This is a genomic window from Streptomyces sp. NRRL F-2580 (assembly GCF_000720115.1).
Lineage (GTDB): Bacteria > Actinomycetota > Actinomycetes > Streptomycetales > Streptomycetaceae > Streptomyces.
Map to the genome: position 1 here is coordinate 230,194 of NZ_JOIR01000005.1, position 56,502 is coordinate 286,695.

General features: G+C 71.1%; 50 protein-coding genes, 5 tRNA genes and 4 pseudogenes (2 of these 59 cut by a window edge). 40 read left to right on the top strand and 19 right to left on the bottom strand.

Going from position 1 to position 56,502, the window contains the following annotated elements:
- Window positions 1-1,573: the 3' portion of a phosphoglycerate dehydrogenase gene (gene serA / locus IF88_RS0107100; protein WP_030708396.1), read on the top strand. It extends 17 nt beyond the left edge of the window; only the last 1,573 of its 1,590 coding nucleotides appear in the window; the start codon falls outside the window, past its left edge; the stop codon is at window positions 1,571-1,573.
- A gap of 66 nt (window positions 1,574-1,639) precedes the next feature.
- On the opposite strand, the gene IF88_RS0107105 is transcribed toward serA, so the two are convergent.
- Window positions 1,640-3,196 (bottom strand): MFS transporter, encoded by a 1,557-nt coding sequence (locus IF88_RS0107105; protein WP_030708397.1) that lies wholly within the window; start codon window positions 3,194-3,196, stop codon window positions 1,640-1,642.
- Window positions 3,197-3,285: 89 nt separating this feature from the next.
- Here IF88_RS0107105 and IF88_RS0107110 point away from each other — a divergent pair, with 89 nt between their 5' ends.
- A complete protein-coding gene (locus IF88_RS0107110) occupies window positions 3,286-3,879 on the top strand; it encodes a TetR/AcrR family transcriptional regulator (protein ID WP_030708398.1) in 594 nt (197 codons plus the stop codon).
- Between the two features lie 349 nt (window positions 3,880-4,228).
- On the top strand, window positions 4,229-4,402 hold the full coding sequence (locus IF88_RS46440) for a hypothetical protein (RefSeq protein ID WP_158754306.1): 174 nt from the start codon (window positions 4,229-4,231) through the stop codon (window positions 4,400-4,402).
- Window positions 4,403-4,656: 254 nt separating this feature from the next.
- Here IF88_RS46440 and IF88_RS0107120 read toward each other — a convergent pair whose 3' ends face one another.
- Entirely contained in the window at window positions 4,657-5,973 is a 1,317-nt protein-coding gene (locus IF88_RS0107120; protein ID WP_030708399.1) for a PucR family transcriptional regulator, read from the bottom strand.
- A 159-nt stretch (window positions 5,974-6,132) separates the two neighbouring features.
- Between IF88_RS0107120 and IF88_RS0107125 the strand changes: the two genes are divergently transcribed.
- From IF88_RS0107125 to IF88_RS0107140, 4 genes are all read left to right on the top strand, one after another.
- Entirely contained in the window at window positions 6,133-7,059 is a 927-nt protein-coding gene (locus IF88_RS0107125) for a proline dehydrogenase family protein (protein WP_030708400.1), read from the top strand.
- Between the two features lie 262 nt (window positions 7,060-7,321).
- Complete coding sequence (gene pruA / locus IF88_RS0107130; protein ID WP_030708401.1) at window positions 7,322-8,953, top strand: L-glutamate gamma-semialdehyde dehydrogenase; 1,632 nt, start codon at window positions 7,322-7,324, stop codon at window positions 8,951-8,953.
- A 252-nt stretch (window positions 8,954-9,205) separates the two neighbouring features.
- A complete protein-coding gene (locus tag IF88_RS0107135) occupies window positions 9,206-10,099 on the top strand; it encodes a hypothetical protein (protein WP_158754308.1) in 894 nt (297 codons plus the stop codon).
- Entirely contained in the window at window positions 10,099-10,314 is a 216-nt protein-coding gene (locus IF88_RS0107140; protein WP_158754310.1) for a hypothetical protein, read from the top strand. The genes IF88_RS0107135 and IF88_RS0107140 overlap by 1 nt, the downstream gene beginning before the upstream one ends.
- Here IF88_RS0107140 and IF88_RS0107145 read toward each other — a convergent pair.
- A complete protein-coding gene (locus tag IF88_RS0107145; protein WP_030708404.1) occupies window positions 10,298-10,999 on the bottom strand; it encodes a nitroreductase family protein in 702 nt (233 codons plus the stop codon). The two genes, IF88_RS0107140 and IF88_RS0107145, sit on opposite strands and share 17 nt — an antisense overlap.
- A 109-nt stretch (window positions 11,000-11,108) precedes the next feature.
- On the opposite strand from IF88_RS0107145, the gene IF88_RS49310 reads away from it, so the two are divergent.
- Both IF88_RS49310 and IF88_RS0107155 read left to right on the top strand, forming a co-directional pair.
- Complete coding sequence (locus tag IF88_RS49310) at window positions 11,109-11,315, top strand: SMI1/KNR4 family protein (RefSeq protein WP_030708405.1); 207 nt, start codon at window positions 11,109-11,111, stop codon at window positions 11,313-11,315.
- On the top strand, window positions 11,312-11,854 hold the full coding sequence (locus IF88_RS0107155; RefSeq protein WP_030708406.1) for a GNAT family N-acetyltransferase: 543 nt from the start codon (window positions 11,312-11,314) through the stop codon (window positions 11,852-11,854). Before IF88_RS49310 ends, IF88_RS0107155 begins: the two co-directional genes overlap by 4 nt.
- Before the next feature lie 66 nt (window positions 11,855-11,920).
- Here the strand turns inward: IF88_RS0107155 and IF88_RS0107160 are convergent, their stop codons facing one another.
- On the bottom strand, window positions 11,921-13,951 hold the full coding sequence (locus IF88_RS0107160) for a phosphocholine-specific phospholipase C (protein ID WP_030708407.1): 2,031 nt from the start codon (window positions 13,949-13,951) through the stop codon (window positions 11,921-11,923).
- A 728-nt stretch (window positions 13,952-14,679) separates the two neighbouring features.
- Between IF88_RS0107160 and IF88_RS48995 the strand changes: the two genes are divergently transcribed.
- From IF88_RS48995 to IF88_RS0107175, 3 genes are all read left to right on the top strand, one after another.
- Complete coding sequence (locus IF88_RS48995; RefSeq protein WP_107050491.1) at window positions 14,680-14,808, top strand: hypothetical protein; 129 nt, start codon at window positions 14,680-14,682, stop codon at window positions 14,806-14,808.
- A 78-nt stretch (window positions 14,809-14,886) separates the two neighbouring features.
- A complete protein-coding gene (locus tag IF88_RS0107170) occupies window positions 14,887-15,927 on the top strand; it encodes a 3-isopropylmalate dehydrogenase (RefSeq protein ID WP_030708408.1) in 1,041 nt (346 codons plus the stop codon).
- Window positions 15,928-16,156: 229 nt separating this feature from the next.
- On the top strand, window positions 16,157-17,242 hold the full coding sequence (locus tag IF88_RS0107175; RefSeq protein ID WP_030708409.1) for a branched-chain amino acid aminotransferase: 1,086 nt from the start codon (window positions 16,157-16,159) through the stop codon (window positions 17,240-17,242).
- A gap of 96 nt (window positions 17,243-17,338) precedes the next feature.
- On the opposite strand, the gene IF88_RS0107180 is transcribed toward IF88_RS0107175, so the two are convergent.
- The gene (locus IF88_RS0107180; RefSeq protein ID WP_030708411.1) at window positions 17,339-18,766 is read right to left on the bottom strand and encodes a cytosine permease; all 1,428 of its coding nucleotides are present in this window, start codon (window positions 18,764-18,766) and stop codon (window positions 17,339-17,341) included.
- A gap of 155 nt (window positions 18,767-18,921) precedes the next feature.
- On the opposite strand from IF88_RS0107180, the gene ureA reads away from it, so the two are divergent.
- From ureA to IF88_RS0107210, 6 genes are all read left to right on the top strand, one after another.
- Window positions 18,922-19,695 carry an urease subunit gamma gene (gene ureA, locus IF88_RS0107185; RefSeq protein WP_051836557.1) on the top strand — a complete coding sequence of 258 codons (774 nt, stop codon included), beginning with the start codon at window positions 18,922-18,924 and terminating at the stop codon, window positions 19,693-19,695.
- Window positions 19,696-19,751: 56 nt separating this feature from the next.
- Window positions 19,752-21,434 (top strand): urease subunit alpha, encoded by a 1,683-nt coding sequence (locus IF88_RS0107190; protein ID WP_030708415.1) that lies wholly within the window; start codon window positions 19,752-19,754, stop codon window positions 21,432-21,434.
- Window positions 21,435-21,467: 33 nt separating this feature from the next.
- Window positions 21,468-22,514 carry an agmatine deiminase family protein gene (locus tag IF88_RS0107195; protein ID WP_051836559.1) on the top strand — a complete coding sequence of 349 codons (1,047 nt, stop codon included), beginning with the start codon at window positions 21,468-21,470 and terminating at the stop codon, window positions 22,512-22,514.
- 29 nt (window positions 22,515-22,543) lie between these two features.
- Entirely contained in the window at window positions 22,544-23,164 is a 621-nt protein-coding gene (locus IF88_RS0107200) for a TetR/AcrR family transcriptional regulator (RefSeq protein ID WP_030708419.1), read from the top strand.
- A 312-nt stretch (window positions 23,165-23,476) separates the two neighbouring features.
- Window positions 23,477-25,105, top strand: coding sequence for a citramalate synthase (gene cimA / locus IF88_RS0107205; protein ID WP_030708421.1), 1,629 nt, complete (start codon window positions 23,477-23,479; stop codon window positions 25,103-25,105).
- 62 nt (window positions 25,106-25,167) lie between these two features.
- Window positions 25,168-26,526, top strand: coding sequence for a hypothetical protein (locus IF88_RS0107210; RefSeq protein WP_030708423.1), 1,359 nt, complete (start codon window positions 25,168-25,170; stop codon window positions 26,524-26,526).
- Between the two features lie 35 nt (window positions 26,527-26,561).
- On the opposite strand, the gene IF88_RS0107215 is transcribed toward IF88_RS0107210, so the two are convergent.
- The gene (locus tag IF88_RS0107215; protein ID WP_030708425.1) at window positions 26,562-27,185 is read right to left on the bottom strand and encodes a YceI family protein; all 624 of its coding nucleotides are present in this window, start codon (window positions 27,183-27,185) and stop codon (window positions 26,562-26,564) included.
- Between the two features lie 279 nt (window positions 27,186-27,464).
- On the opposite strand from IF88_RS0107215, the gene IF88_RS0107220 reads away from it, so the two are divergent.
- Window positions 27,465-29,048, top strand: coding sequence for an acyl-CoA carboxylase subunit beta (locus IF88_RS0107220; RefSeq protein ID WP_030708430.1), 1,584 nt, complete (start codon window positions 27,465-27,467; stop codon window positions 29,046-29,048).
- 23 nt (window positions 29,049-29,071) lie between these two features.
- Window positions 29,072-29,272 (top strand): acyl-CoA carboxylase subunit epsilon, encoded by a 201-nt coding sequence (locus IF88_RS0107225; protein ID WP_030708431.1) that lies wholly within the window; start codon window positions 29,072-29,074, stop codon window positions 29,270-29,272.
- 192 nt (window positions 29,273-29,464) lie between these two features.
- On the opposite strand, the pseudogene IF88_RS0107230 reads toward IF88_RS0107225, so the two are convergent.
- From IF88_RS0107230 to IF88_RS0107260, 8 genes and pseudogenes are all read right to left on the bottom strand, one after another.
- A pseudogene (locus tag IF88_RS0107230) lies at window positions 29,465-29,824 on the bottom strand (GTP-binding protein); the annotation flags it as partial.
- 33 nt (window positions 29,825-29,857) lie between these two features.
- Window positions 29,858-30,412 (bottom strand): DUF742 domain-containing protein, encoded by a 555-nt coding sequence (locus IF88_RS0107235; protein ID WP_030708435.1) that lies wholly within the window; start codon window positions 30,410-30,412, stop codon window positions 29,858-29,860.
- Between the two features lie 93 nt (window positions 30,413-30,505).
- Window positions 30,506-30,919, bottom strand: a complete 414-nt coding sequence (locus IF88_RS0107240; protein ID WP_030037347.1) for a roadblock/LC7 domain-containing protein — start codon at window positions 30,917-30,919, stop codon at window positions 30,506-30,508.
- Window positions 30,920-30,929: 10 nt separating this feature from the next.
- A complete protein-coding gene (locus tag IF88_RS0107245; RefSeq protein ID WP_030708437.1) occupies window positions 30,930-34,109 on the bottom strand; it encodes a nitrate- and nitrite sensing domain-containing protein in 3,180 nt (1,059 codons plus the stop codon).
- A gap of 333 nt (window positions 34,110-34,442) precedes the next feature.
- Window positions 34,443-34,796: pseudogene (locus IF88_RS49560) on the bottom strand (GTP-binding protein); the annotation flags it as partial.
- Window positions 34,797-35,087: pseudogene (locus IF88_RS49565) on the bottom strand (DUF742 domain-containing protein); the annotation flags it as partial.
- 152 nt (window positions 35,088-35,239) lie between these two features.
- Window positions 35,240-35,653, bottom strand: a complete 414-nt coding sequence (locus tag IF88_RS0107255) for a roadblock/LC7 domain-containing protein (RefSeq protein ID WP_030708442.1) — start codon at window positions 35,651-35,653, stop codon at window positions 35,240-35,242.
- A 9-nt stretch (window positions 35,654-35,662) separates the two neighbouring features.
- Window positions 35,663-39,361, bottom strand: coding sequence for a nitrate- and nitrite sensing domain-containing protein (locus IF88_RS0107260; RefSeq protein WP_030708443.1), 3,699 nt, complete (start codon window positions 39,359-39,361; stop codon window positions 35,663-35,665).
- Window positions 39,362-39,940: 579 nt separating this feature from the next.
- On the opposite strand from IF88_RS0107260, the gene IF88_RS0107265 reads away from it, so the two are divergent.
- The 10 genes from IF88_RS0107265 (at window position 39,941) to IF88_RS0107310 (ending at window position 44,540) form a co-directional block, all read left to right on the top strand.
- The gene (locus tag IF88_RS0107265) at window positions 39,941-40,126 is read left to right on the top strand and encodes a hypothetical protein (RefSeq protein WP_030708444.1); all 186 of its coding nucleotides are present in this window, start codon (window positions 39,941-39,943) and stop codon (window positions 40,124-40,126) included.
- 97 nt (window positions 40,127-40,223) lie between these two features.
- Complete coding sequence (locus IF88_RS0107270; protein WP_030708445.1) at window positions 40,224-41,012, top strand: fumarylacetoacetate hydrolase family protein; 789 nt, start codon at window positions 40,224-40,226, stop codon at window positions 41,010-41,012.
- On the top strand, window positions 41,005-42,480 hold the full coding sequence (gene gltX, locus IF88_RS0107275; protein WP_030708447.1) for a glutamate--tRNA ligase: 1,476 nt from the start codon (window positions 41,005-41,007) through the stop codon (window positions 42,478-42,480). Before IF88_RS0107270 ends, gltX begins: the two co-directional genes overlap by 8 nt.
- A gap of 88 nt (window positions 42,481-42,568) precedes the next feature.
- Entirely contained in the window at window positions 42,569-43,246 is a 678-nt protein-coding gene (locus tag IF88_RS0107280; protein WP_030708448.1) for a DUF4241 domain-containing protein, read from the top strand.
- Window positions 43,247-43,256: 10 nt separating this feature from the next.
- Complete coding sequence (locus IF88_RS0107285) at window positions 43,257-43,985, top strand: HAD family hydrolase (RefSeq protein ID WP_030708450.1); 729 nt, start codon at window positions 43,257-43,259, stop codon at window positions 43,983-43,985.
- A gap of 86 nt (window positions 43,986-44,071) precedes the next feature.
- Window positions 44,072-44,143: transfer RNA gene (locus tag IF88_RS0107290), tRNA-Gln, on the top strand.
- A gap of 27 nt (window positions 44,144-44,170) precedes the next feature.
- Window positions 44,171-44,243, top strand: a tRNA-Glu gene (locus IF88_RS0107295).
- Window positions 44,244-44,296: 53 nt separating this feature from the next.
- Window positions 44,297-44,369: transfer RNA gene (locus IF88_RS0107300), tRNA-Glu, on the top strand.
- Window positions 44,370-44,372: 3 nt separating this feature from the next.
- A tRNA-Gln gene (locus tag IF88_RS0107305) sits at window positions 44,373-44,444 on the top strand.
- A gap of 23 nt (window positions 44,445-44,467) precedes the next feature.
- A tRNA-Glu gene (locus tag IF88_RS0107310) sits at window positions 44,468-44,540 on the top strand.
- 187 nt (window positions 44,541-44,727) lie between these two features.
- On the opposite strand, the gene ndgR is transcribed toward IF88_RS0107310, so the two are convergent.
- A complete protein-coding gene (gene ndgR, locus IF88_RS0107315) occupies window positions 44,728-45,444 on the bottom strand; it encodes an IclR family transcriptional regulator NdgR (RefSeq protein ID WP_007266782.1) in 717 nt (238 codons plus the stop codon).
- Window positions 45,445-45,627: 183 nt separating this feature from the next.
- Between ndgR and leuC the strand changes: the two genes are divergently transcribed.
- The 4 genes from leuC (at window position 45,628) to IF88_RS0107335 (ending at window position 48,836) form a co-directional block, all read left to right on the top strand.
- Window positions 45,628-47,052, top strand: coding sequence for a 3-isopropylmalate dehydratase large subunit (leuC, locus tag IF88_RS0107320; protein ID WP_030708453.1), 1,425 nt, complete (start codon window positions 45,628-45,630; stop codon window positions 47,050-47,052).
- Window positions 47,053-47,055: 3 nt separating this feature from the next.
- A complete protein-coding gene (gene leuD / locus IF88_RS0107325; protein WP_030708455.1) occupies window positions 47,056-47,649 on the top strand; it encodes a 3-isopropylmalate dehydratase small subunit in 594 nt (197 codons plus the stop codon).
- 137 nt (window positions 47,650-47,786) lie between these two features.
- Window positions 47,787-48,014: a hypothetical protein gene (locus IF88_RS0107330; RefSeq protein ID WP_030009267.1), complete on the top strand. Its 228-nt coding sequence runs from the start codon at window positions 47,787-47,789 to the stop codon at window positions 48,012-48,014.
- Between the two features lie 144 nt (window positions 48,015-48,158).
- Window positions 48,159-48,836, top strand: coding sequence for an HU family DNA-binding protein (locus IF88_RS0107335; RefSeq protein WP_030708457.1), 678 nt, complete (start codon window positions 48,159-48,161; stop codon window positions 48,834-48,836).
- 312 nt (window positions 48,837-49,148) lie between these two features.
- On the opposite strand, the pseudogene cofC reads toward IF88_RS0107335, so the two are convergent.
- A pseudogene (cofC, locus tag IF88_RS0107340) lies at window positions 49,149-49,748 on the bottom strand (2-phospho-L-lactate guanylyltransferase); the annotation flags it as partial.
- 268 nt (window positions 49,749-50,016) lie between these two features.
- Here cofC and IF88_RS0107345 point away from each other — a divergent pair.
- The 3 genes from IF88_RS0107345 to IF88_RS0107355 are packed head-to-tail and all read left to right on the top strand — an operon-like array spanning window position 50,017 to window position 52,973.
- A complete protein-coding gene (locus tag IF88_RS0107345) occupies window positions 50,017-50,769 on the top strand; it encodes a lysophospholipid acyltransferase family protein (RefSeq protein WP_030708461.1) in 753 nt (250 codons plus the stop codon).
- Window positions 50,766-51,776, top strand: coding sequence for an NAD(P)H-dependent glycerol-3-phosphate dehydrogenase (locus IF88_RS0107350; protein WP_030708463.1), 1,011 nt, complete (start codon window positions 50,766-50,768; stop codon window positions 51,774-51,776). Before IF88_RS0107345 ends, IF88_RS0107350 begins: the two co-directional genes overlap by 4 nt.
- Before the next feature lie 39 nt (window positions 51,777-51,815).
- Window positions 51,816-52,973 carry a D-alanine--D-alanine ligase family protein gene (locus IF88_RS0107355; protein WP_030708465.1) on the top strand — a complete coding sequence of 386 codons (1,158 nt, stop codon included), beginning with the start codon at window positions 51,816-51,818 and terminating at the stop codon, window positions 52,971-52,973.
- Window positions 52,974-53,066: 93 nt separating this feature from the next.
- Here the strand turns inward: IF88_RS0107355 and IF88_RS0107360 are convergent, their stop codons facing one another.
- Both IF88_RS0107360 and IF88_RS0107365 read right to left on the bottom strand, forming a co-directional pair.
- Window positions 53,067-53,558 (bottom strand): DUF3515 domain-containing protein, encoded by a 492-nt coding sequence (locus IF88_RS0107360; RefSeq protein WP_030708467.1) that lies wholly within the window; start codon window positions 53,556-53,558, stop codon window positions 53,067-53,069.
- Window positions 53,559-53,581: 23 nt separating this feature from the next.
- A complete protein-coding gene (locus IF88_RS0107365) occupies window positions 53,582-53,815 on the bottom strand; it encodes an Lrp/AsnC family transcriptional regulator (protein WP_030028650.1) in 234 nt (77 codons plus the stop codon).
- Window positions 53,816-54,060: 245 nt separating this feature from the next.
- Between IF88_RS0107365 and IF88_RS0107370 the strand changes: the two genes are divergently transcribed.
- Complete coding sequence (locus tag IF88_RS0107370; protein ID WP_030708470.1) at window positions 54,061-55,044, top strand: thiamine-phosphate kinase; 984 nt, start codon at window positions 54,061-54,063, stop codon at window positions 55,042-55,044.
- Entirely contained in the window at window positions 55,041-55,841 is an 801-nt protein-coding gene (thiD, locus tag IF88_RS0107375) for a bifunctional hydroxymethylpyrimidine kinase/phosphomethylpyrimidine kinase (RefSeq protein WP_030708472.1), read from the top strand. Before IF88_RS0107370 ends, thiD begins: the two co-directional genes overlap by 4 nt.
- Before the next feature lie 88 nt (window positions 55,842-55,929).
- Here thiD and rpmB read toward each other — a convergent pair whose 3' ends face one another.
- The gene (gene rpmB, locus IF88_RS0107380; protein ID WP_007266795.1) at window positions 55,930-56,115 is read right to left on the bottom strand and encodes a 50S ribosomal protein L28; all 186 of its coding nucleotides are present in this window, start codon (window positions 56,113-56,115) and stop codon (window positions 55,930-55,932) included.
- Window positions 56,116-56,357: 242 nt separating this feature from the next.
- Here rpmB and IF88_RS0107385 point away from each other — a divergent pair, with 242 nt between their 5' ends.
- On the top strand, window positions 56,358-56,502 hold the start of the coding sequence (locus IF88_RS0107385) for a DAK2 domain-containing protein (RefSeq protein WP_030708474.1). It continues 1,553 nt past the right edge of the window; 145 of the gene's 1,698 nt are visible here — the first part of the coding sequence; it begins with the start codon at window positions 56,358-56,360; its stop codon lies off the right edge, out of view.

A 56,502-nucleotide genomic window follows, 5' to 3' on the forward strand; every position in this document is an offset into this window, starting at 1 on the left:
CGTACTCATCGCCGAAGAGCTGTCGCCCGCCACGGTGGACGCGCTCGGTCCGGACTTCGAGATCCGGCACGTCAACGGAGCCGACCGCGCGGAGCTGCTGCCCGCGATCGTCGACGTCGACGCGATCCTCGTCCGCTCCGCCACCAAGGTCGACGCCGAGGCCATCTCCGTCGCCAAGAAGCTGAAGGTCGTCGCCCGCGCCGGCGTCGGTCTGGACAACGTCGACGTCTCCGCCGCCACCAAGGCCGGCGTGATGGTCGTCAACGCCCCGACCTCGAACATCGTGACGGCCGCCGAGCTGGCCTGCGGTCTGCTCGTCGCCACCGCACGCAACATCCCGCAGGCCAACACCGCCCTGAAGAACGGCGAGTGGAAGCGGAACAAGTACACGGGCGTCGAGCTCAGCGAGAAGACCCTCGGTGTCGTCGGCCTCGGCCGCATCGGGGTCCTGGTCGCGCAGCGCATGTCGGCCTTCGGCATGAAGATCGTCGCGTACGACCCCTACGTGCAGCCCGCGCGCGCCGCCCAGATGGGCGTCAAGATGCTGACGCTGGACGAGCTCCTCGAAGTCGCCGACTTCATCACCGTGCACCTGCCCAAGACCCCCGAGACCCTCGGTCTCATCGGGGACGAGGCCCTGCACAAGGTGAAGCCCTCCGTCCGTATCGTCAACGCCGCCCGCGGCGGGATCGTGGATGAGGCCGCGCTGTACTCGGCCATCAAGGAGGGCCGCGTCGCCGGCGCCGGCCTCGACGTGTACGCGAAGGAGCCCTGCACGGACTCCCCGCTCTTCGAGCTCGACCAGGTCGTCTGCACCCCGCACCTCGGCGCGTCCACGGACGAGGCCCAGGAGAAGGCCGGTGTCTCGGTCGCCAAGTCGGTGCGCCTGGCCCTCGCCGGCGAGCTCGTGCCGGACGCCGTCAACGTCCAGGGCGGCGTCATCGCCGAGGACGTCCGTCCGGGCCTGCCGCTCGCCGAGAAGCTCGGCCGCATCTTCACCGCCCTCGCGGGCGAGGTCGCGGTCCGCCTCGACGTCGAGGTCTGTGGCGAGATCACCCAGCACGACGTCAAGGTGCTGGAACTTTCCGCGCTCAAGGGTGTCTTCGAGGACGTCGTCGACGAGACGGTCTCCTACGTCAACGCCCCCCTGTTCGCACAGGAGCGCGGGGTCGAGGTACGCCTGACCACCAGCTCGGAGTCCCCGGACCACCGCAACGTGGTGACCGTCCGCGGCACCCTGTCGGACGGTCAGGAGGTCTCGGTCTCCGGCACGCTCGCGGGCCCGAAGCACCTTCAGAAGATCGTCGGCATCGGCGAGTACGACGTGGACCTCGCGCTCGCCGACTACATGGTCGTCCTGCGCTACACCGACCGCCCCGGCGTCGTCGGCACCGTCGGCCGCGTCCTCGGCGAGGCCGGTCTGAACATCGCGGGCATGCAGGTCGCCCGTGCGGAGGAGCACGGCGAGGCGCTCGCCGTCCTCACCGTCGACGCGGAGGTCCCGGCGAACGTCCTCGCGGACATCTCCGCCGAGATCGGCGCCGTCTCGGCGCGTACGGTCAGCCTCGACTGACCTGTGTGACACCACGAAGGGCCCGGGGGATTCCCCCGGGCCCTTTCACGTTCCCCGCCGTCCCGATCAGTTGTACGTCGGCACCGGCACGTCGGCCTCCGCCACCTGGGGCTGCTCCGCGGCGGCCGGGGCCGGGGTCTCGATGCCCCGCATCAGCGCCGCGGCGAGGACGGCCGCCCCGAGCAGCAGCGCCGTGCCGCCCCAGGCCGCGTACTGCATCCCGTGGGCGAAGGCCTCCCGGGCGAGGGTCAGCACCTGCTCGCCCGCCTCCCCGCCGATCCGGTGGGCGGTGGCCACCGCGCCGCCGAGGGTCTCCCGCACGGCGGGCTCGGCATCCGCCAGGTCGCCGCGGTAGACCGCGGTGCCCAGGCTGCCGAGGACCGCCATGCCCAGGGCGCCGCCGAACTCCGTTCCGGTCTCCAGCAGGGAGGCGGCGGAGCCGGCCTTCTCTGCGGGGGCCGCGGCGAGCGCCATGTCGGAGACCAGCGACATCACGGCGACGACGCCCGAGGAGAGCACGCCGGCGGCGGTGAGGACCAGCCACAGGGAGTCGGTGTCCACGAGGCTGAACAGGGCGAACCCGGCGGCGGCCAGGACGAACCCGCCGGCGATGACGTATCCCCGGTCGACCTTCTGGGCGAGGGCGGCGGAGACGGGGGCCGCGGCGCCGATGACGACGGAGGGGGCGAGGCTCCACAGGGCCGCTTCCAGGGTGCCCATGCCGAGCACCGACTGGAGGTACTGGGTCGTGAAGTAGGACGCGCCCATCACGGCGAAGGCGGAGAGGGTGTTGAGGGCGATGCCCGCCCCGAAGCCGCGGCCCCGGAAGAGGGCCCGGGGGATCATGGCGTCGTCGCGGGTGCGCTGGCGGCGTACGAAGACGTACGCGAAGGCCAGGCCGACGGCGACGCAGCCCAGGTGGAGCGGCTCGAAGCCCTCGGCGGCGATCTCCTTGAGGCCGTAGACGACCGGCAGCACGGCGGCCATGGACAGCGGGACGCTCAGCAGGTCGAAGCGGCCGGGGGCCGGGTCCTTGAACTCCGGGACCAGGACCGGGACGAGGATCAGCAGGAGCAGCATCGCGGGCACGTTGACGAGGAAGACCGAGCCCCACCAGAAGTGGTTCAGCATCACACCGCTGAGCACCGAGCCGAGGGCGATGCCGCCGGTCATGGCCCCGGACCAGATGGCGATGGCCTTGCCGCGCTGCTTGTCGTCCTGGAAGAGATTCCGTACGAGGGCCAGTGTGGAGGGCATCAGGGTCGCGCCGCCGATGCCGAGCAGGACGCGGCAGGCGATGAGCATGTCGGCGCTGGTGGCGTAGCCGGCGCCGACCGAGGCGATGCCGAAGGCGGTCGCGCCGATCAGCAGCAGTCTGCGGCGGCCGATCCGGTCCCCGAGTGAGCCCATCGTGATCAGCAGGCCGGAGAGGGCGAAGCCGTAGCTGTCGAAGATCCAGAGCTGCTGGGTGGAGCTCGGGGCGAGCTGGTCGGTGATGGCCGGGATGGCGAAGTAGAGGACGGAGACGTCCATCGACACCAGGAGGAGGGGCAGCAGGAGGACGGTGAAGGCGGTCCATTCGCGGCGGCCGGCAAGTCGCGCTGTGGCGGCGGGGTTTGTCATGAGCAGGAATATACACACGTATTAAACGTTCGTCTATGACGACTGTATGGAACTGTTGTCTGGGACGGTTGTCTTGCTACCGTGTGGCCATGGGACATCGCGAAGATCTGCTCGAAGGCGCCAAGAAGTGCCTGGTCGAGAAGGGGTTCGTGCGCACGACCGCGCGCGACATCGTCAGCGCCTCGGGGACCAACCTGGCGTCCATCGGCTACCACTACGGCTCGAAGGACGCCCTGCTCACCCAGGCCTTCATCGGCCTGATGGAGGACTGGGGCGCCGTCTTCCAGGACGGCCTGGACGGTGAGGGCGGCTCGCTGGAGCGGTTCCGCGCGCTCTGGGAGGGCGTCCTCGCCCAGCACGACACGTCGGGTCCGATTTGGGCGGCCAGCCTGGAGGTGGCGCTCGGCAGGGACAAGCGGCCGGAGTTGCGCTCCATGCTCGCGGCCTCGCAGGCCGAGGGGCGCCGCGGCCTGATCTCCATGCTGACCGGCACTCCCGAGGACCAGCTCGACGACCGCGACGTGCGCACGCTGGGCACCTTCTACCAGGCGCTGCTGAACGGCCTGATGATCCAGTGGCTCTTCGATCCGGAGTCGGCGGCCACCGCGGAGGAGTTCACCGAGGGCATGCGCCGGGCGGCCGAGGCGATGATCCGCCCCCGGGACCCCGAGGGCGGGGAGTAAGCGGAGGGGGAACCACCGCCGGGAACGCCCCGTCCCACCCCCGCACCGGCCCGGGACGAGGGGGAGTCGCCACGGCGGCAGCGCGAGCGGGAGCAGGAGCGGGTGCCGGAACGGCGGCCACGGAGGCGGGGGCGGGGGCAGGGCCAGGCGGAGCGCGGGCCCGGGCGCGGTCGGGCGCGGCGCTGTGCGCTCCGGCGGCGGTGCTCCTGGCGCCCGCCTGCGGTGCGCCGCGCGACGCGCACGAGGGTGCCCCGTGAACACGCGGCCGGAGCCCCGGACCGACGTCCGGACCAACATCCGGCGGGCTCGACGAGTTCCCGGAGAGCCGCCAGGCTCCCGCGGCCGGCGCATGGTTGCCCACCAGATCGAGCACGAGGTCGTGGTGCGGACCGCCGCGGGGGAAGTCCTCCCGGGAGGGGCCGACGACGTGGTCGGCGCCGGGCGAGCGGACCCGGTCCGCGTCCCATACGCGCCGGTCCTGTACGCGCCGGTCCCCTCCGCGCCGAACGCCTTCGCGATCTGAACGGCGAACGTGCCCGCGCCGCCTGACGCACCGTTGACCAGGGCCGTCTGCCCCGGCCGTACGCGACCCGGATCGCGCGGGCCCATCAGTGTGGCGTTCCCCGCCGACGGGAGCGAGGCCGCCTGCTCGGACGTCGGACCGGCCGGCACCGCCCGCGCCACGCCCGCGAAGTCCGTGCCCCCGACCTTCACCTTCGGCCCGCCGAACCCGAGCACCAGCCCGAGAACGGCCCGGAGATCCCCCTCGGACATCCCCTACGTCAGGCGGGCTGCCTTCAGGGCCATGTGGAGCAACAGGCGGTCCTCGCCCTCGTCCAGGTCGAGCCCGGTCAGCTGTTCCACCCGGGCGAGGCGGTAGTAGAGGGTCTGGCGGTGGATGCCGAGGGCGGCCGCCGCCCGGCCCGCCTGGCCGGCGCAGTCCAGGAACACCTCGGCGGTGCGGGCGAGTTCACGGTGGGCCGGGGCCAGCAGGGCGCGCGCAGCCGGATCGTCCACCGGGTCGGCGGCGAGGGTCGCGAGCAGCCGGTACGGGCCGATCGCCGACCACTGGGCGACCGGGCCGAGCCGGGGCTGTGCGACGGCCGCCCGGGCCGCCGCCACGGCCTGCTCCCAGGCGGCGGGCAGCTCCGCGAGGCCCCGGACGGGGTCGGCGACGCCCGCGGTCATCCGGCGGGCGGGGGTGGCCGCGGGCGTGGTCTCGGCCTTGGCCGCCGCGGTCGATCCGGCCGCCTTGCCCGCTCCGCCCGTTCCCCCTGCCGAAGCCGCCGCACCCGCTCCGGCCGCGCCGGCCGTCCGTGCCGGTTCCGCCGCGCGCGGCAGCAGCCGGGCCACCGCCGTCAGGGCCGGGGTCAGCGCGTCCGTCGAGCGCAGCCGGAGCAGCACCGCCAAGGCCAGGTCGCCGGTCGCCCCTGCTTCGTCCCCGCTCCCAGCCCCGCCCCGCCGCGGTACGAGGCACACGGCCGCCGCGCCCGGCACCGACGCCGGAGCCTCCCCGGACCAGGGAGCCACGCAGACCGCCGCGTGCAGCCCGTCGCCGCCCGGGCCGAGGGCGGCCCGCAGCGCGGCCACCGCCATGTCCTGCTGCCAGCCGCGCCCCGCGGTGAGCACCGCCTGGAACTCCCGCGACAGGTCCGCCCCCGCCTTCGCCTCCTCGGCGAGCAGCACCCCGATCCGCTGGGCCACCTCCATGGCCGCGGCCAGGGCCGCCGGATCGGGGCCGGGCGCGCCGGGCTCCTGGTCGAGCAGCCACACGTAGCCCTGCACGATGCCCCGGAACCGCACCGGCAGACAGATCCGCCCCCGGAGGACCCCCGCGTCGGGCGCCGCCGGGATCCGGACGGGTCCGGTGGCGCGGGCGATGCCGAAGCCCTCGAACCAGGACCGGACGGCCGCCGTCGACTGCCGCGTCAGGATCGAGCGCGTCCGTACCGGGTCCAGCGTCAGCTCGCCGGAGTCGCTGTCGCTGTCGTGCGCGCCGAAGGCGATGAGGCGGAAGTCCCGGTTCTCCAGGGTCGCCGGGGCGCCGAGCATCGCCGAGATCTCGTCCACCAGGTCCTGGTAATCGCCCTTCACCCGGACATTCTCCCACCCCGGGACCGGCTCTTCAGACAGATGTATGAGATCCGGGACACGGATGCGTGACAGCTGTCGATGGCAGAGGATCAAAGCGATCCTTAGGTTTCACGGTGGTTTTACTTGCGCTTTTCTTCTGCCACCCGCTGGAGGTGCCCCGTGCTGGGTCCCGTGATCCTCGCCGCTTCGCGCAGCGACAAGATGCGTCGTATCGTCTCTGCCGCCCCGGTGACCAAGCCCGTGGTGAATCGGTTCATCCCCGGCGAGACGGTCGACCAGGTGATCCCGATCGTCGAGGAGCTCACTCAGGCCGGGCTTGAGGTGACCCTCGACGTCGTCGGCGAGGACATCACCGAGGTGGCGCAGTCCTACGCCGCCCGGGACGCCTACCTCCAGCTCATCGAGCGCCTCGCGGAGCTCGGCCTCGGCGAGAAGGCCGAGATGTCCGTGAAGCTGTCGATGTTCGGCCAGGCATTGGAGGGCGGCCACGAGCTCGCGCTCGCCAACGTCCGCCCGGTCGTCGAGGCCGCCGCCGCCATCGGCACCACCGTGACGCTCGACGCCGAGGACCACACCACGCTCGACTCGATGTTCGCCATCCACGAGGAGCTGCGCCGGGACTTCCCGCAGACCGGCTGCGTGATCCAGGCGTACCTCTTCCGCACCGAGGCCGACGCCCGGCGCCTGGCCGCCGCCGGCAGCCGCGTCCGGATCGTCAAGGGCGCCTACAAGGAGCCCGCCGAGGTCGCGTACCAGGACAAGGCGGAGATCGACAAGGCGTACGTCCGGATCATGAAGATCCTGATGGAGGGCGAGGGCTACCCGATGATCGGGTCCCACGACCCGCGGCTGATCGCCATCGGCCAGGAACTGGCCCGGCAGGCCGGGCGCAAACTGGACGAGTACGAGTTCCAGATGCTGTACGGCATCCGCAGCGAGGAGCACCTGCGGCTCGCCGCCGAGGGCCACCGGATGCGGGTCTACACCGCGTACGGGACGGACTGGTACGGCTACTTCATGCGCCGCCTCGCGGAGAAGCCGGCCAACCTGCTGTTCTTCCTCCGCTCGATGATCACCAAGAACTGAGCGCGCAGTGAGCGGCGGTTGCCGTCACCCCCGGGAGACCCCAGGCGATGGCAACCGCCGCTCATCGGCCGGCTGAGCCGGTCCATGCTGGTTGTAGATCTCACGAAGGAGTTGCCAGCCCCGTGACTCCGCCCCGCAGGGCTTCTCACTCGCCCGCTGTGGCGAACGCGTGATGGTCAAGCCCTGACCGCCAACCAATCCATGCCGCCGCTTCAGTCCCTCTCGGCGGAAGTCAACGATTTCACTCGGAAGAGGTGCCCCCATGGATGCTGTGACCCAGGTCCCCGCGCCGGTCAACGAGCCGGTCCACTCGTACGCCCCCGGCACCCCGGAGCGCGCACGTCTCGAAACGCAGCTCAAGCTGCTCTCCGAGAACCCGATCGACCTCCCGATGACGATCAACGGCGTCAAGCGGATGGGTGGCGGCGAGCGTTTCGACGTGGTCCAGCCGCACGACCACAAGTCGGTGCTCGGCACCTTCGCCAACGCCACCCAGGCCGACGCGCAGGAGGCCATCGACGCCGCCCTCGCCGCCGCCCCGGCCTGGCGCTCGATGTCCTTCGACGACCGCGCCGCGATCATCCTGCGCGCCGCCGAGCTGCTGTCCGGCCCGTGGCGCGAGAAGCTCGCCGCCTCGACCATGCTGGGCCAGTCGAAGACCGCGCAGCAGGCCGAGATCGACACCCCGTGCGAGCTCGTCGACTTCTGGCGCTTCAACGTCCACTTCGCCCGCCAGATCCTGGCCGAGCAGCCGGTCGCGAACTCCGCCGGCGTGTGGAACCGCAGCGACCACCGCCCGCTCGAGGGCTTCGTCTACGCGATCACGCCCTTCAACTTCACGGCCATCGCGGGCAACCTGCCGACCGCCCCCGCCCTCATGGGCAACGTGGTGCTGTGGAAGCCGTCCCCGACGCAGACCCACTCCGCGGTCCTCCTGATGGAGCTCCTGGAGGAGGCCGGCCTGCCCAAGGGCGTCATCAACCTCGTCACCGGTGACGGCATCGCGGTCTCGGAGGTGGCCCTGAACCACCCCGAGCTGGCCGGCATCCACTTCACCGGTTCGACCAAGACCTTCCAGTACCTGTGGAAGACGGTCGGCAACAACATCGAGAAGTACAAGTCCTACCCGCGCCTGGTCGGCGAGACCGGCGGCAAGGACTTCGTCGTCGCGCACCCGTCCGCGGACCGCGCCGTCCTGAAGACCGCCCTGACCCGCGGCTCCTTCGAGTTCCAGGGCCAGAAGTGCTCGGCTTCCTCGCGCGCCTACGTCCCGGCCTCGATCTGGAACGACGGCTTCAAGGAGGCCTTCGCGGCCGAGGTCGACGGCATCGCCATGGGCGACGTCCGCGACCTGACCAACTTCATCGGCGCCGTCATCGACGAGCGCTCGTTCGCGAAGAACAAGGCCGCGATCGACCGCGCCAAGGCCGACCCGACCTGCGAGATCATCGCCGGCGGCACCTACGACGACTCGGAGGGTTACTTCGTCCGCCCGACCGTCATCGCGTGCACCGACCCGGAGAACGAGGTCTTCACGACCGAGTACTTCGGGCCGATCCTCGCCGTGCACGTCTACGAGGACGCCGACTTCGACGCGATGCTGGCGCAGATGGAGTCCGTCTCGGCGTACGCCCTGACCGGCTCGATCATCGCCGCCGACCGCTACGCGGCGGCGGACGCGATGGAGAAGCTCCGCTTCGCGGCGGGCAACTTCTACATCAACGACAAGTCCACCGGCGCCGTGGTCGGCCAGCAGCCCTTCGGCGGCGGCCGTGCCTCGGGCACCAACGACAAGGCGGGCGCGGCGACCAACCTGCAGCGCTGGACCTCCACCCGCTCCATCAAGGAGACCCTGGTCGCGCCGACCGAGTACGGCTACCCCCACATGGGCTGAGCCCAGCCCCGCTGAACCCCGCCCCCGCTCCGGTACCCCCAAGTCCGGAGCGGGGGCGGTTTCCATTTCCCCGCCGGAAAACTGCTGCTAGCCTGGCTGCAGTTGTCGGGTACGGCGACCAGCTCCGCTACCCGGGCCCGGTGACCCGGGGGAGCCAAGGGCTCTACCGAGTTCCCGTACGGGGTGGGACAGACCGCTGGGAGATACGCAACCTCTATGCGCCCGTACCGGGACCGGCGCCCGGGGAGACGTATGTCCAGGCGTACAGACAACCACCACCGTGCCGCGACCATCTGCCGCGCGGCCACCGGACTGCCGCACCGTATGTGCCTCGGCTGGGCCGAAGCGGGGCTGATCGACTACCGCCAACCGGTCCCGGACGCCGAAGACGAGGGGCAGCGCCTCCTTGAGTCGCTCCTGGTGGCCGAGCTGGCCGACGGGCTCCGGGAGGGGGACCTCCGCGACGGGGCGCTCTTCGGCTTCACCTCCGCCCGGCCCGGCCGGGGCGCCCTGGCTCTCGGGCTGCACCCGGCCATGGCCGATCCGGTCCTCGCCACTGTGCTGCCGCGCATCGACCAGCACTACGGCGGACTCCGCGGAGTGCCGGGCCTACGCATCGTCCCGACGGGGCGTAACTGGGCACTGATCCACCTGCCGGGCCGGGCCGCCGTCCATCTGGTGCACCCCGACCCGGACTGGCGCCCGGTGCTGCCGGAGCACGGCGACGGGCTGACGCAGCTGTGGCGGCGCAACCGCCACCGCCTGCACCCCGCCGAGGCGACGGACCTGCGGGAGCGCGCCGGCGCGGGGGCCGATCCCGGATCGGCCGCGGCCCAGGACTGGCTGAACAGCAGGCTCCTGAGACGGCCACGACTGCTGGGCGCGGCCGGTGCCGCCCACGGATCGGCGAACGTGTACACCCACGGTGGCGGGGACCTGGTCGTCGAGTGGTGCTGCGCCGTGGAACGGGACGAACTCGAACGGAGGCTGCGCCGGAGCGGTCTGGCGCAGCGGCCGGCCCGGGTCCCCGAGCGGCTGCGGGACCAGCCGTGGTTCCCCGGCGAGATCGCCATGGGCGGAGCCTTCGTCACCCTGCGGCGGGGGCCCTGCTACGCCCCGGATGCCTCGGCGCGGAGGTACGGGTGATGCTGACCGCGGCGATCGTGACGGCGGCCGTGCTCGGGGTGAGCAAGGTGGTGCGGGACTGGCTCATCCTGCGGCAGGTGCGGGCGGCCATGGACGCGGGGACGTCGGAGGACCGGGTGCGGATCGGGATGCGGCTCGCGGAAGCCCTCGGCGGCGGGCGGTCCGGGCCGTCCCCGGATCCGCCCGCCGGGGAGGTCGTCACACCTCCACGATGACCTGGTCCAGGGACTTGCGGACGAGATCCGGGACCTCGCAGTCGTCCGCCGGGTAGCCGACCGGGATGACCGCGAAGGCCTTCTCGTTCTCCGGGCGGTTCAGGACGTGGCTCAGGAAGCGCATCGGGCTGGGGGTGTGGATCAGTGCGGCGAGGCCCGACAGGTGGAGGGCGGACAGGAGTATGCCGACCGCGATGCCGACCGACTCGTCGACGTAGTAGTGCTTGTGCTTCGTGCCGTCCGGGCCGAGCCAGTGGCGCTGCTGGAAGACCACGATCAGCGCCGGGGCGTCGGTGAGGTGCGTCTTGACGGCGTCGGTGCCGAGCGGGCGCAGGGCGGCGAGCCATTCGTCGCCGAGGCGGCCGTCGTAGGACAGCTGCTCCTCCTGCTCGGCGGCCGCGCGGATCTGCTGCCGTACGGCCGGGTCCTTGACCAGGACGAAGGTCCACGGCTGCTGGTGCGCCCCGGAGGGGGCGGTCGCCGCGCAGGCGATGGCGTCCCGGACGACCTGTTCGGGCACCTGGTCGGGGGAGAAGTGGCGTACGGTCCGCCGCTCGTCCATGCGGGCCCGCAACTCGGCGGCCCGCGCGAGCGATTCGCCGCTCGCCATCCGCTCGGTCCGGTAGGGGGCGGGACGGTACGGCTGGCCGTGGATCGGGGTCCACTGCTGGGTATCGGGCGACATGCGGCGAGTCTGCCGAGGCAATGGTCCAGACCGCCAGAGCGGCGTCGGCCGATTCCGGCCGGTGGACGGCGTCCAGCGTCCGCAATGCGGTCCTTGGTACGGTCGCGGGATGAGTGACGAGGGCGCGGAGGCCGTACGGGCGCGGCTGCGCGCGAAGGTCCTCCGGTACGAGCCGGCCGCCCGGCTCCCGGAGACGGAGGTCCGGGCCTTCGAGGTGGAGCACGGCATCCGACTGCCCGAGGAGTACCGGAGCTTCGTCACGACGGTCGGCGACGGCCCCGCCGGCCCCGAGTACGGGCTGTGGCCGGAGAAGTGACGGACGTGCGCGTCGCACACACCGCCGGGCTGACCGGCGACGAGCTCCGCGAGGTGCGGGCCCTGCTCGACGAGGCCTTCGAAGGGGACTTCGGCGGGGAGGACTTCGAGCACGCGCTCGGCGGGATGCACGTGCTGGTCCGGGACGCGGGCGGCCTGCTCGTCGCGCACGGCAGCGTGGTGCAGCGCCGGGTCGTGCACGGCGGGCGGGCCCTGCGGACCGGGTACGTGGAGGCCGTCGCCGTACGGGCCGGCTCGCGGCGGCGGGGCCTCGGCGGGAAGGTCATGGCCGAGCTCGAACGGATCGTCGCGCGGGCCTACGTACTGGGCGCGCTGTCGGCGTCGGAGGAGGGGGCCGGGCTCTACCTCGGCCGTGGCTGGTCGGTGTGGCCGGGCCGGATCGGGGCGCTGTCGCCCGACGGGCCGGTGCCCCTCCCCGAGGAGGAGGGGTCGACGTACGTGTGGGTGCCGCCCGGCGGGATCCGGCTGGACCCGGCCGGGCGGCTGGACTTCGACTGGCGGGACGGGGACGTGCTCTAGCGGGCAGCGGGCAGCGGGCAGCGGGCAGCGGGCAGCGGTCAGCAGGCAGGGGTCAGCGGTCAGCGGTCACGAGCCCGAGATGCTGGGCGCCCCCGTCTCGATGTGGCCCGTGTAGCGGCGCGACCAGGTGCCGTCGGAGTCGGCCAGGATCGTGAAGTCGTACCAGCCGTTGCTGTAGGCCACGGCGTTGAAGTAGTCCTCGCGCGAGGAATTCGCGGGGACGGTGTAGGTCCAGGGGCCGTCCGTGCGGTAGGCGTTCGAGCGGATCGTGAAGGTGATGGGGGAGGCGGAGGAGTTCGTCATCTTGAAGTAGACCGCCGTCTTGCCGGTCCCCGGCTCCACCGCGAAGCGGGCCGCGACCTCGATGTCCTTGCCCGCCTTCGAGGCGTCGCCGATGAAGCGGCGCAGGAAGCGGTTCGGCCCGTACATCGAGATGTCGTACTTGCCCGAGCCGTGGCCGAGGCCGATGTTGAAGTAGTCGCTGCCGGTGGCGCCCGGGTCGACCGTGTACTGCCAGGCCGCCGTGTCCCGGTGCTGGTGCGGGTGGATGGAGAAGTGCGCGGGCCGCTTCGCCTCCGCGCCCTGGTTGGTCATCGAGAACCAGGCCAGGATCTTGCCGGCCGCCCCGAACTCGAAGCGGTCCAGGTTCCCGTTCACCTGGTACGGAAGGGCCCGCGCCGGGCGTGTGCCGGGCTCCTGCGCGGGGAGGGCGTTGTCCTGCGGCGCAGGGTTGGGCAGCGGGCCGCAGGTCGACTGCCCGATGACCTTGGCGGTGGACGGGAGGCCGGCCGGGACCCCGTAGACCGGGTGCGCGAAGTCGAAGACGCCGGTCAGGTCGCCGACCACCTTCCGGCGCCACGCGCTGATGTTCGGACAGGTGGCCGGGGTGCCGAGGGCGGCCGTCCACTGCTCCATGAACCGCAGGACGGAGGTGTGGTCGAAGACCTCCGAGCTCACCCAGCCGCCGCGGGTCCACGGGGACATCACGATCATCGGGACGCGGAACCCGAGCCCGATCGGGACGCCGTCCAGGTACTCGCCGGGGGTGCCGGGCGGGGCGATGGGCGGGGGCACGTGGTCGAAGAAGCCGTCGTTCTCGTCGTAGTTGAGGAAGAGGACGCTGGAGTCGAAGACCTCGGGGTTCGCGGCCAGGGCGCGGTAGACGAGGTCGACGAAGTGCGCGCCGTCGCCGGGCGGGGCGTACGGGTGCTCCGAGAAGGCCTCGTTGGCGACGACCCAGGACACCTGGGGGAGGGTGCCCGCGACGACGTCGGCGCGGATCGCGGCCGCGATGTCGTCCGGGGTGGAGCCGGTGACCTTGGGGACCGAGCCCATGCCCCGGTCCCACAGCGGGTTGCCGGGGGCCGCGTCCGTGAACTTCTTGAAGTAGGCGAGGCCGTTGTCCCCGTAGTTGTCCTGGGCGTTCTGGTAGACCTTCCAGCTCACGCCGGCCCGCTGGAGGGCCTCCGCGTACGTCTCCCAGGTCAGCCCGGACTCGTCGCCGCCGTCCTTGCTGGAGGCGTCGACCTTGCCGCTCCACAGGAAGGTGCGGTTGGGGCCGGTGGCGCTGAGGGTGGAGCAGAAGTAGGCGTCGCAGATCGTGTAGTTGTCGGCGAGACCGTAGTGGAAGGGGATGTCCCCCCGGTCCAGGTACCCGAGGGTGCGGGTGTTGCCCACGCCGGTGACCCAGTTGTCCATCCGGCCCTTGTTCCAGGCCGCGTGCTGCGAGGTCCAGCTGTGCGGGAGGTCGCCGTTGCACTGGGCCAGGGTCTCGCCGTCGACGCCGCCGGCCGGCGGGGTGGAGCTGAGCTTCCACGGGTACTGGCGGCCGCCCCAGTTGGGCTGGCTGAACATGCCCCAGCCGCCCGGGATGTTGCCGGCGGCGCGGTCGCCGAACCCGCGGACGCCCTTCAGCCTGCCGAAGTAGTGGTCGAAGCTGCGGTTCTCCTGCATGAGGATCACCACGTGCTTCACGTCGGTGATGGTGCCGGTCGCGGCGGCCGCGGCCGCCGTCGTCGGCAGGGCCGCGGGCAGGGCGGCCCCCGCCATCAGCCCGGCGCCGATTCCCACGAAACCCCTGCGGCTGATCGGTGTCACTGGCCCCTCGCCTCCAACTCAAGTGCCCCGCCGGCACATTGACGGCAAGAGTGACGGGGGTCGGCTCAAAGGTCTACATCCGTGCGGTAAGAGTTCGGTGAACTTCCGGGTGGCTGGAATCGATCGGTGGTCCGCGCGGGCCTCCTGCCTGGAATGTCCCAGCGGAGCAGGTCTCCGGAGCCTCCGTGGCGCCTTCCGGCTCGTCCCGCAGATTGGTGTGACCGCGAACCAATGCCCTTTCGGGTCCGGCGGCGGTCGCCGGGTGGGCCGGCCGGGCCGGCGTCGTGTCCGTCGCTCCGGCGGATCTCGCCGCCGAGACCGGGAAGGCCCTGCGGATCACCCGTTCGGCTCCCCGGAGGCCGGTGCGGAGATCCCTGCGGAGGGTGGGATGCGTCACTGCGCCGGACCCGGTATCGGGCCTCGCCATCAGGCCTCTGACCTGGGGAAACATGCCTCGGAAAGGTCTGAAGCGGACCCTCTCGGCGGTGCCTTCCGGGGGGTTCCGCGTCTCAGATAGTAGGAAGTCCGAGTAATTGCCGAGACATACAGCGGGACCTGGCCTAGCTTTGTAGGAGCCGAACGTCTCGCCGATCCGGCGAATGGCGGTCGAGAGCGCGCGCCCCTGGCAGGCAACCCCTGCGGCGCACTGCTCCCCGCCTCTTCCGGCGCCTTGAAGGAACCCCTCATCCGTGGCCCCGCCACGCCGTGATCTCAAGGAGTCGATCACCATGACCGCAACCACCGCCGCCCGCCGCGTCCGCCACACCTCCGCCTCGGCCGACGACCGCAAGAACGCCGCCGCCGCCCTCCAGCGCGCCCTCGACCGCCGTGACAACGGCGGATCGACCGGCCACTGAGCCATCCGCGCGGACATATTGCGTCCACATGATGGACGCAATATGTCTGAGGGCTGGGACAGGGAGTACGGTTTCGCCATGTCGACCAGCATCAATCTCGCAGTGATCCCCGGTGATGGCATCGGCCAGGAAGTCGTGGCTCAGGGACTCAAGGTCCTTACCGCGGTCCTGCCCCAGGATGTGAAGCTGGAGACCAAGCAGTACGACCTCGGCGCCCAGCGCTGGCACCGCACCGGTGAGACCCTCCCGGACGCCGAGCTCGAAGCCCTCAAGCACCACGACGCGATCCTCCTCGGCGCCATCGGCGACCCGTCGGTCCCGTCCGGCGTGCTGGAGCGCGGTCTGCTGCTGAAGCTGCGCTTCGCGTTCGACCACTTCATCAACCTGCGCCCGTCGAAGCTGTTCCCCAACACGGCCACCCCGCTCGCCGGCCGTCCGGACATCGACTTCGTCGTGGTCCGCGAGGGCACCGAGGGTCCCTACACCGGCAACGGCGGCAGCCTGCGCACCGGCACCCCCGCCGAGGTGGCCACCGAGGTCAGCCTGAACACGGCGTACGGCGTGGAGCGCGTGGTCCGCGACGCGTACGAGCGGGCCAACTCCCGCCCCCGCAAGAAGCTGACGCTGGTCCACAAGAACAACGTCCTCGTCTACGCCGGTCACCTGTGGAAGAACATCTTCGACAAGGTCGGCCAGGAGTACCCCGGGGTCACCACCGACTACCTGCACGTCGACGCCGCGACGATCTTCTTCGTCACCCAGCCCGACCGCTTCGACGTGATCGTCACGGACAACCTCTTCGGTGACATCCTCACCGACCTGGCCGCCGCCGTGACCGGCGGAATCGGCCTCGCCGCCTCCGGGAACATCAACCCGACCGGCGCCTTCCCGTCCATGTTCGAGCCCGTCCACGGCTCGGCCCCGGACATCGCCGGCACCGGCAAGGCCGACCCGACCGCGACGATCCTCTCCGTCGCCCTCCTGCTGCGCCACCTCGGCTACGAGGCCCAGGCCACCCGCATCGAGGAGGCGGTCTCCGCCGACCTGGCGGAGCGCGACGGCACCTTCCGCTCCACCGACGCGATCGGCGACGCGCTCGCCGCTCGAGTAGCCGGCTGACCCGGCAGCCCCACCTCACGAAGGAAGCCGCCGGGTCACAATGGGACCTGGCGGCTTTTCCTGTGCGGCCCCGGGTGCCACCATCTCCCCTGGGCCGCAGTCCCCGCTTCTCCGCAGCTCCCTCGCGCGCGATAATCGAACGCGAGGCCGCGGAATGCGGGGAAGCTCGGACGTCCTAGTACGCCGTGAGCGCGGTCCGCCATACACAACCGGTGAAGGACAAGCACTCATGACGACGCCCACGATCGAGCTCAAGCCCTCCTCGAACCCGCTGTCCGATGCGGAGCGCGAGGCGATCCTGGCCAGCCCCGGCTTCGGCCGCCACTTCACCGACCACATGGTGACGATCAAGTGGACCGAGGGCCGTGGCTGGCACGATGCCGAGCTGGTCCCGTACGCGCCGCTCTCGATCGACCCCGCGAACATGACCCTGCACTACGCGCAGACGATCTTCGAGGGACTCAAGGCCTACCGTCAGCCCGACGGCACCGTGGCCACCTTCCGCCCCGAGGCCAACGCCGCCCGCTTCCAGGCCTCCGCCCGCCGCATGGCGATGCCGGAGCTGCCGGTCGAGCTGTTCATCGAGGCCTGCGACGCCCTCATCAGGCAGGACCGCGCCTGGGTGCCGGACTCCGGCGAGGCCTCGCTGTACCTGCGGCCCTTCATGTTCGCCTCCGAGGTCGGCCTGGGCGTCCGCCCGGCCAACGAGTTCCTCTTCATCGTCATCGCCTCGCCCGCCGGCGCGTACTTCCCCGGTGGCGTCAAGCCCGTCTCCGTCTGGCTGTCCGAGGACTACGTCCGCGCGGTCAAGGGCGGCACCGGCGCGGCCAAGACCGGCGGCAACTACGCGGCCTCGCTGGTCGCGCAGGCCCAGGCGGCCTCGCACGGCTGCGACCAGGTGGTCTGGCTCGACGCCGTCGAGCACCGCTGGATCGAGGAGATGGGCGGGATGAACCTGTACTTCGTGTACGGGGACCGCATCGTCACCCCGGAGCTCACCGGCTCGCTCCTTCCGGGCATCACCCGCGACTCCCTCCTCACCATCGCCCGCGACCTCGGCTACACCGCCGAGGAGGGCCGCCTGACCACCGAGGACTGGCAGCGCGACAACGCGAACGGCACCCTCACCGAGGTGTTCGCCTGCGGCACCGCCGCCGTCATCACCCCGGTCGGCTCCGTCAAGTCCGAGCGCGCCGACTGGACCCAGGGCGACGGCGAGCCCGGCGAGGTCACCATGCGGCTGCGCAAGGCGCTCCTGGAGCTCCAGACCGGCCACAGCGCCGACACCCACGGCTGGATGCACCCGCTGGGCTAGTCCCCGGCGCCCCGAACGGACCGAAGGCCCCCGCGCGATGCGCGGGGGCCTTCGGCCGTACCGGTGGGACGGGGGGAGAGGCGCGTGGTCGGCGCCTCAGTCGACCGCGACCGCTACCCGGCCGGCCGGATCGGCGGCCGGAGCCGCCTGCGGGCGGAGCGTCAGCGCGGTGTACACCGCGCCGCCGACCAGCCCCGACAGGATGAAACTGCAGTCCACCCCGCCGGTGAGGGCCAGCAGCGGGCCCTCGTACACCGGGGTCGACACGGCGGCCAGTCCCACGGCCGCGCCGGCCGCCCAGGAGGCGGTGGCGCGCAGGTTCCAGCCACCGCTGTACCAGTAGACGCCGCCGCGGGCCCGACGGTTGAACACCTGCAGGGCGTCGGGGTCGTACACCCCGCGGCAGCGCACGTAGCCGATGAGGGTGATGACGGCCCACGGGGTGCCGATCGCGGTCAGCAGCAGCACGAAGGAGGTCATCGCGGACTGCACGTCCCACTCGAAGGAGCCGAAGAAGACGAACGCGGTGGCGACGGCCGCGGCGACCAGGGTGGCGGTGGTGCGGGTGGCCTTGGGGACGATCGCGTCGAGGTCCAGGCCCATGGAGTAGAGCATCAGCCCGGCGTTGCCCACCGAGCCGGCCGCCGCGGCGACCAGCAGCGGGACCAGGTACCAGAACGGCGCGGTCTCCACGAGCGGCCCGGCGTAGTCCACCCCCGCCCTGGCGGCCAGCGCGGTGTACGTACCGAACAGCTGCGGTATCAGCAGGCCGATCAGCAGGCCGAAGGCGGTGGCCCAGAGCACCTTGCGGGAGCCGTGCCGGCGCGGGGAGATGTAGCGGGTGTAGTCGCCGAGCAGGGTGATGAAGGCGACGGGCCCGCTGAGCCCGGCGGCGACGGCGGCCAGCAGCCACGTCGGCCAGAAGGAGCCGAGCAGGTACGAGGTCTCCGGCGGGGCGGCGGTGGTGAAGTCCGGGGCGTAGGCGAGGAAGCCGACGGCCAGCAGGACCACCATGCCGATGGCGAGGACCTTGCTCATGCGCAGCAGCAGCCGGTAGCCGAAGACGGCCCCGACGACGGTACACGCGGCGAGCACCCCGTACATCGCCGCGCGCGAGACGCCGGTGTCGGGAAGTCCGGTGAGCCGCGAGAGGGCGCCCACCATCACGTCTCCGCCGATCCACAGGGTGAGGGCGGTGTAGCCGAGCGAGAGCAGCAGGCCCACTACCGAGCCCACGAGCCGGCCGCGGACGCCGAACTGCGCGCCGCTCGACGTGGAGAGGTTGGTCGCGGTGCGCAGGGAGACGAGCGCCAGCGGCGCGGTGAAGACGATACCGACGAGCGTGCCGGTCACGATGGCGGTGACCGAGGGCCACAGGCCCAGTCCGAAGGACGGCGGCAGCCAGCCGAAGACGATCACACCGAGGCAGAGGTTGGAGCCGAGGAGGATCGAGATCAGGTCACGGGGACCGCTCGTCCGCTCCTCCTCCGGGATGGTGTCGACTCCGCGCTGTTCGATGGGCATGGGGGACTCCCTTGGCAGGGCGGGGGGTGGTTCGCATTTGTTTGAGCGACACTCAATGTGACTCAGGCTCATGTCCCAGGTCAATGATTCCCTGCAACGAAATGAAGAGTTAGAGTGATGCTCTAACCCATCGACTCGAGAGGTGGTGGATCGGCGTGCGGCTGACTCCTACGGAGCGTGACCGACTGCTGCTCCGCGGCGCAGCGGAACTGGCCAGGGCTCGGCGGGCCCGGGGCCTGAAGCTCAACGTCCCGGAGGCCACCGCGCTGATCGCGGACACGGTCTGCGAGGCCGCGCGCGACGGCAAGCGGCTCGCGGAGGCCATCGAGGAGGCCCGCAGCGTGCTGGGCGCCGGCGATGTCCTGCCGGGCGTCGCCGACGTGGTCACCGAGGTGCACGTGGAGGCCGTCTTCGACGACGGATCCCGCCTCGCGGTGGTCTCGTCGCCCATCCGGGACGCGCAGCCGCTCGGCGACGACGCCCCGGGCGCGGTCGTGCCCGGCCCGGGCGCCCCCCAGCCGGAGCCGGTGGTGCACCTGCGCGTGCGCAACACCGCCCCCGTGCCGGTGAGCGTCACCTCCCACTTCCACTTCTTCGAGGCCAATCCGCGCCTCGACTTCGACCGCGCCGCGGCCTACGGCATGCGGCTGTGCGTGCCGGCGGGCTCGTCCGTACGGTTCGACCCGCACGGCGAGGGCGAGGTCGGCCTGGTCCCCATCGGCGGCGACCGCATCGCGATCGGCTTCGCGGGCCTGGTCGACGGCCCGCTGGACGCCCCCGGAGCCAAGGCGCTCGCGCTGGCCCGGGCCGAAGCGTGCGGCTACCTGGGAGCGTCCGCCGAGGACCCGGCCCCGGGTTCCCCCACCCCCCAGGCCGGACGGGCCGGACAGGCCGGCGGCACCGACCGAGCGGACGGAGCGCAGCCGTGAGCAGGCAGACCCCCCACAGCGATCACAGCGCACACTGCGCCCCCGGCAGCCGGCACATCGACCCGCACGAGTACGCCTCCGTCTTCGGCCCCCGCGCCGGGGACCGGGTCCGGCTCGGAGACTCCGGGCTGACCGTCCGGGTGGAGTCCGACGCGCAGAAGCCCGGTGACGAGTTCCTGGCCGGCTTCGGCAAGACGGCCCGTGACGGTCTGCACCTGAAGGCGGCCGCGGTCCGCGAGACCTGTGACGTGGTGATCAGCAACGTGCTGGTCATCGACGCGGTCCTGGGCATCCGCAAGGTGTCCATCGGCATCCGTGAAGGCCGGATCCACGCGATCGGCCGGGCCGGCAACCCGGACACCCTCGACGGGGTGGACGTCGTGGTCGGCACCGGCACGTCGATCGTCTCCGGCGAGGGGCTGATCGCCACCGCGGGCGCCGTGGACACCCACGTGCACCTGCTCTCCCCGCGGATCATGGAGGCCTCGCTCGCCGCGGGCGTCACCACGATCATCGGCCAGGAGTTCGGACCCGTCTGGGGCGTCGGCGTCAACTCCCCGTGGGCGCTGAAGCACGCCTTCAACGCCTTCGACGCCTGGCCCGTCAACATCGGCTTCCTCGCCCGAGGTTCGTCCTCGGACGCGGCTCCGCTGGTGGAGGCCCTGGCCGAGGGCGGCGCCTCCGGTTTCAAGGTGCACGAGGACATGGGCGCGCACACCCGCGCCCTGGACACCGCGCTGCGGGTGGCCGAGGAACACGACGTACAGGTCGCCCTGCACAGCGACGGTCTCAACGAGTGCCTTTCCGTCGAGGACACCCTGCGCGTTCTGGACGGCCGGACCATCCACGCCTTCCACATCGAGGGCTGCGGCGGCGGGCACGTTCCGAACGTCCTGAAGATGGCGGGCGTGCCGAACGTCATCGGCTCGTCCACCAACCCCACCCTGCCCTTCGGCCGGGACGCGGTCGCCGAGCACTACGGGATGATCGTCTCCGTCCACGACCTCAAGCCGGACCTGCCGGGCGACGCGGCCATGGCCCGTGACCGGATCCGTGCCGGAACGATGGGCGCCGAGGACGTGCTCCACGACCTCGGGGCGATCGGCATCACCTCCTCCGACGCCCAGGGCATGGGCCGCGCGGGCGAGACCATCCGCCGGACCTTCGCCATGGCCGCCAAGATGAAGGGCGAGCTCGGCCCCCTGGCCGGTGACGGCGAGGGCGACGACAACGCCCGCGTGCTGCGCTACATGGCCAAGCTGACGATCAACCCGGCCATCGCCCACGGCCTGGCCCACGAGATCGGCTCCATCGAGGTCGGCAAGCTCGCCGACGTCGTGCTCTGGCGCCCCCAGTTCTTCGGCGCCAAGCCCCAACTCGTCCTCAAGTCCGGCTTCCCGGCCTACGGCGTCACCGGCGACCCCAACGCCGCCACCGACACCTGCGAACCGCTGGTGCTGGGCCCGCAGTTCGGTTCGTACGGGGCCACCGCGGCCGACATCTCCGTCGCCTTCGTCTCCGCGGCGGCCGCCGCGCTCGGCTCCGACGAGATGCCGACCCGCCGGCGCCGCGTCGCCGTCCGCGGCACCCGCGGCATCGGCCCCAAGGACCTCCTCCTCAACTCCCGGGTGGGCGCGGTCGATGTGGACGCGCGCAGCGGGCTCGTCTCCCTCGACGGGGAACCGCTGCGCTCCGAAGCCGCCGAGTCGGTCTCCCTCAACCGCCTGTACTTCTTGTAAGAGCACAGCCTGTAAGCCGTTAGGACCCCTGCCATGACTGCACAGCCCGCCAAGCCCGTGAACGACGGCTTCCGGATGCCGGCCGAGTGGACGCCCCACGAGCGCACCTGGATGGCCTGGCCCAGCCCCAACCCGACCTTTACCAACGAGCAGGAGCTCGCCGAGGCCCGCGAGGCCTGGGGCGCCGTCGCCCGCGCGGTCCGCGCGTACGAGCCCGTGACCCTGGTCGTCTCGCCCGGCGACGCCGAGAGCGCCCGCGCGATCGTCGGCGACGACGTACAGCTGGTCGAGCAGGAGCTCGACGACGCCTGGATGCGCGACATCGGCCCGACCTTCGTCACCAACGACGCCGGCGAGATCGCGGCCGTCGACTGGACCTTCAACGGCTGGGGCGCCCAGGAGTGGGCCCGCTGGGACCACGACTCGAAGATCGCCCGGCACGTCTCGGACGTGGCCGGCACCCGTACGTACAGCACCGCGCTCGTCAACGAGGGCGGCGCCATCCACGTCGACGGCGAGGGCACCGTGCTCCTCACCGACACCGTGCAGCTGGGGGAGGGCCGCAACCCCGGCTGGACCCGCCGGCAGGTCGAGGCCGAGATCCACGCCCACCTCGGCACCACCAAGGCGATCTGGCTGCCGTACGGCCTGGCCGGTGACTACGGCACCTACGGCACCCAGGGCCACGTCGACATCGTCGCCGCCTTCGCCCGCCCCGGCGTCGTCATGGTCCACACCCAGCCCGACCCGGCCCACCCGGACCACGAGCGCTGCAAGACCATCGCCGCCGTCCTGCGCGCCTCCACCGACGCCCGGGGCCGGCAGCTGGAGGTCGTGGAGATCCCCGCGCCGACCGTGCTGGAGGAGGACGGGGAGTGGGTGGACTACTCGTACATCAACCACTACCTGTGCAACGGCGGCGTGGTGCTGTGCTCCTTCGACGACCCGCGCGACGAGGAAGCGGCGGAGATCTTCCGCGGACTGTTCCCCGAGCGGACCGTGACACTCGTTGACGCACGTACGATTTTCGCCGGGGGTGGCGGTATCCACTGCATCACCCAGCAGCAGCCGAAGGTCTGACCTTCGGGAAACGGACGAGGAGTGGGCCCATGGTGGCGGGTGGAGTACCGGTACGGGCGGCGCGCAAGAACGCGCCCCCGCGCGAGGACGTACTCGTCGCCGCCATGGCCACGATCGCCGAACGCGGCCTGGAAGGCCTGACCATGGCCGGTCTCGGCCGCGAGGTCGGCATGAGCAGCGGCCACCTCCTCTACTACTTCCGCAGCAAGGACGAGCTCCTGCTGCAGACCCTGGAGTGGAGCGAGGCGGCACTGGGCGGCGAGCGGCGGGCCCTGCTCTCCCGTCGCGGCCCGGTCGCCGAGCGCCTGCGCGCGTACGTCGACCTGTACGTGCCCACGCAGGCCCGCGACCCGCACTGGACGCTGTGGCTGGAGGTCTGGAACCGCTCCCAGAACGCCGGCCCCCAGGAGCGCGAGCGGCAGGCGGCCATCGAGGGAGCCTGGCACCGCGACCTGGTGGCACTGCTCGCCGAGGGCATCTCGCGCGGGGAGTTCCGCCCGGTGGACGCCGACCGCGTGGCGACCCGCATCCGCGCCCTGCTCGACGGATTCAGCATCCAGCTGGCGGTGGGTCTGCCGACGGTGGACCGGCAGGAGATCCTCGACCACGTCCGCGAGTTCCTCACCGAGGCACTCACCCCGACGAACTAGCCCCGCCGGCCCGGGTGCCCGCATGGTGAGATTGCTGTCCATCCGCGGCGAGCGGTGTGGCACACTGCCAGCGTGCCTGCTCAGCTCATGATTATCGCCAGCAGCGCGCCGGTCCCCAGTGGCCGCTGAACCGCGGAAGAACTTCGCGGAAGCGGCCACCGTGCCTCGGACCCGCGCGCAGACCTCTCGCTACCCGCGAGAGGTTTTTTCGTTTCCCGGACCATCCCTGCCGGGACCGGACCGCGCGCGATGATGGGGGCAGTGGATGCCGGGCATATCCGGAACCACTCATCCGACAGGAGTCAGATCAGCATGACGACGACACCAGAGGCGGCAACTGTGCGCTCAGGGGGCCTGGACGACAGCTTCCACGTCTTCGACACCACCCTGCGCGACGGCGCGCAGCGCGAGGGCATCAACCTCACGGTCGCCGACAAGCTGACGATCGCCCGGCACCTGGACGACTTCGGAGTGGGCTTCATCGAGGGCGGCTGGCCCGGCGCCAACCCCCGTGACACCGAGTTCTTCGCCCGCGCACGCGCCGAGATCGACTTCAGGAACGCCCAGCTGGTCGCCTTCGGCGCCACCCGGCGGGCGGGTGGCACGGCCGCCACGGACCCGCAGGTGCGGGCCCTGCTGGAGTCCGGCGCCCCCGTGATCACGCTCGTCGCCAAGTCCCACGACCGCCACGTCGAACTCGCCCTGCGCACCACCCTGGACGAGAACCTGGAGATGGTCCGGGACACCGTTTCCCACCTGGTCGGCCAGGGCCGCCGCGTCTTCGTGGACTGCGAGCACTTCTTCGACGGCTACCGGGCCAACGCCGAGTACGCGAAGGCCGTCGTCCGCACCGCCCACGAGGCCGGCGCCGACGTGGTCATCCTCTGCGACACCAACGGCGGCATGCTGCCCGCCCAGGTGACCGCCACCGTCGCCACCGTCCTCGCCGACACCGGCGCCCGCCTGGGCATCCACGCCCAGGACGACACCGGCTGCGCCGTCGCCAACACCCTGGCCGCCGTGGACGCGGGCGCGACGCACGTCCAGTGCACGGCCAACGGCTACGGGGAGCGCGTCGGCAACGCGAACCTCTTCCCCGTCGTCGCCGCCCTGGAGATCAAGTACGGGCGCAAGGTGCTCCCCGAGGGGGCGCTCGCCGAGATGACCCGGATCTCGCACGCCATCGCCGAGGTCGTGAACCTCACCCCCTCCACGCACCAGCCGTACGTCGGCGTCTCCGCCTTCGCGCACAAGGCGGGCCTGCACGCCTCGGCCATCAAGGTCGACCCGGACCTCTACCAGCACATCGACCCCGAGCGGGTCGGCAACACCATGCGGATGCTGGTCTCCGACATGGCCGGCCGCGCCTCCATCGAGCTCAAGGGCAAGGAGCTCGGCGTCGAGCTCGGCGGGGACCGCGCGCTGATCTCCCGCGTCGTGGAGCGGGTCAAGGAGCGGGAGCTCAAGGGCTACACGTACGAGGCCGCCGACGCCTCCTTCGAGCTGCTGCTGCGCGCCGAGGCCGAGGGCCGGGCCCGCAAGTACTTCCGCATCGAGTCCTGGCGGGCGATCGTCGAGGACCGCCCGGACGGCACCCACGCCAACGAGGCCACGGTCAAGCTGTGGGCGAAGGGCGAGCGGATCGTCGCGACGGCCGAGGGTAACGGTCCCGTCAACGCGCTGGACCGGGCGCTGCGGGTGGCGCTGGAGCGGTTCTACCCCCAGCTGGCCAAGTTCGAGCTGGTCGACTACAAGGTCCGCATCCTGGAGGGCACGCACGGCACGGAGTCCACGACCCGCGTGCTGGTCGCCACGACGGACGGCGTCCGCGAGTGGTCCACGGTCGGCGTCGCCCCGAACGTGATCGCCGCCTCCTGGCAGGCCCTGGAGGACGCGTTCACCTACGGCCTCCTGCACGCGGGCGTCGAACCGCCCGAGTAGGCCCGCGACAGTCTTATGTCCTGCTCACACAGGAAAGTCCGGGTTCGGGTAGCGTCGTCCGTATGAGGACCAGGCTTATATCCGTACGTCTTGGATCAGTGCTGGCCGGTCTGCTGCTGGGCCTGTCGGGGACGGCGCTCGCGGTCGCCCCGCAGGCTTCGGCGGCGACCGGGGTCGCCGCAGTGGGGGAGGCCCTCAAGGAGGGGCCCGTCTACGTGGACCCGGGGGCGCGGGCGCAGCTGTCGCAGGCCGAGGCCGACGCGCTCGCGAAGAAGATCAAGGACGCCGGGAAGCCGGTGTTCGTCGCCGTGCTGCCCGCGACGAGCGAGTTCCCCGCCGACAAGGTGTTCGGCGCCGTCCGGGCCGAGACCGGCATCACCGGGCTCTACGCGATCCGGCTCGGCGACGGCTTCAGCGCCCGCGCCGACCAGTCGGTCATGCCGGCCAACGCCGTGCGCAACCTGACCGACGCGGTGAAGGTGGGGACGCCCGACGCGGCGACCCAGCTCGACAACTTCGTCGACCAGGCCCTGAGCCAGGCCAAGGGCAGCGCCCCGGCCTCCTGGGGGACCGCGGGCGGCGAGGCCGGCGCTCCCGTCGGCGGGCTGATCACCCTCGGCGCGGTGGCCGTGATCGGCGGCGGCGGGGCGTACGCGCTGGTCCGCCGCAACCGGAAGAAGAAGGAAGAGGCCCGGCGCGAGGCCCTGGAGCGCCTCAGCGTGGTCGTCGACGAGGACATCACGGCCTTCGGCGAGGAGCTCGAACGGCTCGACTTCCATCCCGCCGAGCCCGGCGCCGACGACGCCATGCGCAAGGACTACGAGCAGGGGCTCGACTCGTACGACACGGCCAAGCAGATCATGGGCTCGGTGCAGTACCCCGAAGAGGTCAAGGGCGTGACCCAGGCCCTGGAGGACGGCCGGTACGCGCTGGCCTGCCTGGACGCGCGCCGGCAGGGGATGCCGGTGCCCGAGCGCCGCTCGCCCTGCTTCTTCGACCCGCGCCACGGGCCGAGCACCGAGGACGCCACCTGGGCTCCGGCCGGCGGAGCGGTCCGTACCGTGCCCGTCTGCACGGCGGACGCCGTGCGGCTGCGCGACGGCCTGGACCCGGCGGTCCGCACGGTCGACACCGAGCACGGGCCGCGGCCGTACTACGACGCCGGCCCGGCGTACGGTCCCTGGGCCGGAGGCTACTTCGGCGGCGGCATCCTGCCCGGCCTGCTGGTGGGCACGATGCTCGGTTCGATGATGTCCAGCCCGGCCTACGCCTCGGACCTCGGCGGCGGCATGGGCGGCGGCTTCGAGGGCGGGGACGTCTCCGGGGCCGACTTCAACCCGTCCGACTTCGGCGGCGGGGACTTCGGCGGCGGGGGCGGATTCGACGGGGGCGGCGGTTTCGACGGCGGGGGCGGCTTCTAGCCGCCGCCCCCGGGGGGTTCGCCGGATCCTGCCGGTCAGCCCTGCTTGATGGCCGAGATGTCGAAGGTCAGCTTCACCTTGTCGCTGACCATGACACCCCCGGCCTCCAGCGCGGCGTTCCAGGTGAGGCCCCAGTCGGAGCGCAGGATCTGGGCGGAGCCCTCGAAGCCGACGCGCTCGTTGCCGTAGACGTCCTTGGCGGACCCCGTGAACTCCAGGTCGATGGCGAGCGGCCGGGTGACGTCCTTGATCGTCAGCTCGCCGGTGATGCGGTAGGCGTCCCCGCCGAGCGCGCGCGCCTCGGTGGAGCGGAAGGTCATCAGCGGGAAGAGCTCGGCGTCGAAGAAGTCGCTGCCCAGCAGGTGGGCGTCGCGGTCGGCGATGCCGGTGCTCACCGACGGGATCTTGACGTCGATGGCGGCCGTGGAGCGGGCCGGGTCGGCGCCGTCCAGGTGCAGGGTGCCCTCGTGCTCGGCGAAGGAGCCGCGGACGTTGGTGACCATGGCGTGGCGGACGGTGAAGCCGATGCTGCTGTGGGCGGCGTCGATGACGTAGTCGCCGGTGAGGGCGGTGAGCACCGGGTCCACGTCCAGCGTGGTCGCGGCGGCGCCGACGTTCTGGTGGTCGGTGGTCTGGCTGCGGCGGGTGAAGAGACCCATGGCCTGCTCCTCGGTGGTGTCTGGGCGTTCTGCTCGATCAGAGAGTCTGTTGAATCTTCAACGACTTCAACGAGCACGACGCTAGACCCTTTCTGTTCAAATTTCAACATCTAGGCGGGGTGTCAGGTCATTTTGTGAAGATCCCACAATGGGCGGAGGTCCCGTCTGGCGGAGTCCCTACATCCTCCGGTCGTACTGTGCGGGCCACACAGCGGAAGACTCCCGAGACTGTGCGGAATGAACGGAGGTTTTTCATCGCGATCTTCGTAAGGTCGGTACATGACCGTTGTGGACCAGACCCCGAGCGAGCCGACGGACGCCCGCGGGCGCGTGGCCGAGCTGCACTCCCTGCGCGAGCAGGCGCGGCGCGGCCCCAGTGACCGTGCGACCGAGACCCAGCACGCCAAGGGCAAGCTGACCGCCCGCGAGCGCATCGCGCTGCTCCTCGACGAAGGTTCCTTCAAGGAGGTCGAGCAACTCCGCCGCCACCGGGCGACCGGGTTCGGCCTGGAGTCCAAGAAGCCCTACACCGACGGCGTCATCACCGGCTGGGGCACGGTCGAGGGCCGCACGGTCTTCGTCTACGCGCACGACTTCCGCATCTTCGGCGGCGCCCTGGGCGAGGCCCACGCCACGAAGATCCACAAGATCATGGACATGGCCATCGCGGCCGGCGCCCCGCTGGTCTCCCTGAACGACGGCGCCGGCGCCCGTATCCAGGAGGGCGTCTCCGCCCTCGCCGGTTACGGCGGCATCTTCCAGCGCAACACCAAGGCCTCGGGCGTCATCCCGCAGATCTCGGTCATGCTCGGTCCGTGCGCCGGCGGCGCCGCGTACTCCCCGGCCCTCACGGACTTCGTCTTCATGGTCAGGGACACCTCGCAGATGTTCATCACGGGCCCGGACGTCGTCCGTGCGGTGACCGGCGAGGAGATCACCCAGAACGGCCTCGGCGGCGCCGACGTGCACGCCGAGACCTCGGGCGTCGCGCACTTCGCGTACGACGACGAGGAGACCTGCATCTCCGAGGTCCGCTACCTCATCTCGATGCTGCCCTCCAACAACCGCGAGAACCCGCCCGTCCACGAGACGAGCGACCCCGCGGACCGCCGCAGCGAGGTCCTGCTCGACCTGGTGCCCGCCGACGGCAACCGCCCGTACGACATGCTCAAGGTCATCGAGGAGATCGTCGACGAGGGCGACGTCCTGGAGATCCACGAGCGCTGGGCCCGCAACATCATCTGCGCCCTGGCCCGGATGAACGGCCAGGTCGTCGGCATCGTCGCCAACCAGCCCGGCCACCTCGCCGGCGTCCTGGACATCGAGGCCTCCGAGAAGGCCGCGCGCTTCGTCCAGATGTGCGACGCCTTCAACATCCCGATCGTCACCCTGCTGGACGTCCCCGGCTTCCTGCCCGGCGTCGACCAGGAGCACGGCGGCATCATCCGCCACGGCGCCAAGCTGCTGTACGCGTACTGCAACGCCACCGTCCCGCGGATCTCGCTGATCCTGCGCAAGGCCTACGGCGGCGCGTACATCGTCATGGACTCCCAGTCCATCGGCGCCGACCTCACCTACGCCTGGCCCACCAACGAGATCGCCGTGATGGGCGCCGAAGGCGCCGCCAACGTCATCTTCCGCAAGCAGATCGCGGACGCCGAGGACCCCGAGGCCATGCGCGTCCGCATGGTCAAGGAGTACAAGGCCGAACTGATGCACCCGTACTACGCGGCCGAGCGCGGCCTCGTCGACGACGTCATCGACCCCGCCGAGACCCGCGAGGTCCTCGTGAGCGCCCTCGCGATGCTCCGCAACAAGCACGCCGATCTGCCGTCTCGCAAGCACGGCAACCCGCCGCAGTAACCGCGAAGGAGACCTGCCACCCCATGACCACCGCCACTGACACCCTGCTGCGCGTCGAGAAGGGCAACGCCGAGCCGGAGGAGCTGGCCGCGATCACCGCGATCCTGCTCGCCCGCGCCGCCGCCACCCCCGAGGAGACCGCGGTCCGCACGCCCCGCCAGGCCGGCTGGCGCCGTCTGGAGCGCACCCCGGGCTTCCGCGCCCCGCACAGCTGGCAGGGCTGAGCCCCGAGCCCGGCGCAAGGCCCCGCACCCCTTCCGGGTGCGGGGCCTCGCGCGTACCCAGGTTCGGCGCGCGGGGGCCGTCCCGTACGGCCGTGTCCGCGCGCGGGGGGTCCGTACGGCCCGGCCCGGACACGCCGAAGGCCCCCGCGTCGTACGACACGGGGGCCTTTCGGATGCCGCTGAACGCGACCGCTAGCGCAGGCGCGCCATGAGGGCGTGCTCGACGAGCGTGATGAGCGCACTCTTGGCGTCCGCGCGGTGGCGGGCGTCCGTGGTGATGATGGGGGCGTCCGGGCCGATCTGCAGGGCCTCGCGGACTTCCTCCGGGGTGTACGGCTGGTGCCCGTCGAAGCCGTTGAGGGCGATGACGAACGGCAGGCCGCTGTTCTCGAAGTAGTCGACCGCGGGGAAGCAGTCGGCCAGGCGGCGCGTGTCGACGAGCACGACGGCGCCGATGGCGCCGCGGACGAGGTCGTCCCACATGAACCAGAAGCGGTCCTGGCCCGGCGTACCGAAGAGGTACAGGATCAGGTCCTGGTCCAGGGTGTCGCGGAGGTGGTGGAGCGAGCAGGAGCCGCTCCGCCGTTAGAGCTTGCGAAGTCCACTGAGCACCCTTTCGAGCAGTGTCACATCAGGCTGGCCACCGGCAGACTCGTCGCCGCCGGGCTGGTGAATGGCGACAAGGCCCGCCTCCGCCAGGTCGGCGACGAGGATGCGGGCGACACCAAGAGGAATGGAGAGGAGTGCCGAGATCTCCGCGACGGATTTGATCTCCTGGCACAGACGGCAGATGCGCTGGTGCTCGGGCAACTGCCCTTGCAGACGCGCGGGATCTGCCGTGGTACTGACCAGCGCCTCGATGGCGAGCTGGTAGCGCGGCCGGGTACGGCCGCCGGTCATCGCGTACGGGCGCACCAGCGGGTTGTGGGCCTTCGGCGCCGGCTGCCGAGCGGCGCGCGGAGGCGGCTGCGGAGGCATCTGGTGCTGGGGCTGCTGGGGCTGGCCGTACGGCTGCTGCTGGTACGGGCTCTGCTCCGGCACGGGCCGGCTGGGAGCGGAGGGAAAGTTGAAGCGGTTCTGGTCGTGCCCACCCTGCGGCTGCTGCGCGCCGCCATAAGGATGTCCTCCGGGTGTTGTCACGTTTCCTCCTCCGACTCCAAGTACGCAGTACTCCCTGTGGAACCGCGCCACCGCACCCTATGGTGCGATGGCGCGAAACGCACTGCCTGTCTGCTAGTTGAGAAGACTTCCCTGCAGCTCGGCGCGCAGGTCCGGGGTGAGGACACTGCCCGCACGATCCACCAGGAGGGCCATCTCGTAGCCCACGAGGCCGATGTCGCACTCGGGGTGCGCGAGCACCGCGAGGGACGATCCGTCCGAGACGGACATGAGGAAAAGGAATCCCCGGTCCATCTCGACCACGGTCTGGTTGACGGCGCCACCCTCGAAGATGCGGGAGGCCCCGGCGGTCAGCGACGTCAGACCGGAGGCCACGGCCGCCAGCTGATCGGCGCGGTCGCGCGGAAACCCGTCGGACATCGCCAGAAGAAGGCCGTCGGCGGAGACCACCACGGTGTGGGACACCCCTGGGGTGTTGTCCACGAAGTTGGTGATCAACCAGTTCAGGTTCTGTGCCGCCTGGCTCATCGGGCTCACACTAACGCTCCTGGTCATAGCTGTTACTTGACTGCTCAGAACCCGCGCTGCGTCCCTGCTGGACACCGCGCCGCAGGTTGCTCAACCTGCCGCGGACGTCCTCCGGAGCGCGGGAGACCTGGGGGCCGCCCTGCGGGGTCGTCTCCGCCGCGCCCTCGACCAGGTTGGCCTTGGGCACGCGCCGAGGGAGACCGGACGGGGTGACCCCGCCCGCCTTCGGCTCACGGAGTTTGGCGGCCTGCTGCCAGCGCTCGTCGTTACCCGAGCGCCAGTCGGTGCCGCCTTCCTTCTCCTGCTCCGGGACGGCGGGCTGCTGACGCGGCGACCGCTGTTCGAAGAGGGATCCGGTGGACTCCGCTTCCTGCTGTGCCGGCTGCCACTGCTGCTGGCTGCCGCGGCGCGGCAGGCCCGCTCCGGTCATCACGTGACCGGTGTCGGCAGCGGCGCCCGGACGGTCGAAGCCTACGCGTTCCGGAGCCGGTTCGGGGACGGCCTGGGATTCCGATTCGGTCCCGTAATCCTGCTGGTAGGCAGCCGGATACGTGTTCTGACCAGGCCACTCGGCCTGCTCCGCCCGGGTTTCGTAGCCGCTGTCGTAGCCCTGAGCGGCCGGCTGCTGGTCCGGGTATCCGTCTTCCGTATAACCGTAGTCCTGCTGCGGGTACGCCTCGTAGCCCGGCTGACCCTGCTGCGCCTCGTAAGAGGTGTCGTAGGGCTGCCCGGACTGCTGCTCGAAGCCCTGGTACTCCTGGTACCCGTGTTCCGGTTGCGGTTCCGGATACTCCTGGGCGCCTTGGTCGGCGTACTGCTGCTGGTCCTGCGGGAAGCCCACCTGGGCCGCCAGCGCGGCCCGGCGCTCCTGCTGTCCCAGGGACCGGCCGACCGGGTCGGCGGGGAGGCCGTCGGCGCCCTGCTGGTCGTACCGCGAGTCGTCGAAGCCGAGCTCGGCGGCGGTGCGCAGCGGGGCGGCCTGCTGGGCCTTCTGCTCCGGGATGATCTGGGAGACCGTGAAGTCGTCGTCCGGTATGCCCTCGCCACCGCCACCGTGGGTGATGGCGTCGGGGAGCATGACCAGCGAGGTGGTACCGGCCGCCTCGCCCGAGGGGCGCAGCTGGACGCGGATGCTGTGGCGGTCCGCCAGCCGGCCGACCACGAACAGACCCATGCGCTGCGAGATCGCGGCGTCCACGGTCGGCGGGTTGGCCAGCTTGTGGTTGATGTCCGCGAAGTCCTCGGCGGTGAGGCCGATGCCCTTGTCGTGGATCTCGACCATCACGCGGCCGTCGGGCAGACGGGTCGCGTTCACGCGGACCTTGGTCTGCGGGGAGGAGAACGTGGTGGCGTTCTCCAGGAGCTCGGCGAGCAGGTGCACGAGGTCGGTCACGGCCTGGCCGTGGATCTCGGCCTCGGAGACGCCGGAGAGCTCGATGCGCTCGTACTGCTCCACCTCGGAGGAGGCGGCGCGCAGGACGTCGACGAGGGGCACCGGCTGGTCCCAGCGGCGGCCCGGCTCCTCACCCGCGAGGATGAGGAGGTTCTCGCCGTTGCGGCGCATACGGGTGGCCAGGTGGTCCAGGCGGAAGAGGTTCTCCAGCTGGTCCGGGTCGGCCTCGTTGTTCTCGAGGTCGGTGATGAGGGTCAGCTGGCCCTCGATCAGCGACTGGTTGCGCATGGAGAGGTTCGTGAAGATCGCGTTGACGTTGCCCCGCAGGAGGGCCTGCTCGGCGGCGAGCCGTACGGCTTCCCGGTGGACCTGGTCGAAGGCGCGGGCGACCTCGCCGATCTCGTCCTGGGAGTCGATCGGGATCGGGTGGACCCGGGTGTCTACCTTGCCCGGATCGGTGCGCGAGAGCTGGTCGACGAGCATCGGCAGGCGCTGCTCGGCGATGTCGAAGGCGGAGCTGCGCAGGCGGCGCATCGCGCGGCCCATCTGGCGGGCCATGAGGCCGGCCATGATGAACGCGGCGAGCAGGGCCACGACCACGATGGCGCCGTTGACGATGGCGTCGGTGCGGGCCTCGTCGGAGACCGCGACGGCGTCCTTGACGGCCTTGTCGAGGAGTTCCCTCTCGATCTGGTCGTAGCCGTCGAACTTGGCGGTGGCGGCGGCCTGCCAGAACACGGGGTTCGTGCCGTTCTCGGCGAGCTTCTTCTTGTTGTCGCCGCTGGCGATCGCCTCGGTCATGCCGAGCAGCGGGTTGCCGTTGGGGGCGGGCGGCGGCACGAAGCGGGTACCGGCCTGCTCGGCCTGGTGCTTGGCCTCCGCGAGCTTGGCCTTGCCCTCGTCCGATTTCTTGCCCATCACCTCCTTGAGGCGGTTCACGTCCGCCTCGGTGCCGGCCGCGACGTACTCGCCGATGGCGATTTCCTCGAGGTAGGCGTAGGAGGAGAAGGCGACGAGCTGGGCCTTGCGCACGTTCTCGTCCGTGCTGGGACGGACCAGGAGGTGGGTGCCGACGGAGCGCTGCAGCGAGTTCGCCGCCTTGGCCAGCTGGACCGCGTAGACCATGCGGCCGTACGAGGTCACGTTGCCGGTGCCGAGACCGAGCTCGTTGGCGAACTGCATGAGGTAGTGCTCGACGCCGACGTAGCCCTCTTCGGTCGGGATGGGGCCGGCCGCGGAGGGGAGGTTCTTCTTGGGGGTCTCGAAGGCGGCCTGGTAGGCCTTCTCCCGGACTTCCTTGAGTTTGGGCTCTTCCGCGCGGAAGAGGTCCAGGCGCCGTTCCAGGCCCTGGTTCTTCGGCATGTCCTGGACGGCCTTGTCGAACTTCTCCTTGGCCCCGGTGGTGACCGCGTAGGCCTTGGTGACCTGCTCGGAGTTGGTCTGGCCGTTCAGGAGGGGCTCGGCCGTCAGGTCACGCTCGTTGAGCAGTGCCTGGCTGTACTCCGAGGCCGCCTGGACGACCCGGGCTATCTGCTCGGCGTCCTTGGCCTCGTTCCACTGGTCGACGGAGCCCTTCACCTGGAAGCCGCCCATGACCAGGCCCACGAGGGCCGGCACGAGGAGGATGGCGTTCAGGCGGGTCGGCACGCGCCAGTTGCGGGGCGAGAATTTGCTGGTGCTCCCGGGGCGCGCGGGTGGCTCCACGGGCACGTCGACGGGCGACGCGGCCGCTCGCGGCGGCGGGGTGAAGTTGCCGCGCGCGGGTTCAACCGCGGGGCTTGCGTTGCTTCGCCTCACTCGACCAACAACCTTCCGGCGGTGCTACTAGCTAGTTCGTTGAATTCCAGCACGGTTAACGGCCGTGTTCCAAACAGTTGGAATCAGCCATTCGGAGATCCTTATGCCCCACATAAATCGGACATAAAGAGCGTCCTGCGGCAAAAATAGGGGGAGTTGTGCGCGTAGCGGCACCAACCGAACGCGCCCCGTGGCCAACTGGCGGCAATTGTCTGTCGAAACGTTATGAACCGAGAGGGCGGGCCGTGTCCTATGACACAGCCCGCCCTCTCACGTTGTGAAGAACCCGTGGGACTTGAGTGATGCCGCTTGAGCCGGGCTGCCTGCGTGGTGTTACTTGAGACGCGCCATGAGGGCGTGCTCGACGAGAGTGATGAGCGCGCTCTTGGCGTCCGCCCGGTGGCGGGCGTCCGTCGTGATGATGGGGGCGCCGGGGCCGATCTGCAGCGCTTCGCGGACTTCCTCCGGGGTGTACGGCTGGTGTCCCTCGAAGCCGTTGAGGGCCACGACGAACGGCAGGCCGCTGTTCTCGAAGTAGTCGACGGCCGGGAAGCAGTCGGCGAGACGGCGCGTGTCGACGAGCACGATCGCGCCGATGGCGCCGCGGACGAGGTCGTCCCACATGAACCAGAAGCGGTCCTGGCCCGGCGTACCGAAGAGGTACAGGATCAGGTCCTGGTCCAGGGTGTCCGCCAGGTCGGCGACGAGGATCCGGGCGACTCCGAGCGGCATCGACAGCAGCGCGGAGACCTCCGCGACCGACTTGACCTCGCGGCACAGGGTGCAGATGCGCTGGTGCTCCGGGAGCAGGCCGGACAGGTGCATCGGATCGGCAGTGGTGCTGACCAGTGCCTCGATGGCGAGCTGGTAGCGGGGCCGGGTCCGGCCGCCGGTCATCGCGTACGGACGCACCAGCGGCTGATCGCCTTCCGAGTACGAATCTCCGTACGAATCGGAGTAGGCGGGGGGCGGGGTCATGGATCCTCCGGGCTGGACAGCAGTGGTCAGCGTGCCGTCTGACGGGGCGGCCGGTGGGGGGGACTGTATGACGGCCTGGCGGGGGTACTGGATTCCGGGGGCGGGGCCCCGGTCTCCCGGCCGGAAGTACCGTCCGGCCGGGAGGGGGGAAGTCAGCCGAGCAGGCTTCCCTGAAGTTCGGCGCGCAGGTCCGGGGTGAGGACACTGCCCGCGCGATCCACCAGGAGGGCCATCTCGTAGCCCACGAGGCCGATGTCGCACTCGGGGTGCGCCAGTACGGCCAGCGAGGATCCGTCGGAGACGGACATGAGGAAAAGGAATCCCCGGTCCATCTCGACCACGGTCTGGTTGACGGCGCCGCCCTCGAAAATGCGGGAGGCACCGGCGGTCAGCGACGTCAGTCCGGAGGCCACGGCCGCCAGCTGATCGGCGCGGTCGCGGGGGAATCCTTCGGACATGGCCAGAAGGAGTCCGTCGGCGGAGACCACCACCGTGTGGGACACCCCTGGGGTGTTGTCCACGAAGTTGGTGATCAACCAGTTCAGGTTCTGTGCCGCCTGGCTCATCGAACTCAACTATCGCTCCTGCTGGTAAGTGGGGTCGATGTGGTAACTGCCGGTCGCCGGTCCGTTGTTGCCGGCCTGACGGCCCTGCTGGATACCGCGTCGGAGGTTGGTCAGACGGCCGCGGACGTCATCCGGTGCCCGCGAGACCTGCGGACCCGCCTGTGCCTCGGCCTGCTGCTGCGCGGTGCCGGCCACGAGGTTCGCCCGCGGGACCCGGCGGGGCAGCCCCGAGGTCGTGATACCGCCGGCCGCGGGCTGGCGCACGCGCTCGGCCTGACGCATCAGCTCGTCGTTCGGCGAGGACTTCCAGCTGACGGTCGGCATGCTGCCGGTCGCCGCCGCGGCGGGCTCGGCCGCGGACTCCTGGCCGCGCTGCGGCAGCGGCTGCTGCGGCGCGGGGGCCGCCGGAGCTGAATGCTGCGGCTGCCGGCCCTGCTGGGGCATCGCCGTGCCCGGTCCCTGCGCGGGGGGCTGCTGCCCCTCCTCGCGGAACCAGTTCGACTCGAGCGTGTCGAAGATCGGGCTGCGGCCGTCACCGGAGCTCTGGGCCGGCGGCAGCGCCTCCGGCCGGTGAGCCTGCGGCAGTCGCGGGGTCTCCGGGCGCGCGGGCGGTACGGGTGCGTACCCGCCGCCGGGCTGCGGAGGCTGCGGCTGCGTGTGCTGCGGCTGGGGCTGCTGCGGGGCCTGGGGCTGACGGGCGACTCCGCCGACACCGGGGCCGCCGGGCCGCTGGGGCTGGTAGCCCGGGCGCTCGAACTGTCCGGTGGTGGACGGGTCCACGGCGCCCCGCACGTCCGGACGCTCGAACTGTCCGGTCGTGCCGGCCAGGCCGTCGCCCTGCGGCATCGGGGCGTTGAAGTCCGGGCGGGCGAACTCCGCCGTCGAGCCGGGGCCCGACAGCTCGTCGTGGCCGCGCGCCTGGTCGGCGCCCCAGCTGGTGGTCTGCGGGCCGGGAAGCTCCGGACGCGGGGCGCCGCCGCGCGGCGGCAGCTGCGGGCGGGCGCCGTTGGGACCCGGGGCCGGTTGCTGCTGCTGCTGCTGAGGCTGGGCCTGCTGCTGGGGCTGCGGCTGCTGCGGACGCTCGAAGCCGTTGCCCTGCGGGAACCCGGACGGGCCGGCCGCGGAGGGCGACTGGGTCGGACGGGCCTGCGGTCCGCCGCCGAATCCGGCACTGGCGACCGGACCGCGGGCCGGCAGCGGTCCACCGGCGCCGAAGGCACCCTGGCCCTGGCCCGCGGTGGTCTGACCCTGCTGCGGACGGGCACCGGGAGCACCGGGGCCGCCCTGCTGCGGACGGGCACCCGGAGCACCGGGGCCGCCCTGCTGCGGAGGCCGCCCGCCCTGCGGGCCCTGACCGGAGCCGTCGCGGCCCGGGAGGGCGGCGCGCTGGCCGCCCGCGCCGACCTGACCGCGCTGCGGGCCCGCGCCCACGGACGGCCGTGCGGCCGCGCCGGGCACGGAAGCCTGACCGCCGGGGGCACCCTGGGCGCCACCGGGGCCGCCCTGACCGCCCTGGCCCGGCATCGGGCCCGGCTTCTTGCCGCCCTGGGCGACGTCCACCGGCAGCATGACGAGGGCCGTCGTACCACCCGAGTCGGAGGGGCGCAGCTGGATGCGGATGCCGTGTCGCAGGGACAGGCGGCCGACCACGAACAGGCCCATGCGGCGGGAGACGGAGACGTCCACGGTCGGCGGCGACGCGAGCCGCTCGTTGATCGCGGCGAGGTCCTCGGGGGAGAGGCCGATACCGGTGTCGTGGATCTCGACGAGCACGCGGCCGTCGGGCAGCGCGTGACCGGTGACCTTGACCTTGGTCTGCGGGGAGGAGAACGACGTCGCGTTCTCCAGCAGCTCGGCGAGCACGTGCACGAGGTCGTTGACGACGCGGCCGGCGACGTCGGTGCCGGGCACCGAGGCCAGCTCGACGCGCTCGTACTGCTCCACCTCGGAGGCGGCGGCACGGAGCACGTCGACGAGCGGGACGGGGCGCGTCCACCGGCGGCCCGGCTCCTCGCCCGCGAGGACGAGGAGGTTTTCGCCGTTACGGCGCATGCGGGTCGCGAGGTGGTCGAGCTTGAAGAGCGAGGAGAGCTGGTCCGGGTCGGCCTCGCGCGACTCCAGTTCGGAGATGAGCGACAGCTGACGCTGGATGAGGCCCTGGGAGCGGCGCGAGAGGTTGGTGAACATCGCGTTGACGTTGCCTCGCAGGAGGGCCTGCTCGGCGGCGAGGCGGACGGCCTCGCGGTGCACGTCGTCGAATGCCGCGGCCACCTGGCCGATCTCGTCGCGGGTGTGCACACCGACCGACTCCACGGACGTGTCCACGTCCTGCGGGTCGGACTCGGACAGCTGCTTGACGAGCTCGGGCAGCCGGTCCTGCGCGACCCGCGTCGCGGTGTCCTGCAGGCGGCGCAGCGAGCGGATCATCGAGCGGGCCATGACGAAGGCGCCGACGAGGGAGACACCGAGGACGAGGAGGATCAGGGCACCGTTGATGATGGCGTCCTGCTGGGCCTCGTTCTTCAGCTCGCGGGCCTTCTGCTCCATCTCCTCGAGCAGGGTCAGCTCGATGACCTTCATGGCCTGGAGCTTGGTGCCGTCGGCGTCGTACCAGTCCAGCCAGGACCGGTTCTTCTCGCGGAGGAAGGCGTCCTGGCTGGCCAGCACGCGGCGCGCGTAATGGTCGGCGGTGGAGATCTCCGAGTTGCTGTCGCCGAGGCCGGCGAGGAGCTCCTCGGTGCGGCCCTGGTAGACGAGCTCGAAGGTGGTCTTCGCCTGCGTCTCGCCCTTCTGCGCGGAGAGGGCGTAGAGCCGGTCGTTCTCCTTCAGCTCGCCCTGCTTCTCCGAGGTGTCCGGGAGCGAGGCGGCGATGATCGCGCGCTGGATGGAGGCGTACTCCTTGGCCGCGGAGAAGGCCGCCAGGGCACGCGTACGCTTGATCATCTCCGGGTTGGAGGTGGCCTGCGCCATGTCCTGGGAGAGCGAGAGCAGCGAGACGATCATCCCGTTGTACTCGCTGACGGTCTGCTGGGCGCCGTTGACGTACGCCTTGTCGCGGACCGTCTGGATGTTCGCGATCTGACGGCCGATCTGCAGCACGTTGTTGCGGATCGACTTGAGGGTGTCGTCCTTCTCGCCCGTGCTGTCGACCTTGTCGGTCGCGGCGGCGAAGGCCTTGGCTGCGGTGTCGGTCTGCTGGCGGACACCGTCGACGGAGCTGGTGCTCTTGCCCTTGGAGATCGTGAGCGGACCCGCGGAGAGGTCGCGCTCCTCCTGGAGCATGGCGGCCAGGTTGGTGGCCTGACGGGTCATCGTCGTCAGCAGCTGCATGTGTTCCAGCTGCGCGATGTCGTTGAGCGAGTCGTTGATGCGGAAGCCACCGAGCGTGGTGGCGGCGACGACCGGCAGGGTCAGCAGCGACACGAGTCGCGTGCTGATGCGCCAGTTCTGCATGGCGAGGCGAGAGCCGGGCCCACTGGGGGCCTTCGGTATCGCCACGTCCTGCTCGGCCGACCCGGCCTTGGCCTTGCCGGCCTTCGCGGACTTCCCACGGCCCTTCGCCTTCACCGCGGCGGAGGAGTCGGGGCCTGCGCCTACGACAGCCGGCCCGCGGTTCTGGGCGTGCTGGGGCGAGGAGCCACGGTCGGTCCCGCCGCGCGGCTCCTGCTCCGCCGCAGCGCTGCCATCCCTCTTGAATCGTCCCTGCACTAGCGTCGCAACCTCTGGACCAGGCGTCCCGCCGGGCGACCGGTGGGACGGTGTCGAGTCGTGGGGCACGTGCGGCCCCATGGTGGTCGTCGGTGACCGGCGCGTCTCCCTCTCCTTGCCACCGCGCTCGGCGCTGAGTCGCGCCACCTGCGCGCCGGCTGATTTCCCGCGGCGGTCCCGCGAATTCCAGCACAGTGGAGGATCTCCAACAAGGTGCGCGTGTCGGCTTGGAGAGTCGGTTACGTCACGTGACAAGCGGGCTACTCGATGTGCGACCGCATTCGGTAGAAACCGGACTTACGCCATCCAAACAACAAGGCTGGCAAGGTGTCCCAGTCGCGATGATCAGGAGCGGAATGGCGCATTCAGTGGCGCAATGTCCGTTTCGTCGGGTGAAGTTGACTGTCCATTATGCCGGAAATGACTGGTCACGGGTGAGCAAACTCACATAGCCGTGGCCATTACTTCCTGGTTCCGCGGGGGATTCAGATGTTTAGCCTTGCCCCTTAAAGGGTTGGCGCCAGGGTTGGTGCATCGACAGCCGACACTCACAGATCGAACCGAGGACCCCGAACTCCCATGAAGACGACGATGATGTTCCGCAACATAGCCAACCCCCGCCGCACCACCCTCGCGCACCTCAAGGACGCCGAGGAGCTGCAGGCGGCGCCGGCCACCCCGGAACACTCCGTCGAGCTGCCCACGCAGACGGCCAACCCGCGGCGCACGGTCCTCATGGACGTGCCGGTCGCCGCCGCGCAGTAGCCGCACAGCTGCGGAACGCGAAGCGTCCCTGCCCACCGCGTTAGCCTGGGGTCCGCAGACTCCAGCCGACGGACATACAGAGGGGCAGACGCAACACGTGCGCATCGCCAGGTTCTCGATCGACGGAAATGTCGCGTTCGGCGCGGTCGAGGGCAGCACCGCCCCCGGCGACGAAGCGACGCTCGTGCTCGACATCATCAAGGGCATCCCGTTCGCCGACTTCGAGCTCTCGGGCACGAAGGTGCCGCTGAGCAAGGTCCGGCTGCTGCCGCCCGTGCTCCCGAACAAGGTCGTGGCCATCGGCCGCAACTACGCGGAGCACGCGGCAGAGCTCGGCAACGAGGTTCCGGACGCGCCGATCACCTTCTTCAAGCCCTCCACCTCGGTGGTCGGCCCCGGTGACCCGATCACGTACCCCTCCTTCTCCCAGGACGTCCACCACGAGGCGGAGCTCGCCGTGGTCATCGGCCGCATGTGCCGGGAGGTCCCCAGGGAGCGCGTCAAGGACGTCATCCTCGGCTACACCTGCGCCAACGACGTCACCGCGCGCGACGTCCAGCAGCGGGAGAAGCAGTGGGCCCGGGCCAAGGGCTTCGACAGCGCCTGCCCCCTCGGCCCCTGGATCGAGACCGACCTGGACCCGGGCGACCTGACCATCCAGTGCACCGTGAACGGCGAACAGCGCCAGCTCGGCCGCACCAGCGACATGGTCCGCTCCATCGAAGACCTCGTCGTCCACATCACCGAGGCCATGACGCTGCTCCCCGGCGACGTCATCCTCACGGGGACCCCGGCCGGAGTCGGCCCCCTGAACGTCGGCGACGAGGTCGCCGTCACCATCGAAGGCATCGGCACTCTCACCAACAAGGTGATCAAGCGTGGTTAACGGACCTGTCCGCGTACGTTTCTGTCCCTCCCCGACCGGCAACCCCCACGTGGGCCTGGTCCGCACCGCCCTGTTCAACTGGGCGTTCGCCCGCCACCACGGCGGCACGTTCGTCTTCCGCATCGAGGACACCGACGCGGCCCGCGACTCCGAGGAGTCGTACGACCAGCTGCTCGCCTCGCTGCGCTGGCTCGGCTTCACCTGGGACGAGGGCCCCGAGGTCGGCGGCCCGCACGCCCCGTACCGCCAGTCCGAGCGCATGGACATCTACAAGGACGTCGCGAAGAAGCTGCTCGACGGCGGCTACGCGTACCACTGCTACTGCACCACCGAGGAGCTCGACGCGCGCCGTGCGGCCGCCCGCGCGGCCGGCAAGCCCTCCGGCTACGACGGCCACTGCCGCGAGCTCACCACCGTGCAGGTCGAGGCGTACCAGGGCGAGCACCGCCCGGCGATCGTCCGCTTCCGGATGCCCGACGAGCCGATCACCTTCACCGACCTCGTCCGCGGCGAGCTGACCTTCACCCCGGAGAACGTGCCGGACTTCGGCATCGTCCGGGCCAGCGGCGCCCCGCTCTACACGCTGGTCAACCCGGTCGACGACGCGCTCATGGAGATCACGCACGTCCTGCGCGGCGAGGACCTCCTCTCCTCGACCCCCCGCCAGATCGCGCTCTACAAGGCGCTGATCGAGCTGGGCGTCGCCAAGTCCACCCCCGCGTTCGGCCACCTGCCGTACGTGATGGGCGAGGGCAACAAGAAGCTCTCCAAGCGCGACCCCGAGGCCTCGCTCAACCTGTACCGCGAGCGCGGCTTCCTCCCCGAGGGCCTGCTGAACTACCTCTCGCTCCTCGGCTGGTCCTTCTCCAAGGACCAGGACGTCTTCTCGATCGAGGAGATGGTCCAGAAGTTCGACATCGACGGCGTGAACGCCAACCCGGCGCGCTTCGACCTGAAGAAGGCCGAGTCGATCAACGGCGACCACATCCGCCTGCTCGACCCGAAGGCCTTCGCGGACGCCTGCGCCCCGTGGCTGCGGGCCCCGCACGCCAACTGGGCGCCCGAGGACTTCGACGCCGCGGCCTGGGAGCGCATCGCCCCGTACGCCCAGACCCGCGTCACCGTCCTGTCGGACATCACGGCCAACGTCGACTTCCTGTTCCTGAAGGAGCCGGTCGAGGACCAGGCCTCGTGGGACAAGGCGATGAAGGGCGAGCCGGCGGCCCTCCTGACGACGGCGCGCGAGAACCTGGCGAACGCCGACTGGTCGGACCCCGAGTCCCTCAAGCAGGCCGTCCTGACCGCGGGCGAGGCCCACGGCCTCAAGCTCGGCAAGGCCCAGGCCCCGGTCCGCGTGGCCGTCACCGGCCGCACGGTCGGCCTGCCGCTCTTCGAGTCCCTGGAGATCCTGGGCAAGGAGCGCTCCCTGGCCCGCATCGACGCCGCGCTGGCCAAGCTGGCCGCGTAGCACTCCCGTACGTCCCGCAGGGGGCGGCAGCCGAACTCCGGCCGCCGCCCCCTGCGGCGTTCCCGCCCCCCATCCGGAAGGACCCGCGATGCCGCCGACCGCTCCCGACTACTCCCGGCACTTCACGCCGGGCAACGCCTTCCGGGACGAGGACGGGGACCTCGGGACCCTGTCCGTGGCCGCCGGGGGCACGCTGTGGCTGCCGAGCGGGCGGCTCGTGGCCTGCGACCCCATGGCGTACCTGGGGCTGGAGGAGGGCGTGCCCCCTTTCCACGACCAGGTGAGCCCGGGCCGCTACCGGCTGGAAGCGGCGCTCGTCACCTGGACCCCGGCCGACGGTCCGCCGCAGGCGTCGCCCTACCGGGACCTCGCCGCCGTGCGGCTCGTGATCACCGAGGCGCCGACGGTGTCCTGGGAGCCGGCGCTCAGCGGAGCGCGGCGCGTGGGCGGCCTCGGGCCGGACCGGTTGCAGGGCTATGGGGTGGACGCGGGCCTCGGTGCGTTCCACGACGCGGCCGCCGGGCCGGGCTTCGCCGACCGCGAGGCCACCCGCGAGCTGCTGCGCGCCCCGTTCCTCGCCGACGGGTACCGGCATCCCGGCCCGTACGTCATCACCGGCCGCGGCGGCCACCAGGCGGCGGTCTTCCGGTCCGGCTGGGGCGACGGCGTGTATCCGACCTGGACCGGACGGGACGAGGACGGCGGCGTGACCTGCTTCCTCACCGACTTCTTCGTCGTGCCCACGGAGGCCGGGGCCGCGGCGTAGGCTCGGCCCCATGCCGATCCGCGCCGTGCTGTGGGACATCGACGACACCCTCTTCGACTACACGGGGGCCGATGCCGCCGGACTCGCGCGGCAGCTGGAGACCGAGGAACTCGCGGACCGGTACGGCACCCCCGCGCAGGCGCTCGGGCTGTGGCGGGAGATCACCGACCGCCACTGGGCGCGCTTCGCCGCCGGGGAGGGAACCTTCCAGGGGCAGCGGCAGGACCGGGTGCGGGAGTTCCTGGAGCGGCCCGGGATGACCGCGGACGAGGCCGACGCCTGGTTCGACCGGTACGTCGAGCACTACAAGTCCGCCTGGACCGTCTTCCCCGACGTGGTGCCCGCACTGGACGTCCTCGCGGCCGGCTACCGGCACGGGGTGCTCTCCAACTCCTCCAGCGCCAACCAGGACCCCAAGCTGCGCCACCTCGGGCTGCGCGACCGCTTCGAGGTGCTGGTCTGCGCGGTCGAACTCGGGGTCAGCAAGCCCGAGGCGGCGGCCTTCCTCGCCGCGTGCGATGCGCTCGGGCTGCCGCCGGGGGAGGTGGCGTACGTGGGGGACCAGCCCGAGATCGACGCGCGCGGGGCCCGTGACGCCGGGCTGCTGGCGGTCTGGATCGACCGTGACGGCGGCCGCGGGCCCGGCCCGGACGGCGCGCACCGCATCCAGGGGCTTGACCAGCTCCCGGAGCTGCTGGCAGGGGATACCCGTTTTGGAGCACGGTCAGGCATCCGGTAATGTTCTTTCTGCGCCGCCGGAGCGGGCCGAAAGGCCGGACGGAGGCGCCACCCGAAGGAAAACCCCGCGAAGGGGTTGACTTTTGGTGGGGTATAGTGTAATTGGCAACACGAGGGTTTCTGGTTCCCTTATTCTAGGTTCGAGTCCTGGTACCCCAGCGCAGTGCAGCAGTAACGCAGTGCTTTGCCCCCGTTGTGTAGCGGCCTAGCACGCCGCCCTCTCAAGGCGGTAGCGCCGGTTCGAATCCGGTCGGGGGTACAGATCCTTCCCGCGAGATCTCCACCCGGACGTCTTGATGCAGGATCGCTAGGGCCCCCGTTGTGTAGCGGCCTAGCACGCCGCCCTCTCAAGGCGGTAGCGCCGGTTCGAATCCGGTCGGGGGTACTTTGGGCTATAGTGTAATTGGCAACACGAGGGTTTCTGGTTCCCTTATTCTAGGTTCGAGTCCTGGTAGCCCAGCGCAGTAACAGCAGCACCAGCTAGCCCCCGTTGTGTAGCGGCCTAGCACGCCGCCCTCTCAAGGCGGTAGCGCCGGTTCGAATCCGGTCGGGGGTACGCATCGAAGAGGCCCTCCGCGTTCATCGCGGAGGGCCTCTTCGCTTTGCGCCGGCGCGGGCGCGCGTACGGGGCGCGGGCGCGGGCGTGGACGCATAAGTGCGGGCCCGGAGGCGCGTGTTCGGACGTGTGCGGCGTCGTACGCGCCCCCGGGCCCGGGGGACGGATGGGGGAGGGCCCGGAGGGCTCAGCCGGAGCGGCGCAGGGCCTCCGTGAGGCGTGCGGCCGCGTCGATGACGGCCTGGGCGTGCATCCGGCCCGGGTGGCGGGTCAGCCGCTCGATCGGGCCGGAGACCGACACGGAGGCCACCACGCGGTTCGACGGCCCGCGCACGGGCGCCGACACCGAGGCCACACCGGGCTCCCGCTCGCCGATCGACTGCGCCCAGCCGCGACGCCGTACGCCCGAGAGCGCCGTCGCCGTGAAGCGCGCGCCCTGCAGCCCGCGGTGGAGCCGCTCGGGCTCCTCCCAGGCCATCAGGATCTGCGCGGCCGAGCCGGCCTTCATCGGGAGCGTGGAGCCCACCGGGACGGTGTCCCGAAGGCCCGACAGCCGCTCCGCGGCCGCCACGCAGATGCGCATGTCTCCCTGACGGCGGTAGAGCTGCGCGCTCTCGCCCGTCACGTCACGGAGGTGGGTGAGTACCGGTCCCGCCGTGGCCAGCAGGCGGTCCTCGCCGGCCGCGGCGGCGAGTTCCGCCAGCCGCGGGCCGAGGATGAACCGGCCCTGCATGTCCCTCGCCACCATCCGGTGGTGTTCCAGTGCCACGGCAAGGCGATGTGCCGTGGGTCGTGCGAGCCCTGTCGCCGCGACCAGCCCGGCGAGGGTGGCCGGACCGGACTCCAGTGCGCTCAGTACCAGAGCTGCCTTGTCGAGAACGCCGACGCCGCTAGAGTTGTCCATGAAACGATATTCGCGTCTCACACTGTGAAACGCAAGTTCAATTTTTCCAAGAACCAGCGAGTCTGTATGTGCGGGTCCACGAACCACTGGGTCCGAGCCGTCGTCCGGGACGTGGGGTACGGGCGACAGGCGCACAAGATCTCTATGAAGCGCCGGCACAACCGGCCGGCCGGAGGGAAAGCGATGGGTAGGACACTCGCGGAGAAGGTCTGGGACGACCATGTCGTCCGGCGCGCCGAAGGCGAGCCCGACCTCCTCTTCATTGATCTGCACCTGCTGCACGAGGTGACCAGCCCGCAGGCCTTCGAGGGCCTGCGTCAGGCCGGCCGCAAGGTCCGACGCCTCGACCTCACCATCGCGACCGAGGACCACAACACCCCCACCCTCGACATCGACAAGCCGATCGCGGACCCGGTCTCCCGGGCCCAGCTGGAGACCCTGCGCAAGAACTGCGCCGAGTTCGGCGTCCGCCTGCACTCGCTGGGCGACGTCGAGCAGGGAGTCGTCCACGTGGTGGGACCGCAGCTGGGACTGACCCAGCCCGGCACCACCGTGGTCTGCGGCGACTCGCACACCTCCACGCACGGCGCCTTCGGTGCGCTCGCCTTCGGCATCGGCACGAGCCAGGTCGAGCACGTGCTGGCGACGCAGACGCTGCCGCTGGCCCGCCCGAAGACGATGGCGATCACCGTCACCGGCGCGCTGGCCGAGGGTGTCACCGCCAAGGACCTGATCCTGGCGATCATCGCCAGGATCGGCACCGGCGGCGGCCAGGGCTACATCCTGGAGTACCGCGGCGAGGCCATCGAGCAGCTCTCGATGGAAGCCCGCATGACCATCTGCAACATGTCGATCGAGGCCGGAGCCCGGGCGGGCATGATCGCCCCCGACCAGACCACCTTCGACTACCTGCAGGGCCGTGACCACGCCCCCGAGGGCGAGGACTGGGACGCGGCGGTCGCGTACTGGAAGACCCTGCGCACCGACGACGACGCGGTCTTCGACGCGGAGGTCGTCATCGACGCCACCGTGCTGTCCCCGTTCGTCACCTGGGGCACCAACCCGGGCCAGGGCGCGCCGCTGTCGGCCAACGTCCCCGACCCGGCTTCGTACGAGGACGCTTCGGAGCGCCTGGCCGCCGAAAAGGCCCTGGAGTACATGGGGTTGACCGCCGGGCAGCCGCTGCGCGACATCAAGGTCGACACCGTCTTCGTAGGTTCCTGCACCAACGGCCGCATCGAGGACCTGCGCGCCGTCGCCGGCATCGTCGAGGGCCGCAAAGTCGCCGACGGCGTACGGATGCTGGTCGTCCCGGGCTCGGTCCGCGTCGCCCTGCAGGCGGTGGAAGAGGGCCTGGACAAGGTCTTCAAGGAGGCCGGCGCCGAATGGCGGCACGCGGGCTGCTCGATGTGTCTGGGCATGAACCCCGACCAACTGGCGCCCGGTGAGCGCTCCGCGTCCACCTCCAACCGCAACTTCGAGGGTCGGCAGGGCAAGGGCGGGCGCACCCACCTGGTCTCCCCGCAGGTGGCCGCCGCCACCGCGGTGCTGGGCCATCTGGCCTCGCCCGCCGACCTGTCCGCCGCCGACGCGACCGCCGGAGTCTGAACCATGGAAGCCTTCACCACCCACACCGGCCGGGCCGTCCCGCTGCGCCGCAGCAACGTCGACACCGACCAGATCATCCCGGCCCACTGGCTGAAGAAGATCACCCGTGACGGGTTCGAGGACGGGCTCTTCGAGGCCTGGCGCAAGGACCCGGAGTTCGTCACGAACCGCCCGGAGCGCGCCGGCGCGACCGTGCTGGTCGCCGGCCCCGACTTCGGTACCGGTTCCTCGCGCGAGCACGCCGTCTGGGCCCTGCAGAACTTCGGCTTCAAGACGGTCATCTCCTCCCGCTTCGCCGACATCTTCCGCGGGAACTCGCTGAAGAACGGCCTGCTGACGGTCGTGCTCCCGCAGGAGACCGTCGAGCGGCTGTGGAAGCTGACCGAGGCGGACCCCACCGCCGAGATCACGGTCGACCTGGTCGACCGCCAGGTGCGAGCGGAGGGCGTCGTCGCGGAGTTCGAGCTCGACGACAACGCCCGCTGGCGTCTGCTGGAGGGCCTGGACGACATCTCGCTCACCCTTCAGAACGAAGCGGACATCGCCGAGTACGAAAGTGCCCGCCCGGCCTTCAAGCCGCGCACGATTCGGGCCTGATTCCTGCCTGATCAGCGCTTATTCACCTTCGGGTGATCACATCGGCAACACTGTGCCCCCCGCCTTCCGGCGGGGGGCACAGCCGTTTGTTGAGGCCCCGTGAGGCGACAACTCGCCCCAGATGGCACAATCTGTGCATGGAACGCGACAGTCAACTCGAGCTCTACGAACTCGTCGCGGACCGGTTGAAAGAAGCACACACACGGGTGCGCTCACTGCAAGTCCCGGAGGGCGTAAGGATGGCGCTGTCCCGGAAGCTGTTGGTCGTCACGGCCGCGGCGAAGCACGATCTCGCCGATGCGGCAAGGCGCCTGGACAGGTTGATGAAGGACCTCGACGAGGGTCGATTCCCTGAAGGCGACTGATGCGAAGGAACTCCGTAACAGCCTCCGGCGTTGCGGCACTAGGGTGATTAGCCCGTTTCGTGTTTGATTTGCGGTATATATCCGCCTAACGTGCGAAATAAGCTTGAACACATTCGTTCTGGCGAAGTCTCCGAAGGGGAAGACGTGAACAAGGCGCAGCTCGTAGAAGCGATTGCCGACAAGCTGGGCGGCCGCCAGCAGGCCGCGGATGCTGTCGACGCGGTACTGGACGCGATCGTCCGCGCTACCGTCGCGGGCGACCGGGTCTCGGTCACGGGCTTCGGCTCGTTCGAGAAGGTCGACCGTCCGGCCCGTTACGCCCGCAACCCGCAGACGGGGGAGCGCGTCCGGGTCAAGAAGACCTCCGTGCCCCGATTCCGCGCCGGCCAGGGCTTCAAGGACCTGGTCAGCGGCACCAAGAAGCTGCCCAAGGGCGGCGAGGTGTCGGTGAAGAAGGCGCCCAAGGGCAGCCTCACCGGTGGCGCCTCCGCGACGGTCAAGAAGGCCGCCGCGAAGAAGGCCACCACCGCCAAGAAGGCCGCGGCAAAGACCACGGCCGCAAAGAAGGTGACGGCGAAGAAGTCCACCCCGACCGCCAAGAAGGCGGCGGTGAAGAGCACGCCCACGGCGAAGAAGGCCACGGCCACCGCGAAGAAGGCGACGACCGCCAAGAAGACCACGGCCACGGCGAAGAAGACGACCGCCGCCGCGAAGAAGACCGCCCCGGCGGCCAAGAAGGTCACCGCCGCGACGAAGGCGCCCGCCAAGAAGACGGCGACGCGCAAGGCCACCGCGAAGAAGACCACGGCCCGCAAGCAGTAGGGGTACGGGTCACACACGCCGGGCCGGCTTCCCCCTGCTGGGGAAGCCGGCCCGCGGTGCGTTCCGTCGCAGGTCAGACGGCCGGACGGTCACACGGCCGGACGGTCAGAAGGTCTGCAGCGTCACCAGGGTGATCCGCAGGCCCGCGCCCTCGCCGTCCGTCTCGATCCGCACCCGCTGCCCGGGCCGCAGCAGGCGCAGGCCGCCCGCGTCGAAGGCCGGGGCCTCGAAGGGCACCGGGGTGCCGTCGTCCAGCAGCACACTGCCGCTGCGGGTCTGGGAGTCGTACGTGTACGCGGTCGCCTGCATACCGGCACTGTATCGGGCGGTGTGACGCCCCACACCGAGGGCGAGCGCCGTCCGCAGATCCGCCGCCGTGTCCACGTCCCGGCGCACGCTGTCGACGTCCGCCAGCGCGATTTCCACCGCCCCCGAGGCCGAATGCCTGGCCCGTGACGGGCCGCCGAAGGAGGGGGCCAATTCCACGTCCGGCGCAGCGGAAAGCAAGGTCGTCCCGATTCCGGCCGCATCCGCCAGAAATGCCCGCGGAAATACCGAGGCGTTTTCGAGCACGCGTAGCAATTCGGGGGGCCGTAGCGCCGGCAGATCGGCGTTCATCGCGGCCACCGCGGCGCCGGGGCGCCCCGACCGCACCGCCCGCGCCCCGTGGGCCAGCGCCGCGTTGAGCCCGGCCGCCGGGGCGTCCGCCACGATCCGCGCGCCCAGCCGGGACAGTTCCGCACCGGCCGCCGCGTCGTCCGTGACGACCACCACATCCGCGACCGCCGCGCAGGCCAGGGCCCCTGCGACGGTGTCCTGCGCGAAGGCCAGCGCGAGCCCCGGACGGGAGGCGCCCACGGCCGCCGCGAGACGGCTCTTGGCCACCGCCAGAGGCTTCAGCGGGACCACCAGACTCCAGACGGCGTTCGTGACGGACCCCTTCCCCGCGGTGTGCTCCGGCCCAACCCCGGACCATGGTCAGGTCACGGCCGGGTCATGTGTCGGCCCATTGTCGCCTCCGCCCGGGCGACCCGGGAGCCCGGTGGCGTGAGCGGGGCGTACGGTGTTCTCGACAGAGACCGGCCCCGGGGCGACACTTGTCCGGCCGACGAGGTGCCCAGACTCCCCAGCCGACGCTGGGAGGTACCCCCGCCCACCGGTCCAGAGGAAAGGTGTCCGAGTGCCCCGCCGCAGAATCGGCTTCTGGTACCGCCTGGCGGCGGTCATCGCAAAACCGCCGCTGGTAGTGCTCTTCAAGCGGGACTGGCGGGGAATGGAGCACATTCCGGCCGAGGGCGGCTTTATCACCGCTGTCAATCACAACTCGTATCTGGACCCGCTCTCCTACGCGCACTTCCAGTACAACACCGGCCGAGTGCCCCGATTGCTCGCGAAGGCCGCCCTCTTCAAGGTCCCTATTGTCGGGTCGATCCTGCGCGGCTCCGGCCAGATCCCCGTCTACCGGGAGAGCACCAACGCCCTGGACGCATTCCGGGCCGCGGTGGACGCGATCGAGCGCGGCGAATGCGTGGCCTTTTACCCGGAAGGCACCCTGACCCGCGACCCCGACATGTGGCCGATGGCCGGCAAGACCGGCGCCGCCCGTGTCGCACTCATCACCAAGGCGCCCGTCATTCCGGTGGCCCAGTGGGGCGCGAACCTCGCGATGCCGCCGTACGCCAAGGAGAACAAGGTCCGGCTCTTCCCGCGCAAGACCCTCCAGGTGCTCGCCGGACCGCCGGTGGACCTCTCCGCCTTCTACGACCGCGACCCCACCCCGGACGTGCTCAAGGAGGCCACCGAGGTCATCATGGCCGCCATCACCGCGCTGCTGGAGGAGGTGCGGGGAGAGACCGCGCCCGAGCAGCCGTACGACCATCGCAACGCCAGGGCGGAACAGCGGCGCAAGGCCGCAGGGGAGGGCAAGAAGTGACACGTCCCGTGAAGGCGACCGTCTTCGGAACAGGCTCCTGGGGCACGGCCTTCGCCATCGTGCTCGCCGACGCCGGATGCGAGGTGACCCTCTGGGGCCGCCGGCAGGAGGTGGTCGACGCCATCAACACCGGCCGGACCAACCCGGACTACTTCCCCGACGTCGAACTCCCCGCGAACCTCCGGGCCACCACCGACCCGGCCGAGGCCGCCGCCGGCGCCGACTTCACCGTCCTCGCCGTCCCCTCCCAGACCCTGCGCGACAACCTCGCCGTCTGGACGCCCCTGCTGGCCCCCGACACGGTGCTCGTCTCCCTCATGAAGGGCATCGAACTCGGCACCGCCAAGCGGATGAGCGAGGTCATCGAGGAGGTGGCCAAGGTCCCCGCCGAGCGCATCGCCGTCGTCACCGGCCCCAACCTGGCCGCCGAGATCGCCGCCCGCCAGCCCGCCGCCTCCGTCGTCGCCTGCGTGGACGAGACCGTGGCGCAGCGCCTCCAGGCCGCCTGCCACACCCCGTACTTCCGCCCGTACACGAGCACCGACGTCACCGGATGCGAGCTCGGCGGCGCCGTCAAGAACGTCATCGGCCTCGCCGTCGGCATCGCGGACGGCATGGGCCTGGGCGACAACACCAAGGGCTCGCTCATCACCCGCGGACTCGCCGAAGCCACCCGGCTGGGCGTCGCGATGGGCGCCGACCCGCTCACCTTCTCCGGCCTCGCGGGCCTCGGCGACCTGGTCGCCACCTGCTCCTCGCCGCTCTCCCGGAACCACACCTTCGGCACCAACCTCGGCCGCGGGATGACCCTGGAGGAGACCATCGCGGTCACCAAGCAGACCGCCGAGGGCGTCAAGTCCTGTCAGTCGGTGGCCGATCTGGCCCGCCGCCACGGGGTCGACATGCCCATCACCGACACCGTGGTGGACATCGTCCACCACGGCAAGCCGACCCTGGTCGCGCTGAAGGAACTGATGAGCCGCAGCGCCAAACCGGAACGTCGCTGACTCCATTCCGGACGCATGAGCGGGTACTCTCGTGGCGATATGAGCAGCGAGAACCTCCCCCAGACCCCTGAGCAGCAGGGCCGCAAGCCCCGCGTGGCCGTCGTGTTCGGCGGCCGCAGCTCGGAACACGCCATCTCGGTCGTCACGGCGGGCGCCGTGCTGCGCTCCATCGACCGGTCCAAGTACGAGGTGCTGCCCATCGGCATCACGACGGACGGCCGATGGGCGCTGACCGCCGACGAGCCCGAGCGGATGGCCATCGCCGACCGCCGGCTCCCGAGCGTCGAGGAGCTCGCCGACTCCGAGGACGGCGCCGTCGTCCTCTCGGTCGACCCCGCGAGCCGCCAGGTCGTCTACACCGAGCCGGGCGCCGTCCCGAAGGCCCTCGGCGAGGTCGACGTCGTCTTCCCCGTCCTGCACGGCCCGTACGGCGAGGACGGCACCCTCCAGGGCCTCCTGGAGCTGTCCGGCATCCCGTACGTCGGCTCGGGCGTCCTCGCCTCGGCCGTCGGCCAGGACAAGGACTACATGAAGCGGGTGTTCACCTCCTTCGGGCTGCGCGTCGGCCCGTACGTGACCATCCGCCCGCGCGAGTGGGAAGCCGACCGGGACGCCGCCAAGGCGAAGATCCTGGACTTCGCCGCCGAGCACGGCTGGCCCCTGTTCATCAAGCCCGCCCGGGCCGGCTCCTCCATCGGCATCACCAAGGTCGACGACGAATCCGGCCTGGACGCCGCCGTCAAGGAGGCCCGGCGCCACGATCCGAAGATCATTGTGGAGGCGCTGCTGCGCGGCCGCGAGATCGAGTGCGGGGTCCTGGAGTTCGAGGACGGTCCGCGCGCCAGCGTGCCCGCCGAGATCCCGCCGGTCTCCAGCCACGACTTCTACGACTTCGAGGCGAAGTACATCGACTCCGCCTCCGGGATCGTGCCCGCCCCGCTCACCCCGGAGCAGACCGCCGAGGTGCAGCGGCTCGCGATCGAGGCCTTCGAGGCCGCGTCCTGCGAGGGCCTCGTGCGCGCCGACTTCTTCCTCACCGAGGACGGCACCTTCGTCATCAACGAGATCAACACGATGCCGGGCTTCACGCCGATCTCCATGTACCCGCTGATGTGGCAGAAGACGGGCGTCGCCTACCCGGAGCTGGTAGACCGCCTGATCCAGGCCGCCCTGACCCGCTCCACCGGGCTGCGCTAGGCAGGCACGCGAAGACACGACGACCGCCCGCCGGGATGCCCGGCGGGCGGTCGCTGTGAGTCGGAGCGGCCTTCCGGCCGCAGCCGGCGAGGATCAGTACGAGGAGAATCCCAAGGGCACCGTCTTGGAGATCGCCGCGGACAGCCCGACCAGCATCCCCGCGTCCGTGGCATGCTCCTTGTCGACCAGGACCTCCGTATACGCCTTCCGCATCCCGGAGACGAAACGGAACCCCCCGTCGGACTGCTTGTCCAGCAGCCAGGCGACATCGTTGACGTGGACGCCCTCCTGCTTCTCATCCAGCATCTCGGGGGGCTTGGGGACACCGCACCGCAGTACGATCGCCGAGCCGCCCCACGCGGCCGTCAGAGCGGACTCCGGATCGGTCCGGGTCCGCTCCAGACCGGCCACCGTCTCCGGAAGCTCCTCGTGCAGTGCCGCACAGAGCTCCCCGATGGCGGCGGGGGGCGTGGGCGGCGGATCCACCCGGGCCTCGGAATCGCCCGGTGAGCACGCCGCGAGGCCCAGCAGGGCCAGCGCGGCGGGCAGGGCCAGGACACGGAGGGGCCGGCGGTGAGTGGTCATCACCGGCCAAGAGTAGACGGGGGCTACAGATGGACCACCGGGCAGGTCAAGGTGCGGGTGATCCCCTCCACCTGCTGGACCTTGGCCACGACCATGCGGCCGAGCTCGTCCACGGTGTCGGCCTGGGCGCGCACGATCACGTCGTACGGGCCGGTCACGTCCTCGGCCTGGATCACCCCCGGGATCTGGCCGATGGACTCGGCGACGAACGACGCCTTGCCCACCTCGGTCTGGATAAGGATGTACGCCTGTACCACGGAACCTCCAGGGCGGCCACGAGGATCATTTCCCCTAACCTTCGGGTGGGCCCCACACGCTCGACAGGGCCGGGGGAAGAAGGGACGCCACGGTACCGCGTCGCCGTGCGCCGCGGGGAGACCTGCGGGCCCGGCGCCACGCACAGCGGGGCGCACGGAGAGCAGAAGTTGACGTATCTGTTGACGGTACCCAGAGCTGTGACGGCTCGCGACCGCAAGCGGACTGGCCAAGAAGGGGCACAGCGATGAAGGGCACTGTGGGCGAGCTGGGGGAGTTCGGGCTGATCAGGGAGCTCACCTCACGGCTCACCACCACCCCGGCGGTCCGGCTCGGGCCGGGCGACGACGCCGCGGTGGTGTCGGCCCCCGACCGGAGGGTCGTGGCGAGCACCGACATCCTCCTCGAAGGCCGGCACTTCCGGCGCGACTGGTCCACGGCCTACGACGTCGGCCGCAAGGCCGCCGCGCAGAACCTCGCCGACATCGCCGCCATGGGCGCGGTGCCGACCGCGCTACTGCTCGGCCTCGTCGTCCCCGCCGAACTCCCGGTCACCTGGCCCACCGAGCTGATGGACGGCATCCGCGACGAGTGCCAGGTCGCCGGCGCGGCCGTGGTCGGCGGGGACGTGGTCCGCGGCGACGTCATCACCGTCGCCATCACCGCCCTCGGCGACCTGCGCAACCACGAGCCCGTGCTGCGCTCCGGCGCCCAGCCCGGCGACGTCGTCGCCGTCACCGGCTGGCTGGGCTGGTCCGCCGCAGGCTTCGCCGTGCTCTCGCGCGGCTTCCGCTCCCCGCGGGCGTTCGTGGAGGCGCACCGGCGCCCCGAACCGCCCTACCACGCGGGCCCCGCCGCCGCCGGGCTCGGCGCCACCGCCATGACCGACGTCAGCGACGGCCTGATCGCCGACCTCGGGCACATCGCCGAGGCCAGCAAGGTACGGATCGACCTGCACTCGGGGGCCGTCGACATCCCGACCCAGATGCACGACATCGGGCAGGCCGTCGGCGTGGACCCGCTGCAGTGGGTGCTCACCGGGGGAGAGGACCACGCGATCGTGGCGACCTTCCCGCCCGACGTGAAGCTCCCCGCCCGCTGGAAGGTCATCGGCGAGGTGCTGAACCGCTCCGCGCTGCCCCAGGTGACCGTGGACGGCGCGCCCTGGACCAGCACCGGCGGCTGGGACCACTTCGGGGCCGACCCGGCCGCCCAGGACGGCGCGCCGTGAGCACGGCCCCGCCGCTGTGCCTGACCGTCGCCGGATCCGACTCCGGCGGCGGCGCGGGCGTCCAGGCCGACGTCAAGACGATGCTCGCCCTCGGCGTGCACGGCATGAGCGTCGTGACGGCCGTGACGGCACAGAACTCGCTCGGGGTACGGGGAGCCTGGGAGCTGCCCGCCGAGGCCGTCACGGCCCAGTACCGGGCCGTCGTGGACGACATCGGCGTCCAGGCCGTGAAGACCGGGATGCTGTCCTCGGCCCTGCTGGTGGAGACGGTGGCGGCACTGCTCGCCGACACCCCCGCCCCGGCCGTCGTGGACCCCGTGGGCGTCTCCAAACACGGGGACGCGCTGCTCGCCGTCTCGGCGCTGGACGCCGTACGCAAGGACCTGCTGCCGCGGGCCACCGTGGCCACGCCCAACCTGGACGAGGTGGCGCAGCTCACGGGCGTGCGGGTGGAGACCGAGGAGGACATGCGGCGGGCCGCCGACGCGATCCTCGGCTTCGGGCCGCGGTGGGCGCTGATCAAGGGCGGACACCTCGCGGCGCACGGCGGCGAGGCGGTGGACCTGCTCACCGACGGCACCGAGGAGCGGTGGCTGCGCGCCCCCCGCCACGACAACCGGCACACCCACGGCACGGGCTGCACCCTCGCCAGCGCGATCGCGGCGGGCCTGGCCAAGGGCCTGGCCGTCCCGGAGGCGGTCACGGCCGCCAAGGAGTACGTCACGGGCGCCCTCGCCGCCGGCTTCGCGCTCGGCGGGGGCATCGGCCCGGTGGATCACGCCTGGCGGTGGCGCTGAGCCCCGCCGGGCAAGGCAAAAGGCCGGTTCACCAGAGGTGAACCGGCCTTTTTGGCAACCGGAAAGGGCTGCGCTACGACGGGAGGCGTCAGCGCGAGACCTTGCCGGCCTTGATGCACGAGGTGCAGGCGTTGAGGCGCTTCGGCGTCCCATTGACCACGGCACGGACGCGCTGGATGTTCGGGTTCCAGCGACGCGAGGTGCGGCGGTGCGAGTGGGAGATGTTGTTGCCGAAGCTCGGCCCCTTGGCGCAAACGTCGCAGTTGGCAGCCACAGGTCACTCCAAGACTTCAGATGCAATTACAGTGAAACCGGCGCACCGGAATCAGAGATCTGAAGTGGTTTGCCGGGGAATGATGGCCCGACTCTCATCGGGCAACCGGAGCAGCATACAACGACTGCGTCCGTCCAAGAAAACTACCATGACCGCCGCTGCCCCCGCCCCGAGGTCCGGACGTCCGGGCAGACCTTGGCTACCCTGCGGTGAACCCTGGCCCGCACGAGGAGGAACGCCCGGTGCCGCACCAGCCGCAGCCGCAGGCCCCTGACGAGCTCGACGCCGAAGCGGTGCGCACCTGGAGCTCGCTGGCCCTGGCCGCACTGGGCCGGGCCCGCGAGGACATCGACGCGATCAACGTCTACCCGGTCGCCGACGCGGACA

Bases quoted from the DNA above. Each gene is read 5' to 3' on its own strand.
- IF88_RS0107105 (WP_030708397.1), bottom strand. From the start codon at position 3,196: ATGACAAACCCCGCCGCCACAGCGCGACTTGCCGGCCGCCGCGAATGG.
- IF88_RS0107110 (WP_030708398.1), top strand. From the start codon at position 3,286: ATGGGACATCGCGAAGATCTGCTCGAAGGCGCCAAGAAGTGCCTGGTC.
- IF88_RS46440 (WP_158754306.1), top strand. From the start codon at position 4,229: ATGGTTGCCCACCAGATCGAGCACGAGGTCGTGGTGCGGACCGCCGCG.
- pruA (WP_030708401.1), top strand. From the start codon at position 7,322: ATGGATGCTGTGACCCAGGTCCCCGCGCCGGTCAACGAGCCGGTCCAC.
- IF88_RS0107135 (WP_158754308.1), top strand. From the start codon at position 9,206: ATGTCCAGGCGTACAGACAACCACCACCGTGCCGCGACCATCTGCCGC.
- IF88_RS0107140 (WP_158754310.1), top strand. From the start codon at position 10,099: ATGCTGACCGCGGCGATCGTGACGGCGGCCGTGCTCGGGGTGAGCAAG.
- IF88_RS0107145 (WP_030708404.1), bottom strand. From the start codon at position 10,999: ATGTCGCCCGATACCCAGCAGTGGACCCCGATCCACGGCCAGCCGTAC.
- IF88_RS49310 (WP_030708405.1), top strand. From the start codon at position 11,109: ATGAGTGACGAGGGCGCGGAGGCCGTACGGGCGCGGCTGCGCGCGAAG.
- IF88_RS48995 (WP_107050491.1), top strand. From the start codon at position 14,680: ATGACCGCAACCACCGCCGCCCGCCGCGTCCGCCACACCTCCGCCTCG.
- IF88_RS0107170 (WP_030708408.1), top strand. From the start codon at position 14,887: ATGTCGACCAGCATCAATCTCGCAGTGATCCCCGGTGATGGCATCGGC.
- IF88_RS0107175 (WP_030708409.1), top strand. From the start codon at position 16,157: ATGACGACGCCCACGATCGAGCTCAAGCCCTCCTCGAACCCGCTGTCC.
- IF88_RS0107180 (WP_030708411.1), bottom strand. From the start codon at position 18,766: ATGCCCATCGAACAGCGCGGAGTCGACACCATCCCGGAGGAGGAGCGG.
- IF88_RS0107195 (WP_051836559.1), top strand. From the start codon at position 21,468: ATGACTGCACAGCCCGCCAAGCCCGTGAACGACGGCTTCCGGATGCCG.
- IF88_RS0107200 (WP_030708419.1), top strand. From the start codon at position 22,544: ATGGTGGCGGGTGGAGTACCGGTACGGGCGGCGCGCAAGAACGCGCCC.
- cimA (WP_030708421.1), top strand. From the start codon at position 23,477: ATGACGACGACACCAGAGGCGGCAACTGTGCGCTCAGGGGGCCTGGAC.
- IF88_RS0107210 (WP_030708423.1), top strand. From the start codon at position 25,168: ATGAGGACCAGGCTTATATCCGTACGTCTTGGATCAGTGCTGGCCGGT.
- IF88_RS0107215 (WP_030708425.1), bottom strand. From the start codon at position 27,185: ATGGGTCTCTTCACCCGCCGCAGCCAGACCACCGACCACCAGAACGTC.
- IF88_RS0107220 (WP_030708430.1), top strand. From the start codon at position 27,465: ATGACCGTTGTGGACCAGACCCCGAGCGAGCCGACGGACGCCCGCGGG.
- IF88_RS0107225 (WP_030708431.1), top strand. From the start codon at position 29,072: ATGACCACCGCCACTGACACCCTGCTGCGCGTCGAGAAGGGCAACGCC.
- IF88_RS0107240 (WP_030037347.1), bottom strand. From the start codon at position 30,919: ATGAGCCAGGCGGCACAGAACCTGAACTGGTTGATCACCAACTTCGTG.
- IF88_RS0107255 (WP_030708442.1), bottom strand. From the start codon at position 35,653: ATGAGCCAGGCGGCACAGAACCTGAACTGGTTGATCACCAACTTCGTG.
- IF88_RS0107265 (WP_030708444.1), top strand. From the start codon at position 39,941: ATGAAGACGACGATGATGTTCCGCAACATAGCCAACCCCCGCCGCACC.
- IF88_RS0107280 (WP_030708448.1), top strand. From the start codon at position 42,569: ATGCCGCCGACCGCTCCCGACTACTCCCGGCACTTCACGCCGGGCAAC.
- IF88_RS0107285 (WP_030708450.1), top strand. From the start codon at position 43,257: ATGCCGATCCGCGCCGTGCTGTGGGACATCGACGACACCCTCTTCGAC.
- ndgR (WP_007266782.1), bottom strand. From the start codon at position 45,444: ATGGACAACTCTAGCGGCGTCGGCGTTCTCGACAAGGCAGCTCTGGTA.
- leuC (WP_030708453.1), top strand. From the start codon at position 45,628: ATGGGTAGGACACTCGCGGAGAAGGTCTGGGACGACCATGTCGTCCGG.
- leuD (WP_030708455.1), top strand. From the start codon at position 47,056: ATGGAAGCCTTCACCACCCACACCGGCCGGGCCGTCCCGCTGCGCCGC.
- IF88_RS0107330 (WP_030009267.1), top strand. From the start codon at position 47,787: ATGGAACGCGACAGTCAACTCGAGCTCTACGAACTCGTCGCGGACCGG.
- IF88_RS0107355 (WP_030708465.1), top strand. From the start codon at position 51,816: ATGAGCAGCGAGAACCTCCCCCAGACCCCTGAGCAGCAGGGCCGCAAG.
- IF88_RS0107360 (WP_030708467.1), bottom strand. From the start codon at position 53,558: ATGACCACTCACCGCCGGCCCCTCCGTGTCCTGGCCCTGCCCGCCGCG.
- IF88_RS0107370 (WP_030708470.1), top strand. From the start codon at position 54,061: ATGAAGGGCACTGTGGGCGAGCTGGGGGAGTTCGGGCTGATCAGGGAG.